Source organism: Paenibacillus sp. TSA_86.1 (assembly GCF_052691815.1).
The window spans coordinates 288,358-346,028 of the sequence record NZ_JBQZGE010000004.1 but is presented as its reverse complement, the minus strand read 5'-3'; the positions used below and the strand labels follow the sequence as shown (position 1 = coordinate 346,028).

56 protein-coding genes and 2 riboswitches (2 of these 58 only partly in view) are annotated in these 57,671 nt (G+C 45.0%); of the genes, 8 read left to right on the top strand and 48 right to left on the bottom strand.

Annotated elements, in window-relative coordinates; translation table 11 throughout:
* From ACUTVW_RS12760 to lpdD, 5 genes are all read right to left on the bottom strand, one after another.
* Positions 1-309, bottom strand: partial view of a DUF4247 domain-containing protein gene (locus ACUTVW_RS12760; protein WP_445646139.1) — the beginning only. 441 nt of this gene lie to the left of the window's left edge; 309 of the gene's 750 nt are visible here — the first part of the coding sequence; the start codon lies at positions 307-309; its stop codon lies off the left edge, out of view.
* Positions 310-320: 11 nt separating this feature from the next.
* The gene (locus ACUTVW_RS12755; RefSeq protein ID WP_445646138.1) at positions 321-827 is read right to left on the bottom strand and encodes a DUF4178 domain-containing protein; all 507 of its coding nucleotides are present in this window, start codon (positions 825-827) and stop codon (positions 321-323) included.
* Positions 828-858: 31 nt separating this feature from the next.
* On the bottom strand, positions 859-1,260 hold the full coding sequence (locus ACUTVW_RS12750) for a DUF350 domain-containing protein (protein WP_434750797.1): 402 nt from the start codon (positions 1,258-1,260) through the stop codon (positions 859-861).
* Positions 1,261-1,355: 95 nt separating this feature from the next.
* Positions 1,356-2,027: a PspA/IM30 family protein gene (locus tag ACUTVW_RS12745; protein WP_445646137.1), complete on the bottom strand. Its 672-nt coding sequence runs from the start codon at positions 2,025-2,027 to the stop codon at positions 1,356-1,358.
* 103 nt (positions 2,028-2,130) lie between these two features.
* A complete protein-coding gene (gene lpdD, locus ACUTVW_RS12740; protein WP_445646136.1) occupies positions 2,131-2,463 on the bottom strand; it encodes a prenylated flavin chaperone LpdD in 333 nt (110 codons plus the stop codon).
* Between the two features lie 155 nt (positions 2,464-2,618).
* Here lpdD and ACUTVW_RS12735 point away from each other — a divergent pair, with 155 nt between their 5' ends.
* Positions 2,619-3,440 carry a polysaccharide deacetylase family protein gene (locus ACUTVW_RS12735; protein WP_445646135.1) on the top strand — a complete coding sequence of 274 codons (822 nt, stop codon included), beginning with the start codon at positions 2,619-2,621 and terminating at the stop codon, positions 3,438-3,440.
* Between the two features lie 152 nt (positions 3,441-3,592).
* Here ACUTVW_RS12735 and ACUTVW_RS12730 read toward each other — a convergent pair whose 3' ends face one another.
* The 3 genes from ACUTVW_RS12730 to ACUTVW_RS12720 form a co-directional block, all read right to left on the bottom strand.
* On the bottom strand, positions 3,593-4,261 hold the full coding sequence (locus ACUTVW_RS12730; RefSeq protein ID WP_445646134.1) for a 3D domain-containing protein: 669 nt from the start codon (positions 4,259-4,261) through the stop codon (positions 3,593-3,595).
* Positions 4,262-4,263: 2 nt separating this feature from the next.
* Positions 4,264-4,459, bottom strand: a riboswitch (cyclic di-AMP (ydaO/yuaA leader).
* 189 nt (positions 4,460-4,648) lie between these two features.
* Entirely contained in the window at positions 4,649-5,371 is a 723-nt protein-coding gene (locus ACUTVW_RS12725; protein ID WP_445646133.1) for an amino acid ABC transporter ATP-binding protein, read from the bottom strand.
* Positions 5,358-6,821, bottom strand: coding sequence for an ABC transporter substrate-binding protein/permease (locus tag ACUTVW_RS12720; RefSeq protein WP_445646132.1), 1,464 nt, complete (start codon positions 6,819-6,821; stop codon positions 5,358-5,360). The genes ACUTVW_RS12725 and ACUTVW_RS12720 overlap by 14 nt, the downstream gene beginning before the upstream one ends.
* A gap of 197 nt (positions 6,822-7,018) precedes the next feature.
* Here ACUTVW_RS12720 and ACUTVW_RS12715 point away from each other — a divergent pair, with 197 nt between their 5' ends.
* On the top strand, positions 7,019-8,194 hold the full coding sequence (locus tag ACUTVW_RS12715; RefSeq protein WP_445646131.1) for a M20 family metallopeptidase: 1,176 nt from the start codon (positions 7,019-7,021) through the stop codon (positions 8,192-8,194).
* A 102-nt stretch (positions 8,195-8,296) separates the two neighbouring features.
* Here the strand turns inward: ACUTVW_RS12715 and glgA are convergent, their stop codons facing one another.
* Together glgA and glgB are read right to left on the bottom strand one after the other, a co-directional pair.
* Positions 8,297-9,733 carry a glycogen synthase GlgA gene (gene glgA, locus ACUTVW_RS12710; RefSeq protein WP_445646130.1) on the bottom strand — a complete coding sequence of 479 codons (1,437 nt, stop codon included), beginning with the start codon at positions 9,731-9,733 and terminating at the stop codon, positions 8,297-8,299.
* Complete coding sequence (glgB, locus tag ACUTVW_RS12705) at positions 9,730-11,709, bottom strand: 1,4-alpha-glucan branching protein GlgB (RefSeq protein ID WP_445646151.1); 1,980 nt, start codon at positions 11,707-11,709, stop codon at positions 9,730-9,732. The genes glgA and glgB overlap by 4 nt, the downstream gene beginning before the upstream one ends.
* A 226-nt stretch (positions 11,710-11,935) precedes the next feature.
* Between glgB and ACUTVW_RS12700 the strand changes: the two genes are divergently transcribed.
* Complete coding sequence (locus ACUTVW_RS12700; protein ID WP_445646129.1) at positions 11,936-13,162, top strand: glucose-1-phosphate adenylyltransferase; 1,227 nt, start codon at positions 11,936-11,938, stop codon at positions 13,160-13,162.
* A gap of 111 nt (positions 13,163-13,273) precedes the next feature.
* Here ACUTVW_RS12700 and ACUTVW_RS12695 read toward each other — a convergent pair whose 3' ends face one another.
* The 5 genes from ACUTVW_RS12695 to ACUTVW_RS12675 all read right to left on the bottom strand — a co-directional run bounded on the left by ACUTVW_RS12695 (position 13,274) and on the right by ACUTVW_RS12675 (position 18,864).
* Positions 13,274-14,827, bottom strand: a complete 1,554-nt coding sequence (locus ACUTVW_RS12695; protein ID WP_445646128.1) for a sensor histidine kinase — start codon at positions 14,825-14,827, stop codon at positions 13,274-13,276.
* On the bottom strand, positions 14,824-15,522 hold the full coding sequence (locus tag ACUTVW_RS12690; RefSeq protein ID WP_434750787.1) for a response regulator transcription factor: 699 nt from the start codon (positions 15,520-15,522) through the stop codon (positions 14,824-14,826). The genes ACUTVW_RS12695 and ACUTVW_RS12690 overlap by 4 nt, the downstream gene beginning before the upstream one ends.
* A 14-nt stretch (positions 15,523-15,536) precedes the next feature.
* Entirely contained in the window at positions 15,537-16,835 is a 1,299-nt protein-coding gene (locus ACUTVW_RS12685; RefSeq protein ID WP_445646127.1) for a hypothetical protein, read from the bottom strand.
* 29 nt (positions 16,836-16,864) lie between these two features.
* Entirely contained in the window at positions 16,865-17,590 is a 726-nt protein-coding gene (locus ACUTVW_RS12680; protein WP_445646126.1) for a phosphonate ABC transporter ATP-binding protein, read from the bottom strand.
* A gap of 83 nt (positions 17,591-17,673) precedes the next feature.
* A complete protein-coding gene (locus ACUTVW_RS12675; RefSeq protein WP_445646125.1) occupies positions 17,674-18,864 on the bottom strand; it encodes an MFS transporter in 1,191 nt (396 codons plus the stop codon).
* Positions 18,865-19,076: 212 nt separating this feature from the next.
* On the opposite strand from ACUTVW_RS12675, the gene ACUTVW_RS12670 reads away from it, so the two are divergent.
* Both ACUTVW_RS12670 and ACUTVW_RS12665 read left to right on the top strand, forming a co-directional pair.
* Positions 19,077-19,997, top strand: a complete 921-nt coding sequence (locus tag ACUTVW_RS12670; RefSeq protein WP_445646124.1) for an ArsR family transcriptional regulator — start codon at positions 19,077-19,079, stop codon at positions 19,995-19,997.
* Positions 19,998-20,054: 57 nt separating this feature from the next.
* Complete coding sequence (locus ACUTVW_RS12665) at positions 20,055-20,819, top strand: HAD family hydrolase (RefSeq protein WP_445646123.1); 765 nt, start codon at positions 20,055-20,057, stop codon at positions 20,817-20,819.
* Positions 20,820-20,901: 82 nt separating this feature from the next.
* On the opposite strand, the gene ACUTVW_RS12660 is transcribed toward ACUTVW_RS12665, so the two are convergent.
* From ACUTVW_RS12660 to pdhA, 9 genes are all read right to left on the bottom strand, one after another.
* Entirely contained in the window at positions 20,902-23,217 is a 2,316-nt protein-coding gene (locus ACUTVW_RS12660) for a DNA topoisomerase 3 (RefSeq protein WP_445646122.1), read from the bottom strand.
* A gap of 126 nt (positions 23,218-23,343) precedes the next feature.
* Positions 23,344-23,835, bottom strand: coding sequence for a ferric iron uptake transcriptional regulator (gene fur, locus ACUTVW_RS12655; RefSeq protein ID WP_434750780.1), 492 nt, complete (start codon positions 23,833-23,835; stop codon positions 23,344-23,346).
* 395 nt (positions 23,836-24,230) lie between these two features.
* Positions 24,231-25,718, bottom strand: coding sequence for a glutamate synthase subunit beta (locus tag ACUTVW_RS12650; protein WP_445646121.1), 1,488 nt, complete (start codon positions 25,716-25,718; stop codon positions 24,231-24,233).
* Positions 25,719-26,299: 581 nt separating this feature from the next.
* Complete coding sequence (locus ACUTVW_RS12645) at positions 26,300-26,788, bottom strand: dihydrofolate reductase (RefSeq protein ID WP_445646120.1); 489 nt, start codon at positions 26,786-26,788, stop codon at positions 26,300-26,302.
* A 31-nt stretch (positions 26,789-26,819) separates the two neighbouring features.
* Positions 26,820-27,614 carry a thymidylate synthase gene (gene thyA, locus ACUTVW_RS12640; protein ID WP_445646119.1) on the bottom strand — a complete coding sequence of 265 codons (795 nt, stop codon included), beginning with the start codon at positions 27,612-27,614 and terminating at the stop codon, positions 26,820-26,822.
* 277 nt (positions 27,615-27,891) lie between these two features.
* A complete protein-coding gene (gene lpdA / locus ACUTVW_RS12635; protein ID WP_445646118.1) occupies positions 27,892-29,307 on the bottom strand; it encodes a dihydrolipoyl dehydrogenase in 1,416 nt (471 codons plus the stop codon).
* A gap of 3 nt (positions 29,308-29,310) precedes the next feature.
* Entirely contained in the window at positions 29,311-30,633 is a 1,323-nt protein-coding gene (locus ACUTVW_RS12630) for a dihydrolipoamide acetyltransferase family protein (protein ID WP_445646117.1), read from the bottom strand.
* Between the two features lie 176 nt (positions 30,634-30,809).
* Positions 30,810-31,787 carry an alpha-ketoacid dehydrogenase subunit beta gene (locus ACUTVW_RS12625; protein WP_090916689.1) on the bottom strand — a complete coding sequence of 326 codons (978 nt, stop codon included), beginning with the start codon at positions 31,785-31,787 and terminating at the stop codon, positions 30,810-30,812.
* A 105-nt stretch (positions 31,788-31,892) separates the two neighbouring features.
* Positions 31,893-32,960: a pyruvate dehydrogenase (acetyl-transferring) E1 component subunit alpha gene (gene pdhA, locus ACUTVW_RS12620; protein ID WP_090916691.1), complete on the bottom strand. Its 1,068-nt coding sequence runs from the start codon at positions 32,958-32,960 to the stop codon at positions 31,893-31,895.
* A 254-nt stretch (positions 32,961-33,214) separates the two neighbouring features.
* On the opposite strand from pdhA, the gene ACUTVW_RS12615 reads away from it, so the two are divergent.
* Positions 33,215-33,949 (top strand): alpha/beta hydrolase, encoded by a 735-nt coding sequence (locus ACUTVW_RS12615; RefSeq protein WP_445646116.1) that lies wholly within the window; start codon positions 33,215-33,217, stop codon positions 33,947-33,949.
* Between the two features lie 213 nt (positions 33,950-34,162).
* Here ACUTVW_RS12615 and ACUTVW_RS12610 read toward each other — a convergent pair whose 3' ends face one another.
* Both ACUTVW_RS12610 and ACUTVW_RS12605 read right to left on the bottom strand, forming a co-directional pair.
* Positions 34,163-34,630, bottom strand: coding sequence for a low molecular weight protein-tyrosine-phosphatase (locus tag ACUTVW_RS12610; RefSeq protein WP_445646115.1), 468 nt, complete (start codon positions 34,628-34,630; stop codon positions 34,163-34,165).
* A gap of 6 nt (positions 34,631-34,636) precedes the next feature.
* Entirely contained in the window at positions 34,637-35,332 is a 696-nt protein-coding gene (locus tag ACUTVW_RS12605) for a trimeric intracellular cation channel family protein (protein WP_445646114.1), read from the bottom strand.
* Between the two features lie 191 nt (positions 35,333-35,523).
* Here ACUTVW_RS12605 and ACUTVW_RS12600 point away from each other — a divergent pair, with 191 nt between their 5' ends.
* Both ACUTVW_RS12600 and ACUTVW_RS12595 read left to right on the top strand, forming a co-directional pair.
* Positions 35,524-36,165 (top strand): thiamine diphosphokinase, encoded by a 642-nt coding sequence (locus tag ACUTVW_RS12600; protein WP_445646113.1) that lies wholly within the window; start codon positions 35,524-35,526, stop codon positions 36,163-36,165.
* 338 nt (positions 36,166-36,503) lie between these two features.
* A complete protein-coding gene (locus ACUTVW_RS12595) occupies positions 36,504-37,004 on the top strand; it encodes a C40 family peptidase (protein WP_445646112.1) in 501 nt (166 codons plus the stop codon).
* A gap of 138 nt (positions 37,005-37,142) precedes the next feature.
* Here ACUTVW_RS12595 and ACUTVW_RS12590 read toward each other — a convergent pair whose 3' ends face one another.
* The 22 genes from ACUTVW_RS12590 to ACUTVW_RS12485 all read right to left on the bottom strand — a co-directional run.
* Positions 37,143-37,841 carry a winged helix-turn-helix domain-containing protein gene (locus ACUTVW_RS12590; RefSeq protein ID WP_445646111.1) on the bottom strand — a complete coding sequence of 233 codons (699 nt, stop codon included), beginning with the start codon at positions 37,839-37,841 and terminating at the stop codon, positions 37,143-37,145.
* Positions 37,842-37,985: 144 nt separating this feature from the next.
* The gene (locus ACUTVW_RS12585) at positions 37,986-39,035 is read right to left on the bottom strand and encodes a ThiF family adenylyltransferase (protein WP_445646110.1); all 1,050 of its coding nucleotides are present in this window, start codon (positions 39,033-39,035) and stop codon (positions 37,986-37,988) included.
* Positions 39,032-39,799, bottom strand: a complete 768-nt coding sequence (locus tag ACUTVW_RS12580; RefSeq protein ID WP_445646150.1) for a thiazole synthase — start codon at positions 39,797-39,799, stop codon at positions 39,032-39,034. Before ACUTVW_RS12580 ends, ACUTVW_RS12585 begins: the two co-directional genes overlap by 4 nt.
* Before the next feature lie 83 nt (positions 39,800-39,882).
* Positions 39,883-40,086: a sulfur carrier protein ThiS gene (gene thiS, locus ACUTVW_RS12575; protein WP_445646109.1), complete on the bottom strand. Its 204-nt coding sequence runs from the start codon at positions 40,084-40,086 to the stop codon at positions 39,883-39,885.
* Entirely contained in the window at positions 40,083-41,327 is a 1,245-nt protein-coding gene (gene thiO / locus ACUTVW_RS12570) for a glycine oxidase ThiO (RefSeq protein ID WP_445646108.1), read from the bottom strand. Before thiO ends, thiS begins: the two co-directional genes overlap by 4 nt.
* A 40-nt stretch (positions 41,328-41,367) precedes the next feature.
* On the bottom strand, positions 41,368-42,039 hold the full coding sequence (locus ACUTVW_RS12565) for a thiamine phosphate synthase (RefSeq protein ID WP_445646149.1): 672 nt from the start codon (positions 42,037-42,039) through the stop codon (positions 41,368-41,370).
* A gap of 267 nt (positions 42,040-42,306) precedes the next feature.
* Positions 42,307-42,416: riboswitch (TPP riboswitch) on the bottom strand.
* A gap of 39 nt (positions 42,417-42,455) precedes the next feature.
* Positions 42,456-44,009: an ABC-F family ATP-binding cassette domain-containing protein gene (locus ACUTVW_RS12560; protein ID WP_445646107.1), complete on the bottom strand. Its 1,554-nt coding sequence runs from the start codon at positions 44,007-44,009 to the stop codon at positions 42,456-42,458.
* A 54-nt stretch (positions 44,010-44,063) separates the two neighbouring features.
* Positions 44,064-45,086 carry a hypothetical protein gene (locus ACUTVW_RS12555; RefSeq protein WP_445646106.1) on the bottom strand — a complete coding sequence of 341 codons (1,023 nt, stop codon included), beginning with the start codon at positions 45,084-45,086 and terminating at the stop codon, positions 44,064-44,066.
* Positions 45,073-45,624, bottom strand: coding sequence for a hypothetical protein (locus ACUTVW_RS12550; protein WP_445646105.1), 552 nt, complete (start codon positions 45,622-45,624; stop codon positions 45,073-45,075). The genes ACUTVW_RS12555 and ACUTVW_RS12550 overlap by 14 nt, the downstream gene beginning before the upstream one ends.
* On the bottom strand, positions 45,624-46,019 hold the full coding sequence (locus tag ACUTVW_RS12545; RefSeq protein ID WP_445646104.1) for a hypothetical protein: 396 nt from the start codon (positions 46,017-46,019) through the stop codon (positions 45,624-45,626). Before ACUTVW_RS12545 ends, ACUTVW_RS12550 begins: the two co-directional genes overlap by 1 nt.
* Positions 46,020-46,035: 16 nt before the next feature.
* The gene (locus ACUTVW_RS12540) at positions 46,036-46,521 is read right to left on the bottom strand and encodes an ABC transporter permease (protein WP_434750760.1); all 486 of its coding nucleotides are present in this window, start codon (positions 46,519-46,521) and stop codon (positions 46,036-46,038) included.
* Positions 46,522-46,589: 68 nt separating this feature from the next.
* A complete protein-coding gene (locus ACUTVW_RS12535; RefSeq protein WP_445646103.1) occupies positions 46,590-48,656 on the bottom strand; it encodes a hypothetical protein in 2,067 nt (688 codons plus the stop codon).
* The gene (locus ACUTVW_RS12530; RefSeq protein ID WP_445646102.1) at positions 48,646-50,472 is read right to left on the bottom strand and encodes a pilus assembly protein CpaF; all 1,827 of its coding nucleotides are present in this window, start codon (positions 50,470-50,472) and stop codon (positions 48,646-48,648) included. The genes ACUTVW_RS12535 and ACUTVW_RS12530 overlap by 11 nt, the downstream gene beginning before the upstream one ends.
* 7 nt (positions 50,473-50,479) lie before the next feature.
* Positions 50,480-51,310 (bottom strand): hypothetical protein, encoded by an 831-nt coding sequence (locus ACUTVW_RS12525; RefSeq protein ID WP_445646101.1) that lies wholly within the window; start codon positions 51,308-51,310, stop codon positions 50,480-50,482.
* Entirely contained in the window at positions 51,307-52,020 is a 714-nt protein-coding gene (locus tag ACUTVW_RS12520; protein ID WP_445646100.1) for a ParA family protein, read from the bottom strand. Before ACUTVW_RS12520 ends, ACUTVW_RS12525 begins: the two co-directional genes overlap by 4 nt.
* Before the next feature lie 57 nt (positions 52,021-52,077).
* Entirely contained in the window at positions 52,078-53,109 is a 1,032-nt protein-coding gene (locus ACUTVW_RS12515; RefSeq protein ID WP_445646099.1) for an SAF domain-containing protein, read from the bottom strand.
* A 17-nt stretch (positions 53,110-53,126) separates the two neighbouring features.
* A complete protein-coding gene (locus tag ACUTVW_RS12510) occupies positions 53,127-54,605 on the bottom strand; it encodes a serine/threonine protein kinase (RefSeq protein WP_445646098.1) in 1,479 nt (492 codons plus the stop codon).
* A gap of 188 nt (positions 54,606-54,793) precedes the next feature.
* Entirely contained in the window at positions 54,794-55,843 is a 1,050-nt protein-coding gene (locus ACUTVW_RS12505; protein WP_445646097.1) for an SAM-dependent methyltransferase, read from the bottom strand.
* Between the two features lie 6 nt (positions 55,844-55,849).
* Entirely contained in the window at positions 55,850-56,629 is a 780-nt protein-coding gene (locus ACUTVW_RS12500) for an ABC transporter ATP-binding protein (protein ID WP_445646096.1), read from the bottom strand.
* Positions 56,626-56,943, bottom strand: coding sequence for a thioredoxin family protein (locus ACUTVW_RS12495; RefSeq protein WP_445646095.1), 318 nt, complete (start codon positions 56,941-56,943; stop codon positions 56,626-56,628). Before ACUTVW_RS12495 ends, ACUTVW_RS12500 begins: the two co-directional genes overlap by 4 nt.
* Positions 56,940-57,281: a cyclic-phosphate processing receiver domain-containing protein gene (locus ACUTVW_RS12490; protein WP_445646094.1), complete on the bottom strand. Its 342-nt coding sequence runs from the start codon at positions 57,279-57,281 to the stop codon at positions 56,940-56,942. The genes ACUTVW_RS12495 and ACUTVW_RS12490 overlap by 4 nt, the downstream gene beginning before the upstream one ends.
* Positions 57,282-57,299: 18 nt before the next feature.
* Positions 57,300-57,671, bottom strand: partial view of a deoxyribonuclease IV gene (locus ACUTVW_RS12485; RefSeq protein ID WP_445646148.1) — the 3' portion only. It continues 477 nt past the right edge of the window; the window shows 372 of its 849 coding nt (coding positions 478-849); its start codon lies beyond the right edge, outside the window; it ends in the stop codon at positions 57,300-57,302.

Sequence of the window (57,671 nt, the reverse complement as noted above, 5' to 3'; positions counted from 1 at the left end):
TGTATCTTCTGGCTTCTTGGGATCTTGCTGCAGATGATAATATTGATCCTGATACACCAGGAACATACGCTCTGTACTTTCTGCCGAAATCTGGTCCGGTTTTCGTTGATCGGACAATTCCTTTGCAACTTCAGGAACTGTGCGATTCTCAGCCCGATACACGTAAGACGTGGATTGACCGCTACCACTTACAGATTCAAGTGGATATGTATCCTGAACCGAAGGAGCGGCACCGCACGCAGACAACAGAGACATCACAAGGCTGAGGACTAGCATTAATTTCAATCCATGTGCCAAGCGTTTTTTCATTGGAACCTCTCCTAGTTCGAACGAATCACTTTGATATCCGCAGGAAGAATGGACTCACCCTCGTAAAGGTTAAACCTTCTGTCTTGCCATTCCACACGAAGAAGTTTGTTATCATCCGATTGATACTGCCACACCAGCTGCTCACCAGCCTGACCATAAGGTGTTCTGCCCACGGTCTGAACCATGCCTCCATACTCTTCCTCCAGATGATACACTTGGTCATCCAGTTCGAGAATGGTAGGTACCTCATCGGGGGCATCAAGTCTTCCGTCGATCGGTGAATACAAGGCATAACGTGTTATTTCACGTTCTTCTACGTGCAAATAACGAAATGCACTCCCATCCTGCAGCGTTAATACAACTGCATTACGAGCCCGATTCTGTACCCTGCCTACGACTTCATATGTGACCAGAGACACTTCACAGATATCACCAGGAGCGAGCTGAAGCATCGTTTTTTCCGATTTGGGCGGCTCCGGCTTTGCTAGTATTCCTTTAATACGTTTCCATACACTCATGCCAATTACTCCTGTTCGTTATCTTATCGGTTTACAGGCAAGCTGCAATGATTAAGGCGCCGACGATATGCAAAGCACCAGAGAACAATCCATATCCTGTTTTGCCTTGTTGTATTCCCGTATCCAGGTCCAAAGTGGCCCATTTACGAATCATAAAGTGAACGACACTTTCCAGAATCAATAAAATAACGAAAGATACGACGGAAACCAGCAGCGCTTCTCCGAGATGTCCAGCTGTTGAGATCGACGTTGCAAGCACATAACCCTGCGCGAACAACTTCATCACCATCCGGGTTGTGACCGCCATATTGCCTGCCTTAACCTCAGCAAAATCCTTGTATTTCGTAAAAAGTGAATCCACATACATCAGTACAAAAAGTAAAACTGAACCTGAAGCCGTCCAGACCAGCATCGCTAAAATGTTTAAATCCATTTAAACAGCCTCCACTTATCAACATGATTCGCATTTAAAAGCGAAGGAGAAACACGGTTCTCCTCCGCTGGTTAACCCTGCTGACTGCCAAGGTGTTAGTTTTTATTCTCGTACTGTTTCATAAGCGCAGCAAGTTCGTCTTCAACCGCCGCATCCTTGCCAAGTTTCTCGAACTCTTCATCCAGCGACTTGCCTTTGGAAGACATTTCGTTGCTTGCTTCAGCCTGAGCTTCCATCTGCATCATTTTCTCTTCCATGCGTTTCATCCCTGCACTTGCAGTGTCTGCGCTGAATCCGTTCAGAGCCTTGTTGATTTCCGTTTGTGCTTTAGCTGCATTGTAACGAGCAACCAGCGTCTCACGTTTATTTTTCATTTGAGTCAATTGTTTGCGCATCTCATCGAGCTTACCGCGAAGATTGTCTGCAGACGCTTTGTTTTGATCATAGCTGGTTTTGTATTCCACCATTTTCTCTTCCGCTGCCTTTTTCTCTTCCAGAGCACGGCGAGCAAGATCCATGTTCTGTGCACGAGCTGCTGTGTGAGCCTGCTCTTCACGTTTCTTCACAAGAGCTTCCTGTTCCTCGAACAATTGCTTGAACTTCTTCTCGATTGCGATTTGTGCGGCTACTGCTTTCTCAGCATCTTCCAGATCTTCTTGCATGTCACGGATATATTGATCCGTCATCTTGATTGGATCTTCTGCTTTGTCGATAATCGCGTTAATGTTGGACATTGTCAGGTCACGTAATCTTTTAAAAATGGACATTTGGTTTATTCCTCCCAGTGGATAGTGCATTGTATATAAAGATACATACGCAACTAATCTGCAACACGTTTCAAATTTGCAGAAAAAATTTTAAAACTTGAATCTACATTTTTTTATTTAAATGTTCATCCATCAGTCTCTCTGCAGTCTGCACGATTTCATCAATCTGCATTCGTGTGATGCTGTCAAAATGGATACCCATAATTACAGTTACTGTAACCTTCAGTTGTAAAGCAGCCTTACGAGCAAGCCGCTCACACAACTCTTGTTCCTTATGCCCCGGGATATGCACCGTTGTCCCGCTAACCCGATCATGGTCCACATAAAATGTAGATACAGCTCCAATATGAGCTTTCCCACCAGTGACCAGAAATATCTTGTCCTGCCCTGCTTCAAAAACCTCTAAACGAATGGATTTCAAATCATATGTACTCATTCTCTTCCCACCTATCCTTTTCTTCTATATCTTATATGGTGAAATTATCGCTTTCATAACCTAATTGTGGCAATGAGACTTCTCACATCCGCATAAAAGAAGTGACCATAGGGCATACCATAGAGAACGTAATTTTGATAAAGGAGGCCGTTAAAATGAGTATACGCCTCGTCATGCTCGCACTCGTTACTGTCATATGTTCCGGATTTTATTCGGCCCCTACAGTTACTGCCTCTGATCCTGTTTCTGAGACTATATCACGCGGAATGTCTAATCCGAAGGATACACCGGCCTCTAGCTCAGATGCTAGAGAAGAACAGCTGACATTGGGTCAACTTCGGCAGAAGTATGCGGATACCTTCAAAACAAATGGCCCTTCCACCAAGCAAGTTGCGCTGACTTTTGATGATGTGCCAGATCCGAGGTTCACCCCTCAAGTGCTTGATGTTTTGAAAAAATATAAGGTTCGCGCAACCTTCTTTGTTGTAGGCAGCCGTGCGGAGAAACACCCGAATCTGGTGAAACGTATGGTAAAAGAAGGGCATATTGTAGGCAATCACAGCTATAATCATCCTGAATTCAGCAAGTTATCGATGACTGCCTTTCGCAGACAAATTTTACATACGGGAGATATTCTTCATCGCCTGACCGGATATACGCCTAAAATGATTCGTCCTCCTTACGGGGACATTAATGAGGAGCAGCTACGTTGGGCCGCCAAGCAGCACTACAGCATTGTGAACTGGAATGTGGATTCTCTGGATTGGAAAGGATTGTCCAAGGAAAGGGTAAAACATAATATTCTCTCTGCGGTGAAACCCGGCTCCATTGTATTGCAGCATGCTGGCGGCGGTACAGGATCGAACCTGCAAGGTACGGTAGAAGCTTTGCCTGAAGTTATCGAGGAATTGCGGAATCGAGGATATGAATTGGTCACGTTGGACGAAATGCTTAAATTGCCCAAAGAGAAACAATAATTGAAAGAAACAGGGTGCTCCTATGTGTAGTCATGATTCATTTTCGTCATGATAACACTAAAGAACACCCTGTTTCTATTTTTGCCTTTGATTATGTTTATAATGATTTCAACTTATGAGCCTCCATAATAATAAAAGGAAGCGTTATAGCTTTATTTTAAAATGTAAAGCTCAATATCCTGAAAACCAAACGAACTTACAAATGTCTTGCTTCCAGGGATGAAGATATCGATGCGATTTCCCTTAATTGCACTACCGGCATCCAGAGCCGTTGCTACGAAAGCCTGTTTCGGCAATCCTGGATGTGTATGTCCTGTCACCAAAACCTTAGTGCCAAAAGGAATAACTTTGGGATCTACCGCAATCGTACCCAATTCCAGCGGATTTCCAAAATAATCAACGGGCCCCCATCCACCATTCTCAGATGCATCAGCGGAATATGCAGTCGCTTTAACACTTAGTGTTTTGCTGTAGTCAAAAGTTTTCCCCCAAGCCTGTACAACTTTATTATCCGAACTTACGTCCAGACTTGCAGCTGTAACCGCCTTTTCCTGCGACTTCACTTGAACTGGGGCTGCTGCTTTGTTTTCGTTACCTGGGATGGTAATTTTCAAACCGCCATAGATGTTATAAGGTGAAATGTCTTTATTTGTTTTGATTAATGTGTTCATATCAACACCATATTGTTTGGATAAGGTGAAGAAGGTGTCCCCATCTTTAGCCACATGAACGGAATCCGCGTGAGCCGGAACGGCTTGAATGAATAGAATAGATGTAAGTAGTGCGATGGCAGTTTTGGCTAAACGTTTCTTGTTATACATGGTCTTCCTCCCTCATTATGCCTGCGAAGTTAGTTGTCGGATTCGGATGGAGGAGCCCACCCTATAGGCTTTACTTGACATATTGAAGCGTTATGTATTCCTAATTCACCCCAAGCAGTATGTTTATCCAATGAATAACATATCTGCATCGTTACGTCCCCCGCACTTCCACTTCGGAAGTTTCGGCAGCCTTCAATATATCACAATCTTGTAACCTTGAACTGTAGTAAATGTTTCCATTTGGCGTTTTGAAAACATATGCAGGTAACAAAAAAGTTACTTTTCCGATTCTATCTTTTTTTCAAACAACAAAAAGGCGTTACCGGATTTTTGGATCCGATAACGCCTTTTTTAACCTTATCCTATACATAGGGTAGAATGAATGAATTAAAGCACTTTGGCCAGAAAGTCTCGTGTACGCGAATGTTTCGGTGCTCCAAACACCTCATCAGGCTTACCTTCTTCGACAATAACTCCGCCGTCCATAAACAGAATCCGGTCACCAACCTCACGTGCAAAACCCATCTCATGAGTGACAATAACCATCGTCATTCCACCTTCAGCAAGACGTTTCATGACTTCCAACACCTCTCCGACCATCTCCGGGTCAAGAGCAGATGTAGGCTCGTCAAACAGCATGACATGCGGCTGCATCGCCAGTGCTCTTGCAATCGCAATCCGCTGCTTCTGTCCACCTGATAGCTGATTGGGATACGTATCTTTTTTGTCCGCTAAACCGACCGTTTTCAGAAGATCCTCAGCAATTTTGTTCGCTTCATCTGTCGATTGCTTTTTCACCTTGATTGGCGCAATCGTGATGTTCTGCTGAACCGTTTTGTGAGGAAACAGGTTGAAATGCTGAAACACCATCCCCATTTTCTCACGCGTAGCATTAATGTTGTGCTTTGGATCAGTGATCGAAACACCTTCAAAATCAATTTGCCCGGATGTAGGCTGCTCCAACAGATTCAGACAGCGCAGGAACGTACTTTTTCCCGAACCTGAAGGGCCAATAACCACGACGACCTCACCTTTTCCGATCGTTACGTCGATGCCCTTAAGCACATCGTTTTTGCCATAAGATTTGTGTAATTGTCTAACGTCTATCACTTGCACCCAACTTCCTTTCCAATCGTCCGAGCAGCTTGGACAGAATAAATGTCATGACAAAGTAAATCGCTGCCGCAATAATGAACGGGTTCAGACCCTGGAACGTAATGTTTTTGACAACACTAGCCTGATACATAATATCCACCATACCAATGACCGAAATAATGGAGGACTCTTTAATGATCGTTACGAACTCGTTACCGATGGCAGGCAAAACGGCCTTGAAGGCCTGTGGCAGAATAATGTAACGCATCGCTGCGCCCCTGCCCATACCAAGTGAACGGGCTGCTTCCAGTTGACCACGATCAACGCCTTGAATACCGGCACGGAAAATCTCCGCGAGATACGCACCACTGTTAATGGAAAGCGTCATAATCCCAGCTTGAAGTGCTGAGAAGTTAATGCCAAAAGTTAGCGACACCCCGTAATAGATAATCATAAGTTGTACCAGCATTGGCGTCCCGCGGATCACCTCTACATAGGTTGTACCGATCCAGCGCAGAATCGCCATATTATGAAGACGGAACAGGCAGATAATCAGACCGATGATGACCCCGAATAATACGCCTAGTGCCGACAATAGGAGCGTGTAACCGATACCTGTTGCATATAAGCCTTTGTATTCCCAGAACAATTGAAAAATGTTTTGAGATTTATTGACTTTGTCAGCCATCAGGAGACTTGCTTCTGTAACCATCTGGTTGATCTTATCTTCGCTTTTCAAGCGATCCAAGGTTTTGTTTACAGAAGCTAATAACTCCGTATTGCCCTTACGAATCCCGACAGCGGCCTCAGCCTGTTCTTCGTCCGGAACTGCTGCAGCAAGACCGATAATGTCATCCAAGTAACCAGCGGCTACGGTATCTTCTACAATAGCTGCATCAACACGTTTGGTTTGTAATTGAAGCACGATGTCGGATATTTTATCCAGTGAAGTCAGCTTTGCATCAGGAATCTTCTGACCGATGGTTTCTTGAATGGATCCCTTTTGCACACCAATCTTGACATTTTCCAGTGATTTCATGTCCGGATATTTGTCTTTGTCGACATTACGAACCATAATCACTTGTTTGGATTTGTAATACGTATCTGAGAAATCAATGCTTTTCTTACGCTCGTCTGTCGGTGTCATCCCTGAAACCACCAGATCTACACGTCCGCTCTGAAGAGCGGGCAACAGTCCATCAAAGCCCATATCTTCGATAACAAGCTCTGCTCCCAGATCTTTAGCAATTTCTTTGGCAATCGCAATATCAAAGCCGACGATTTCATCTTTGCCATTGATTACTTTGTGGAATTCATAGGGTGCAAAATCGGCACTCGTCCCGAGCACCAGTTTTTTACCACCCGAACTGTTTGTCGTACCACTCGCCAGCGCTCCAGGTGCAGCCGCCGTCAGAAAAAGAAGGAACGTTAACAGCATTACGGTATAACGACTTATTAATTTCAACCTTGTTCTCCCCTTACAATGCTATAATTACTTTGACATATTGATTCATCCTCATGTTGATGACTGAGTCATTATAAAGTACAATGCATGATTATGCAATGCATTTTGGAGATCTAATCTTGACTTGTTTCTGAAAAAATACTGCAAAGATGTTATAATCAATTGGATATTTTCATCTTTACTGAAGGAGTTTACCTATGACAGCCAATAAAACTCAGATTTTCAACGTTATTGATCAATATGCTTCCCGTTTCAAAGACATTTCATCATATATTGGAGCCCATCCTGAACTTGGAAATGAGGAGTACTTAGCCTCTGCCCGTTTAAAGGAAGAATTGTCTTATCATGGATTTGAAGTTGAAGCTCCGATTCTTGGACTCGATACGGCGTTCATCGGTGTATACACTTCTAACAAACCTGGCCCTACCATTGCACTGTTATGCGAATATGATGCTTTGCCGGAGATTGGACATGCTTGCGGTCACCACTTGATCTGTATGATGAGCCTTGGCGCGGCCGTTGGCCTAAAAGCTATTGTGGATGAAGTCGGAGGAACAATCAAAGTGTTTGGTACACCTGCGGAAGAAACAAGAGGGGCAAAGGTGCCAATGGCAGAAGCAGGTCTGTTTGATGACTGTGATATCGCACTCATGGCGCATCCGTTCTATGCTTATGAAAAGTCAGGCAGCTCCTTGGCTATTGATGCCGTGCAATTCGAGTTTCATGGCAAATCTTCACACGCTGCAGCCAGCCCGCATGAAGGTATTAATGCATTGGATGCCGTCATTCAAACCTTTAACGGCATTAATGCATTCAGACAGCAAGTGAAGAGCACCGTACGTATTCATGGAATCATCAACAGTGGCGGTCAAGCCGCTAATATTATCCCGGACTATGCTTCTGCGCAGTTTTACGTACGAGCAGCTACACGTAAAGAACTAAACGTGCTGACAGAGCGTGTTATACAGATTGCACAAGGTTCTGCGCTCCAGACCGGATGTAAGCTCGTGACATCCAACTACGAAACATCTTATGATGAGATGGTGACGAATGAGACCTTCTCTGACGCGTTCAGTCAGAATTTGATGGAGCTTGGTATTCCGCAAGGTGAGATCGTCAGCGGAAACGATCACGGCTCGATGGACATCGGTAATGTTTCCCTGAGATGTCCGGCCATCCATCCTTATATCCGTGTAGTTGATGAAGTTCATACGCTGCACTCCATTGAATTTCGCGATCTAGCACTGCAAGAACGTGCACTGGAAGGCATGATATTGGGGGCCAAAGCGCTTGCTGCTACCGCTTACGACGTCTTGAGCAAACCTGAATTGCTGCAGGCGATTCGTAAGGAGTTTGAGCAAATTACTCGTTAAGCCCTTTATATTTATCACATTTCATTTATTTGTATATCTTCATGAACAACAAAAGCCGCAGTTACCGAAACTGCGGCTTTTGTATTCAAGTTCAACATCAAATCAGCTCTCACCCTGGATTCGACGATAAATATCCATATATTCCCCAGCCGATACCTCCCAGCTGTATTCTCCGCTCATTGCATTTTTCACAATTTTCTTCCATTGATCTGGCTGACGATAAAACTCTTGTGCTCGCCGAATGCTATTCATCATGTCATGAGCATTAAAGTTTGTAAACGAGAAGCCATTCCCTTCCCCTGTAAACTCATTGTAAGCTTGAACAGTATCATTCAAGCCACCTGTTTCTCTTACAAGTGGTACACTTCCATAACGCAAGGCCAGCAATTGGCTGATCCCGCATGGCTCAAATTTTGAAGGCATCAGGAAAATGTCACTACCCGCATAGAAACGACGAGACAAACCGTCATTGAATGTGATCTGAGCTGACATTTTCAAGGGATAACGATTAGCTGCTTCGCGGAACCAGTGCTCATATGAAGAATCCCCCGTACCCAGCACGGCAAATTGAATATCATCATAATAGAGCAGCTCATCCAAAATACGGCACACCAGATCAAGCCCTTTGGAATCAACAAGCCTAGTTACCATTACCATGAGCGGAGCGTCTGGACGAACCGGCAGCCCCAACTCCTTTTGTAATTCGATTTTATTTTCAATTTTTTTGGACAGGCTTGTTCTGTATTTGACCGGTATTTTATTGTCCGTTGCCGGGTTGTAACTTTTGGTATCAATGCCGTTCACAATGCCACTGAAGCGATCACCGATTGAGCGGAGTAGTCCATCCAGCCCATAACCGTAATATGAAGTCTGCACTTCCCTGGCATATGTCGGGCTCACCGTTGTCACATGATCAGAATACACAATTCCTGTTTTCAGGAAATTCACATTTCCGTAGTATTCCGCCCCATCCATCGTGAAATACCGGTCATCGAGCTCCAGGATTTCGCTAAATAACTCGTGTGGGAATACGCCTTGATACAACAGGTTATGTATGGTGAACACGGTTCGAATCCCACTATAAAATGCATCGTGAGCATAGTGAGCCTTAAGCAGCAGCGGAATCATTCCAGCATGCCAGTCATGTGTATGCAAGACGTCTGGCTTGAATTCAATTTGCGGAAGCACCTCAAGTACAGCACGGTTGAAAAAGGCAAATCGCTCACCGTCATCCATGTAACCATAGACTCCGTCCCGTCCGAAATAATATTCATTGTCTACAAAATAAACGGGGATCCCGTCAAATTCCAGCATTTCAATTCCACAATAAGCTCTACGCCAACCCAAAGGCACATCCGTAACAATTACAGGCTTCATCGCCTCTTTATATTCATCAGGAATTCCTTTATATTTTGGCAAAATCACGCGTACGTCAGCCCCGTTTTTTTTCAAAGCTTGTGGCAGTGCACCAATAACATCTGCTAGTCCTCCGGTTTTAATAAACGGATGAGCTTCCGCCGCTGCAAATAAAATATTCATGCCTTTGTCCCCCTCTTCGGTTTAAGCGTGCTATCCTCTTTTTTTACTGTCTTTTTTTTCGATTTCACGGAAGCGCTACCTTCAGCGATGGGCTCCGTTTTCCGGCGTGTATTCTTTTTTAAAATCACGATGCTAAGCGGCGGTAAATCCACTTCCAGGCTGTTTTCATGCCCGTGAAATGGAATCTTTTCCGTAGGGATGTGCATATCATTAGTTATCCCTGAACCACCGTAATCCGAATGATCACTGTTCAAAATTTCGGTATACATACCGGGACGCATGACGCCGATCCGGTAACGCTCCCTTTTGACCGGCTGAAAGTTAATGAGCACAAGGAGTGTATCCGTAGGTTTTTTTCCTTTGCGTACATATGAAATGACACTTTGGCCCTGATCATCCGGAGTGATCCATTCATAACCGTCAAAGGAATGATCAAGCTCCCATAAAGCTTTTTCACGGACGTAAAGCTCAGACAGCTCTCGTTCAAACTTGTGCAGGCTGCGGTGACTGTCATAATTCAGCAAAAACCAGTCCAGTTGATCCTCATCTTTCCATTCGATGAACTGGCCGAACTCTCCACCCATGAATAATAGCTTTTTGCCCGGGAATGTCATGAAATAACCAAGAAACGCGCGCATACCTGCGAATTTCTGCTCATAACTTCCTGGCATTTTATTCAAAAGAGACTTTTTACCATGAACGACCTCGTCATGAGACAGAGGAAGCACATAATTTTCAGAAAAGGAGTATACAACCGGGAAAGTCAGCAAATGATGTTTGGAAGGGCGGTCGTGAAAATCAGATTCCATATAATCCAGCGTATCATTCATCCAACCCATGTTCCATTTGTAATTAAAACCCAGCCCTCCCTTGTCTACCGGCATCGTGACCATTGGCCATGCACTGGATTCTTCAGCCATCGTCAAAGCATAAGGGAAATATTCAAAGATGGTTGCGTTTAATTGTTGTAAAAAGGCGACAGCTTCTTTATTCTCGAGACCACCTTCATCGTTCGTTCGATATTGGCCTGGCTGCTTTTCAAAATCAAGACGAAGCATGCTCGTAACCGCGTCAACTCGGAGTCCATCAAAATGATACATCTCCATCCAGTACAATGCGTTGGAAATAAGGAATGAACGCACCTCCGGTTTGGAGTAGTCGAAACTAAGCGTACCCCAGCCCGGCTTCTCTGCTAACATCGGATCTGCGTATTCGAATAAGGGTGTACCATCAAACAGACGCAGGCCATGCGCATCCTTGGCAAAGTGAGCCGGCACCCAGTCCAGCAATACACCAATGCCCGCCTGATGTAGTGTATCCACCAGATACATCAGATCTTTGGGTTGCCCATAACGGCTAGTTGGTGCATAAAAACCTGTATTTTGGTATCCCCATGACAGGTCATACGGATGCTCGCTGAGGGGCATCATTTCAACATGGGTATAATTCATCTCCAATAAATAAGGAACGAGCAAGTCTGCCATCTCACGGTAGTTATAAAGGCTACCATCTTCCTTGCGCTTCCACGTTCCCAGGTGCATTTCATAAATATGTAAAGGTTTGTTATACATCGTACGCTGCTTGCGTCTCCATGCGCCGTCATTCCATTTGTAACCTTCAATGGAACTTGTGACAGAAGCCGTTTGCGGGCGAACTTCCGCCTGAAAAGCATATGGATCTGCTTTGAGAACTTCGGTTCCGTCTTCCGTTAAAATACGAAATTTGTATAAAGTACCTTCTTCAATTCCCGGAAAAAAACGACTCCAAAATCCTGATTCGGGTATCTTATATAAAGGTTCCTTTTCCCCTTGCCATTCATTACGGTCCAGAGCCAGTCCCACTTCTACGGCATTTGGTGCCCATACGGTAAATCGGAATCCTTGACGGTGATCGCGAGTCTCAGGATGCGCGCCCAACATTCGATAACTGTGATGAAGATTACCTTCATGAAATAAATAAATATGCTCAGATGACATATCCGATTGTGCCAACGGTTCAATAGCCAAGGGATCACCTTCTTTTCTCCAGAAAATAGATATAACGCTAATCATTACCCCATTCTAGCCAAATTGAAAAGAAAAATGCGTTGTTTTAAAAAATGATGTATTTTTTCAGATTTTTTACAATAGCTATCGTTTCAGAAGCTTCGCTTTCGTTTACTAATGTACTACACTGCACAAATATTTTGGGAGGGAAACGATCATGTTTAATAAAGATTGCATCGCTATGCTGTTGGCGGGAGGAGAAGGAAAGCGATTAGCTCCTTTAACCTCGAGGATTGCTAAACCCGCTGTACCGTTTGGCGGGCACTACCGTATTATCGATTTTCCTCTCAGTAACTGCGTCAACTCAGGAATCGATACTGTAGGAGTACTAACGCAGTACCAGGCGGAATCACTGCACGAACATATTGGTCAAGGAGAACCATGGACAGATGGCAACCCAAATGAGAACGGAATCTCCTTGCTTCCATCTTATCATACAGGAAATGACGAATACTTGGGAACTGCGGATGCCATATATAAAAATATCGATTATATTGACCAGCAAAACCCCGAAAATGTTCTAATTTTGTCGGGTGACCACATCTATCATATGAATTATCGTGAAATGCTGGAGGCACATAAAGCTAATAACGCTGTTGCAACAATTTCGGTCATGGAGGTCCCTTGGGACGAAGCACACCGCTTCGGCATTATGGCCGCAGATGAGGATCTGCGCGTAACGGAATTTGCCGAAAAACCGGCTGAGCCCAAAAGTAACCTGGCTTCCATGGGTATATACATGTTTAATTGGCAATACCTGAAACGTCATCTCATTGAAGATGCTGCCGATCCTAACTCCAGCCACGACTTCGGAAAAGATGTCATTCCACAGATGTTAAACGAAAACAATTCGCTTTATGTATATAACTTTAATGGTTACTGGAAAGATGTTGGTACAGTAAAAAGCCTTTGGGACGCGCATATGGATCTGTTGTATAACGAAGAAAACTGGAGCCTGCAAAGAGAAGATTGGCCGATGTTCACCCGTGAATGGCGCTCCAAACCAAGCGCCATCAAAGCAAGACAGACGCAAATGCAACATCTGGCTTCCATGGTCCATGACTCCTGCGCCATTGAAGGCCGTGCTGAACGCTCCGTTATCTTCTGCGGTGCTGAAGTGGGCAAAGGTTCTGAAGTGCTGGACAGTGTTATTATGCCCAACGCACGCGTAGGTCGAGGCGTTCATATCGAACGTGCAATTATCGGCGAAGGAGCCATCATCAAAGACGGTGCGATTGTCAAAGGTACAGCAGACGAAATCGTCGTTGTTGGCCCTAACGAGATCGTGGGACCCAAACCAGCGTTACGTACACAGCCCGTACGCATTCTTAAAGAAGTGTATGAGAAAAGTGGCCGTCTTCGTACTGGCGAATTATCCTCATAAATTTAATGGAGTTGGATATAAAAAAAGGCGAGCCGTTATGGCTCGCCTTTTTGGTTTCACACTATATACGATGTTCATTGTCTAATTACAACATTGACCATAGACGAGGAATCAGCGTTTTTCTCCCTCAGTCGATGGGTCTTGAACCTGTATCTGATCCTTCTGATCAGGCTCCGAAGTTGCATTAGCCGGCTCACCTGGTGTATCAGTTCCACTCGGCGCTTGCTCATTTGTTAAATTTTGCTCAACTGGAGTTATCTCCTGCTTAAGCATTGGTAAGGATATGGTAACCGTTGTTCCTGATCCAAGCTCACTTTGCATCGTGATCGTGCCCTCATGCAGCTCCACAAGTTCTTGTGTAATGGCAAGACCAAGTCCGGTTCCTCCATTTTGATGATTCACCTGGAAGAAACGATCTCTTACTTTGATTAAATGTTCCTCGCTGATCCCGATGCCTGTATCTTGTACAACCGCTACGATCTGACCCTCTTCCTCTTTGACTGTGAGGAAGATCCAGGAGTTCTCATGTGAGAACTTGATCGCGTTATCCACGATGTTTAAGAACACCTGCTTCAATCGATTCCCATCACCATATACATCGTAAGCACGCGTCTCATCGGTTTCCAGCTTGAGATGTACCTGCTTTTGTTCGGCTTTGGCCCATACGTTCAGCATCGTCTCCTGCACAACCTCACGGATATTCACCGTGCCTTTAACCAGTTTCATCTGATTTTGCTGCAGTTTGGAGAAATCGAGCATCTCTTCCACTAGTCCAATCAATCGCTCCGTTTCCTTCGCGATGATGCCCATACCAATGCGTGTTTCATCCGGATCGTAGCCACCTGAATCAAGCGTTTCACTCCAGCCTTTGATACTCGTCAGCGGTGTACGCAATTCATGGGAAATGGACGAGATAAAATCATCCTTGATCTGATTACTGCGAACAATTTCATGAGCCATGAAATTCAATGTTGAGGCAAGTTCGCCAAGTTCGTGCTTGTAATTCCCTTTGACCCTCACATCCAGCCGCCCTTTAGCCATCTGAGCAGATACTGCTGTAATGCTATTAATTGGGCGGACAATGGAGTTGGCCATTCCAATACTGATAATCAAGACGATAGCAAGTACACCAACACCCACGGCAATAGCCAACATTCCCATAACGAGTAATTTGGAGTTTACGGATTCGAGGGATGTCAGATAACGTACAATGTACGTATTCTCACCGCCAAGATCAAATTTGTTAGCTACCGCCATAACCGATTCGCCCGTATTTGGCTGCCTGCCAATCCATCGTCCCATATCGCCGTTTAATGCCTGCATAATATCACTTGTTTGCAGTACCGTTCGATCCGATTCAAATGCCGTCGAACTCGCCAGGACGCGGCCATTCAGATCCAGAATCTCCAGTTCGGTGTTATCCAATGCAAGACGAACCAAAAGTCTGGATAAGTTATTATTGCCATCTTCCCCATTACCTGCTCTTGCAATGGGCTCTAGGAAATCTCTGTTATTGGTAATGTGCGTGCTGATTGTATTGTAGATACTTTCGTAATAATACCGCTGCACAGCCAGCATAAACACAAACTCAACAAGCACCAGAGCAAGGAAAACGACAATAAAGTAGTGTAATACGATCTGCCGCGTAATTCCTTTTTTGATCATTGATCCCGGCCCTTCCATTTGTACCCGTGACCCCAAACAGTTTGCAGGTATTCAGGCTCGGAAGGATTGTTCTCAATTTTTTGACGTAGACGACGGATGTTAACATCAACGATTTTGGGATCACCCATATACTCTTTGCCCCATACGTGATCCAGCAACAAATCACGGCTCAGCGGCGTGTTTTCTTTTTCCAGGAAAAACTGAATTAAAGAAAACTCTGTAGGCGTTAATTCAATTCCTTCATTGTTCTTTTTGAACTGCTTCGAGATCAGATCCAGTGAAAAAGGCCCCGATTGGAAGGTAACCTTGGCGGCAGTTTCGCGATGTACGTTAACACGACGCAGCAAGGATTGAATCCGTGCAATCAGTTCAGTCGGACTAAACGGTTTGCTTACATGGTCGTCTGCCCCAACCGAAAGGGCGTATACTTTATCCTGCTCTTGAACTTTTGCCGTTAGAAAAATAATGCCGAGTCTTTCGTTCGTTTCACGAATCCGTCTACACACTTCAAACCCGTCTATACCGGGAACCATAACATCCAGTAATGCCAGATCGATATCCGGAACGGTTTGCAAGATGCGGAGCGCCTCATGACCGTCACCGGCTTCCAATACCTCGAATCCGTTTCTTTTCAAGTTAATGACAATAAAACTGCGGATGGATTCTTCATCCTCAAGTATAAGTACTTTACTCATCAAGTTCTTCCTTTCTATTCAGCTGAGAAGTTTTTGCTTAATGCATCCTTGCCCGCCTCAGATTGTGCTACACGCGATGCAATTACCCGATCTTTCGTTCGAGTAATTTCCTTCCAGCTCTTCCCCTTTTCAAGATCCCACTGTGAAAATGTGAAATATTTGATCTCGGCCACGGTTTCATCCGTTTTGATCATTTTGAACCGGATATATTTATCCTTCTCCGATCGAGTGTCAATCGTGATTTTGCCGTACCATTCAGGCTTTAAGTTAAGATGAAACAGATCCGCATCGTCCCGGAACTGAAACGATACAAACTTCTTACCTTCTTGGCCATCCCACTGGTAGAACGTATAAAACCACATTCGTGAATCAAATACGTAGTGCTCCCAGCCTTTTGGTGTTTCTTTTAATCCAAACTCAATAATACCATCATTATTCACATCACCGCTTAAAATTTTGTCATCTCTATACGTTTGATCCGGTGATTTAAAAGCGCTGACGAGTTTATTGTCTTTCACGTACATAATTTGTGTAAACGAACTGCGATCATCGATATCTGCATCCAGAACAATGCCCGTTTTCCCTTCGGCAATCTCACCGCCAAGCGCGTTGTACACTTCTTTGACCGTATAATCCGTTACGACACGATCCATTTCCTTAAAGCTGTCATCCTGATACTGGTACAGAGCAATACTCGCAAAACCGTTAGCGTTCAGCGAAACAATAACAAAATCACTTTTCCCGTCTCCGCTTAAATCAAGCTCATTGCCCTGCATATCATCGATAATCACCTGATTATACGGCACACCACCCAGTACCTGTTCCAATACCCCGCCTTTGTAAGAATATGCAGTTAAGGCTTTTTGATCCTGCAGGCTGACTCCAACAATGATGTCCGGGTTCCCATCATTGGTAATATCCATGACCTTGAAAGATTCCAGCTCATTACCCGGTACATCAAACGTCAGTTTTTTGACCCAGGTTCCTCCCTGCTCTTCCAGAATCATACCGTGGATACGTACATTTTCATTAGGCGTCTCGTAAAAAACGATGGCCTCGCGAATACCGTCACCATTCAGATCTTCTACACGGATCATGCTGGTGTTACTCATATCTTTGGGCCGAATCAATTTACTTTCAGGCGGTGTTTCCTTTTGCACAATGTTATACAGCTTTTCCTTGTCCGTAGACATCATCGGCGGCTTCATTAGAAGCTTGGGGTCACTGATAACCGTACAGCCGCTTAGTACTGCTCCAAGCAGAACAGCCATCGAACTTGCCGCTATACAGCGCCCCCATCGCGAATTAAACAATCTCATCACTCTTTTCATAATCACTCATTTTAAATCTGATTTTTCTCCTGCTGTGTCAATCTCCGTCCTCGTATATCAAAAACGATCCTGCCTTCGTTGATTCCCCAGATTCGCGAAGCATGTTGCTCCGCCAGTTCAATCGGCAGCACGGCAATAACCGTTGCTCGTTCCTCATCACACAATTTACGCAGCGTCTCCAGCACGGTACCCGCCGTATGTGGATCGAGTCCAATGACAGGTTCATCTGCCAGAACAACCTTGGCACCATGAGCAAGTGATCTTGCAATAGCTACCCGCTGTTTCTCACCACCGCTCATTTTTTCAGCGATTTGATGCGCTTTATCCAGTAAACCCAGACTCTCAAGGTGATCCATCGCTCCCATATAGTCATCTGAGCGTACCATCCCTGTTGCCATCCTCCACAATGGGGTCTGACCGAAACTTCCAATCAGTACATTTTTGAGAGCGGTTTTCCTAGGATATAATTGCGGGTTCTGCTCCAAGTATGCCCATTCCCGTCTGATTTTTTGTTTACCGCTCCAGCCTTCCTTCAAAATATCCATGCCATCTACGGTAAAACGACCCGAATCCCACTTCTCCTTCATCGCCAAACATTTTAAAAGCATGCTTTTGCCGCTCCCGCTGGAGCCGACGACCGCAATCATTTCTCCTTGCTGCATATCAAAACGAATATCACGCAGAATCGGAATACGATCCGCTCCAACGGATTTGCTCAAGTTCTCCACTCTGATCATCGCGATGTCTCCTCTTGTCCATGTTTTTCCCTACTACTAGTGTACTCGGAAATGGACATCAATTTCCATGCGAACACCAGCTTCTATTTTAACACAAATTCCACTTCCCGTTTACGCCGAAATAATAGTCCTGTGACGCCAAAAATGAAATACAACCAACCGAGCATCACAAACATGCTCCCAGGTGACACCCAGTTGATCAATTGTCCTCCCAGATTCGGCCCCACCATACTTCCAATCGTGAAATGGAAGGACGCGACTACATTGGCTGCAGGCAGCAACACTTTAGGTAAAATATCTGCAGCATAAGCAAGTCCCAAGGAGAAGAATGAACCAACGAGCCCTCCGGCAACAAGCAGTAACACAAGCGTGAGCCAGAAATTCGTACCTGCGAGAGGAACCAACATAAATGCCAGGCCGCCACCAATCCCGGCTGTCATCAGGATTTTTTTTCGACCGTATCGGTCACTTAACATGCCGAGCGGAAGCTGAAGGAACAATCCACCGATCCCTATAAATGGAAGTAATGTGGCAATCTGATTGGTGTCATATCCGATTCGCAGTCCGTAAACCGGGAAATTGCTGTTCATACCTGCTTCCATGTAACCGTATAAAAGAGCTGGCAACAGTGCATACCATGCCCAAGCGAAACTGCGGCGAAAACGCCGTTCTGGCAAATGAGCATGCTCTGCTTTTTCCGGCTTGGTGTCCGGAAGCTTCATGAGAACCAGAATGAGCACGGCCGCCATGCCTGCAAAAAGCACCAGGAATGGAACCGCATCGCCATACCCGAGCAATTGGATTCCTAATGGCCCGATACTGAAACCAAGTCCGTAAGACATACCATAAAGGGAAATATAACGCCCTCGCTTCTCCGGCGTAGTAACCAGCAGGACCCACAACTGAGCAGCATAATGCAAAGCGCTGTCTCCGATGCCAACGATCAGGCGTAGCACAAACCATATTTTGATATCCGGAAAATAAGGGAAGAGGGTTAGGGGAAACATCACCAGAATCAAACCGCCAACAATCAGCTTTTTGAATCCCAGTGCTCCCAGTAAACGTTCGGCTGCCAGTGTCATGGCGAATGATCCAACGTACAATGCAGCAGCATTCAGCCCGTTTAACCCCGGGGAAACTCCTTGTTGCTCCAGAAAAATAGATAACACAGGCAGCAACAGTCCTTGACTGATCCCTGCTGCCACAATCACGGTAATCAGGATCAGATAATTTAAAGTTGAGGGTGATATTTTAGATTTGAATATAAATGCCACGGAATTTCATTCCTCCTGCAAACGCAAACAAAGAAAAATCGCCATCGCTGACGATCTTTAGTCTGTTATTTATATGGGTGTATACTTTCTTCCTGAACCGGGGCACAGCCCCGGACTTGAACATTATAGTGGACAACGCCCGGTAAAACAAGCCATAATAGTACATAAGTCGCTGTGTATATCTAGATGTGACGGGAGGATTCTGCATCATTATGGCTTATCATGTTAAAATTGATGTCTCACCGATATATGAGATGCTAAACAGCTTTTTGGTTTATGTCACGAAAAAGTGGATTCAGCATCTGGACGTTGGTCCTGAATGGATTCTTGACGTTGAAGGCAAGCTAAGTTCCAACGTGCGAGCTGCGCTTGCACCTGCTGCCACTTGGCCTTTTGACGATTTTGATGTCCTGTTTGCCTGGGCAGCTTATCAGAACACTACTTCAGAAAATCAGGACTTTCTGGACATGCTCGCAGGGCTTTCAGCTGATGAACTGTTTGCGCGTATCTCTCCGCTAATGCCTGAACTTACTATAGAAGAGTCAACCCGTATTCGAAACAGCTACGTCCCATTACTGCGACTATGGGATCAGCACTACTGTCAGAATATTAGCGAAGATCACCGCGTATGGCTCGAAGAAGACGCGGAAGAAAAGCGGATTTTGCTTGAAAAGATGGGCCCCGAACTGTTAATTGAATATGCCACTGCCGGCGTTATCGTTGAACCGATGCCTGGATTAAATGAAGTCATTCTGTTCCCAACCGTGCATAACCGTCCAATTAACATGTATTGCTTTTATGAAGGCATGATGATTATTCAGTATCCTGTAGATACACCAGAAGAGAATGAAGATGAGCCGCCAACGTGTTTGTTAAGGTTCACCCATGCTTTGGCAGATCCCGAAAGGCTTCGCCTGTTAAGATATGTATCGGACGAACCCAAGTCACTCTCCGAGATGTGTGAAGAGCTGGGCAAAGACGAAGACCCTGTAAAGGATCAGGTCATGGCCCTTCGTATTGCAGGTCTACTGCGTACACATTTGCTGGGAAGCAACCGTAAAGAAAAATACAGCATCCGTCCAGATGGTGTATCTGAATTAAATATGTTTCTTGAATCCTACATTCGCATCTGAGTATTTAAACGGATTGCGAGTTTTCCGCAACAAGCGCAGGCAAGGAGTGAGTTAGCTTTGACTTTATCAAAACAACATATATTGTTTGACCTCGATGATACACTTGTATATTGCAACAAATATTTCAATCTGGTTCTGGGAGAGTTCTTTGAGAACATGCAGCAATGGTTTGACGGTCATGCCTTGACCACACAGCAGATTCGGGAGAAACAGTTGGAAATAGATGTTACCGGCGTGAACAAAGTCGGGTTTGCAAGTCACCATTTTCCACAGTCCCTGATTGATACGTATCGATACTTTTCTCAAAAATATGCCCGAGCGACATCACCCAAAGAAGAAACGTATCTGAGCAAACTGGGCATGAGTGTTTACACTCAGGAAGTTGAGCCTTATCCACATATGGTAGAGACTTTGGAAGAGCTTAAGTCTGCTGGGCATTCTCTTTATTTGTATACTGGCGGAGAGACAGTTATTCAGCAACGTAAGATTGATCAGATGAAACTCTCCATTTATTTCGATGATCGAATCTATATTCGTCAGCACAAAAATGTTCAAGCACTGGAAGGCATCCTGTCCAAAGGACCATTTGACCGACGCGCAACCTGGATGATTGGCAACTCGCTTCGCACAGACATTATGCCTGCCGTGAATGCGGGAATTCACAGTATCTATATTAAACAGCCGAACGAATGGCAATATAACATTGTTGAACTGCAGCCGAATCCGAACACTTCCATGTATACGATCACAGCACTGGAAGAGGTTCCCAAAGTTATTTACGAAGATATACAACAGCAGCAACAAAAGAGAACCCTTGGTTAAAGGGTTCTCTAATTGTCCAGAAACCCCTTCTTCTGTAATAGGAGATACGGGGTTTCTTTTTATATGTGCCAATTCACGGCATTTACGAAGAAGCTTCCTGTTTCTCTCCGGATAACTGGCCTGTGACAACATCCTTCAGAATAATGCGCGCCTTCACCGTGCTTCCATCCTTGCGTTTGAACGAGAGAACTTGTGTGCTGCCCTTCTCTATTAAGGACTTCAGCATCGTGCTTGTTATTTTTTTGCCAGCGTATTCTTTCCATACCACAAAGGTACATCCTTCTTTGAAACGAGAACAGCCATATCCCTTCTTGCCCTCAATAATATTCCCGTTGCATCCAGGTGACGGGCATGAAGCAAGAACTTCCCTTGCACCGGGACGTGCAGCACTCGTTTGCGTGGTTGTACGAGTAGTTGAAGCCGTCTTTGCAGCGGATGCCTTGGTTGTTCTCGCATCAGTAGTAGATTTAGATTTAGCAACTGTTTTGCTCACAGCCGTTCTACCGTTCCCTTTGCCTCTGCTTCCACGAGCATCTTCACCAAACGCATCAGCAGCAGCCGGAGCCTGTACACGGACTTTCTCAATAATAGATAACGTGAATTTCTTGACGTTTTCCATGAACTTGTCCTGTTCTGCTTCACCTTTGGAGATTTGATGTAACCGGCGCTCCCACTGCCCCGTCATCTCAGGTGAAGTTAGCAGATCAACACCGGCACGGCGAATCAATTCAATTGCAGTTCGTCCCTTGAGGGTCAGTTGCATTTTCTTTCCCTGCATTGTAATGTAACCTACGTTTTTGAGACGTTCTATCGTAGCCGCCCGTGTAGCCGGAGTTCCCAGACCGCTATCCTTCATTGCATCACGCAGCTCTTCATTCTCGATCTGCTTGCCTGCGCTCTCCATCGCTTTTAACAATGTACCCTCGGTGTAACTTTTGGGCGGCTGGGTCGCTTTTTCCTTAAACTCACTCTTCGTACATTGAACAGGCACATCCGGCTGTACGGCAAAAGCTTTGTCCGTCCATTCCTCTGTTTCCTCTTCTTCATTGTTGTTTTTCTTCGTTTTTTTCTTACCTGAAGAGCCCTGTTCCTGATCGCTTGAACCAAGCACAACCTTCCAACCGATAGACAGCAGTTCTTTGACAGACGTTTTGAACTGATGTTTTTCGACTTCGGTAAGTACAGTATGCTGCTTATACTCAGCTGGTGGATAGAAATGAGAGAGAAAACGTCTCACAATCAGATCATAAACATTCTGCTCATCCTTAGACAGCGTTCCCGGACGTTTCAAAGTTGGCAAAATGGCGTGGTGATCCTCTACCCGGCTTGGATTGCAAACCCCTTTGTTATTTTTATGCACCAGTTCAGGCTTGGCATTCAAAGCTAGCTCGCTGTATGTTCCGTTCTTAAGCAAATTCAGCGTTTTGTGCATACCTTCAATGTTCTGCTCCGTCACATAGTTTGAATTCGTACGCGGGTATGAGATCACCTTATGTTTTTCGTACAGGGCCTGTGCAATATCTAACGTTTTCTTCGCCCCATAACCATATTTCGCATTCGCCTCACGTTGCAAAAGGGTAAGATCATACAAGCGGTATGGATAATCCTTCGTTTGCTTGGCTTCATACTTGATAATCTGGCCTGTCTTACCTTTGACACTTGCCGCAATCGATTCTGCTACTTCGCCATCTGTAAGTTTATCACCCTGACGCACGCCTCGGTATTCTACGCCTTCCTGTCGAAACCAGGCCGCTACTTCATAGAACGTCTGTGATTGAAACGCCTCAATCTCTATCTCACGATCATAAATTAACGCTAATACGGGTGTCTGCACACGGCCTACAGACAAGAGAGCATTGTGCCTTGTTGTAAACGCCCTTGAGGCATTCATGCCAATAAGCCAGTCTGCTTCACTTCGTGCACGCGCGGCATGTGTCAGATTTTCGAATTCGGATCCATCTTTCAGTCCATCAAACCCACGCCGAATGCTTTCAGCCGTCAAATCCGATATCCACAGACGTTTTACAGGCTGTCGCAGCTTCAATTGCTGCTGAATAAGCGCAAAGATATACTGTCCTTCCCGTCCGGCATCACAAGCGTTAACAATCGCTGAAGCCCGCTTCGCGAGTTCTCCAATCATTTTAAGCTGATCCTTCGTCCGCGGATTCGGTACAATTTTGAATTGATCCGGGATGATCGGCAAATCCGCGATGTTCCAGCGCTTGTATTTTGAATCATAGGCATCCGGTTCAGCCAGTCCAAGCAAATGTCCAATCGCCCAAGTGATGATGTATTGTTCACCTTCCAGATAGGTACGATTATTTTTTGCTTTTGGTTCTATGACGGCGGCAATGGTTCTACCCATATCGGGTTTCTCCGCAATAACCAGTGTCTTCATCCGTCCATCTCTCCTCCTATTACCGCCAGCATGACGGCAAAAAGGGGCCTTCCGCCGACGGAAGCCCCTTGCTTCTGAAACTCATTATATCAGATTTTGGATTCAAGAGCATCTATCCGTGAGGAATTAACCGGCTGCTTGCTCTTCGAGCGTTTGTTTTTGTCTGCATTCCTTGCACACACCTTGAAAATCCAGTCGATGATCCGTGACAGCAAAACCGTACTGACGTAAAACCTGTTGCTCCAAACGTAGCAGACCATCTTCCATAATTTCTTCTACGCTGCCGCATTCGGTACAGATCAGATGGTGATGATGATGAGAGCCATCTGTGCTGCGCAAATCAAAGCGAGCCGCCCCATCGCCGAAGTTGATTTTCTCTACAACCTGCAAGTCACTGAGTAGCTCCAGTGTGCGATAAACGGTTGCGAGTCCAATCTCCGGAAACTTTTCTTTCACCAAGAGAAATACTTCTTCCGCACTAAAATGATCCTTCTCATGTTCCAGCAGTACACGTACTGTCACTTCACGTTGTTGAGTTAACTTGTATCCTTTATCAACCAATTGATTTTTAATTTGATGAATTTGCTCTGAAATGGACTTGTCCCGATTACTTGCCATACGGGTGCACCTCCGTTATAAAATTGGTTACCTTTTCTTACTGAACCATCTTCATTCAACCACTCGGAATCGTAATCATTTGAACAACACTATATGGTTAAACTTCAAATCCGGCTCACATTATACATAAATTTTATTCATTCTTAGTTTATCTTATTTATAATAATTATAATCTAATAATAAGTCTTTATCTTATAAAATGCAATGCTTTCTATCACACTTTCACAAGAAATGGAAAAAAACGAGGTTGCTTTGTAAAAATGCACAGCAAAATAACCCTCGCACATGCGAGGGTTATTTATCTCTTTACTCATACTATTCTTATTATTTGCGATGTTTATATTTCATGACATAAATAATGATATTAGGACAGTAGAATAAGCTAAATATCAAGCTTAAACCAATACTGTTGCACCCATCAGATATTTATCGACTTCACGTGCCGCTTCACGACCTTCATTGATGGCCCATACAACAAGACTTTGACCGCGACGCATATCACCTGCTGCAAATACTTTGTCTACGTTTGTGTTGTATTTGCCATAACGTGCTTTCACATTTGTACGGCGATCCGTTTCAAGCCCCAATTGCTCAACCAACGTTTGCTCCGGTCCGTCAAAACCGATGGCAATCATCGCCATCTGCGCAGGGAATACCCGCTCTGTACCAGGCATTGGCTGATAGATTTTGCGTCCAGTCTCGTCAACGATACGTTCAATCTGAATCGTATGCAATTCTTTGAGATTGCCCTCTTCATCACCCACAAATTTGGTGGTCATGATGGAAAATTCACGCGGATCTTGACCAAACAATGCTTTGGCTTCTTCCTGGGCATAGTCCAGTGTGTATACATTCGGAAATTGCGGCCAAGGATTGTTAATCCGATCACGTTCAAGCGGCGCCTGAGTGTGTGTACCAAATTGCGTTATGGTGCGGCAGCCGTGGCGCAGCGATGTAGCTACACAGTCAGAACCCGTATCTCCGCCCCCGATTACAATTACATCTTTATCCTTCGCGGAGATGTAGTTGCCATCCTCCAGGTTGGAATCCAGGAAGCTCTTAATGCTACCATTCAGGAAGTCCATTGCATAATGTACGCCTTTCAAGTCAGCACCTTCGATGTTGAACTCACGCGGCTTGGTTGCACCGCCACACAGAACAACAGCATCATATTCATTAACGAGTTGCTCAGCCGGAATATCTTTTCCGATCTCTGTATTCGTAATAAACTGGATTCCTTCAGCCGCCAGCAGATCCACACGACGCTGTACCACTTTTTTATCCAGTTTCATTGTTGGAATTCCGTACATTAGCAATCCACCGACACGGTCCGAACGTTCGTATACCGTTACCGTATGTCCCGCCTTGTTTAATTGAGCCGCTGTTGCAAGTCCCGCTGGACCTGAACCGACTACGGCTACACGTTTGCCAGTGCGTTTCTCCGGTGGCTGTGGAACAACCCAGCCCTCTTCAAATCCTTTTTCAATGATAGCTTCTTCAATGGTTTTGATCGTTACAGGCTGACCAATCAGTCCCACCGTACATGAACCTTCACAAGGAGCTGGACAGATACGACCTGTAAACTCCGGGAAATTGTTTGTTTTGTGAAGGCGCTCCAGCGCTTCCTTCCACAAACCGCGATAGACGAGATTATTCCACTCTGGAATCAGGTTATGAACCGGGCACCCTGAAGTGCCGCCGGTCATATCTATACCTGTATGGCAATAAGGGGTACCACAATCCATGCATCTTGCACCTTGTGTTCTGAGCTCTTCTTCAGCCATATGTTTATGAAACTCTTCCCAATCCTTAATGCGCTCCGCTGGCTCTCGATCGGCAGGGAGCTGCCGTTTGTATTCCATAAATCCAGTAGGTGTAGACATCTTACGTTTCCCCCATCCGTTCTTGTCTTAATCCCTTCATGTGCATGGCTCTATATGAAATGGATTACTCTTTTACCTGAGTTTTTGTCTATTGTATCACAAAATCTGCTCAAAGATATTTCAATAATAGTAGCATTTACGACATTGAATATTAAATGGATTATCCGCATAAATATTTGTATTTTATACATCATAGCGTTCACAAGAACGTATGGTCAATAGCTTTATTTTGGACATAAAACACAACATCGTGCTTCACATCAAACGAAAGTTAAAGGTAAAAATCAAATAAACGTTAACTAAATGTAAGATAAATTATCATTAAAATTAAGCTTTTTGAGAAAACTCATTGGTATTCACGAATTTAACACCTGATTTAAAGCTTTACAACGTTGAAATCTAACAGTTTTTAGACTATTCAGTCATTTTCTCATGTTCACTATATGTATAATATGCAAAATCAACCAGCAATGATGTTATATTGATGTGAAGGATATTCCATTCAGATATGATTACCTACAATGACATAAAAAAAGACACTGTTCACGAAAAATTCGCGGAGCCAGTGTCATTGATATCTTCTATCTTTTACGCTCGTAAAACTCGAATGTAAAAGGGTAAATATTTTTTTCGTCTTGCTCGCCTTCAATCTGCTTCGTTAACTCCCATTCTGACCAGTCTACTTCAGGAAAAAACGTATCTCCCTCAAACTGTTCATGGATTCTGGTCACAATGAGCCGATCTGCAAACGGTAAAAACTCCCGATATACCTGAGAACCTCCAATCACGCAAAGATCTTCACCCTGAGCTAACTTCACTCCTTCTTCAATCGTATGTACGATCTCAGCCTGATCCGCTCTGTAGTTCAAGTCCCGGGTGACAACAATATTACGACGCTGCGGAAGGGGTTTACCGCCAAAAGACTCCCACGTATTGCGTCCCATAATGATCGTTTTATTGATCGTTTGCTGCTTAAAAAAGGCCATATCTTTCGGCAATCGCCAGGGAAGAGAGTTATTACGTCCAATCACGCCATTCTCTCCCATTGCCCACACTAGTTCAATACTCAAAGGCCGTACACTCCCCCTCCATTGAATTTGGTTAAACTGCAATTGGAGCTTTAATGCCCGGATGATGCTCATAATTCTCAAATTCAAAGTCCTCAAACTTGTAATCAAAAATGGAATCAGGCTTACGCTTGATCACCAGCTTAGGCAAAGCAAAAGGCTCTCGCTCCAGCTGCGTTCTCACCTGGTCCACATGATTGGAATAGATGTGTACATCACCGCCAGACCAGATGAAATCGCCCACTTCCAGGTCACATTGCTGTGCAATCATATGTGTCAGAAGTGCATAACTCGCAATGTTAAACGGCAAACCGAGGAAAGTATCCACGGAACGCATCGTCAGCATACAGGATAATTTACCCTCAGCTACATAAAATTGAAACGCAAAATGACAAGGCGGCAGTTTCATGTTGTTAATCTCGGCCACATTCCACGCACTCACCAAATGACGCCGCGAATCCGGATTGTTTTTAATCGAATCCACAACTGCTGCAATCTGATCTATTTTCTCCCCGTTCGGTGCTTCCCATGTACGCCACTGTGAGCCATACACCGGTCCAAGATCACCGTTCTCGTCGGCCCAGTCATCCCAGATCTTCACACCATTTTCTTTCAGATAGGCAATATTCGTATCTCCGCTCAAAAACCACAACAACTCATGAACGACCGATTTCAAGTGAATCCGTTTGGTCGTTACAAGTGGGAAACCTTCGGACAAGTCATATCGAAGCTGTCTGCCAAATACGGATTGCGTTCCCGTTCCGGTCCGGTCCCCTTTGTGCACGCCGTTATCCAATATATCTTGTAATAAATCGAGATAGTTTTTCATGTTAATATCTCCTCGCATTTCTATATATGTTTCACACTCACTCATACCCATTAGGGTGCAGACTAATCAAGTCTGCTCATTACTAAAGTGTACCACAATTGAGTACGAGGATGAAATGAATTCACTAAACAAGTTGAGGAGTGAATTCTTCCATCATCCTTTGGACACCAATATACAATTACATCGCAAAAAAGAGACGAACAACGCGTTAGCGCTATTCGTCTCTTTTGAATGTACATATAATGCCGGACCGGACGAATCCGATACTTCGATGATCTTAGCGGGAGATGATGTGGATCGGGTGACCCATTACCAATTCCGCTGCTTCCATCACGATTTCGCCCAAAGTTGGGTGAGCGTGAATAGTGAGCGCCAGATCTTCCAATGTTGCACCCATCTCGATGGCAAGACCAAGCTCAGCAATCAAGTTGGAAGCTTCCAAACCAACGATTTGGCAACCCAATACAAGACCACTTTCTTCGTCAGCAACGATTTTCACGAAGCCTTCAGCATGGTTCAAAGATACTGCACGGCCATTACCCGCGTAAGGGAATTTGCCTGCTTTCACTTTGTAACCTTTTTCTTTTGCTTCTTTTTCCGTATAACCTACGCTAGAGCACTCAGGATCTGTGAACACAACAGCCGGCATACATTTGTAATCTACTACAGATGGTTGTCCAGCGATTGCTTCCGCAGCCACTTTACCTTCATAAGAAGCTTTGTGTGCAAGAGCGAGACCGGATACGATATCACCGATTGCGAAGATGTGAGGGATGCTTGTGCGACCTTGGTGGTCAACTTTAACGAAACCACGCTCGTCAACGTCAACGCCGATCATATCAAGACCCAGTTCTCCGTCTGTGTTTGGACGACGTCCTACAGTAACGAGCAGGTAATCTGCAGTTACTTCTTTGGACTCACCATTTACAGAATATTTAACAGTTACATCTTTATCTGTTTGCTCAGCGCTTTCCGCTTTTGCACCCGTTACGATTTCGATGCCTGTTTTCTTCATGTTTTTAGCCACAAGACTAGTCATGTCTTTATCGAAACCTGGCAATACAGTATCCAAACCTTCGATGATCGTTACTTTAGCACCGAATTTGGAGTACATTTGACCAAGCTCAGCACCGATGTAGCCACCGCCGATTACGATAATGCTTTTTGGTACTTCAGGCAAGTTTAATGCTTCTGTCGAAGACAAGATGCGTCCGCCAAACGGGAAAGGTTTCAGTTCGATTGGACGGGAACCTGTTGCGATAATTGCATTTTTGAATTTGTAACGCGGGGATTCGTGATCATTGAATACACGCGCTTCGTTTTCGTTGATGAACATGCACTCACCGTTGAAAACTTCAACTTTGTTGCCTTTGAGCAAACCAGCTACACCGCCAGTCATTTTCTTAACAACGCCGTTTTTGAATTCTTGAGTTTTGCCAAAATCCACTTTTACGTTCTCTGCGGAGATACCAAATGCTTCACCGTGAAGTGCGGATTCATATTGGTGTGCAGCCGAGATCAGAGCTTTGGATGGGATACATCCGCGGTTCAAACATACGCCGCCCAGCTCGGATTTGTCTACGATCAATACACTTTGGCCCAGTTGTGCAGCACGGATGGCAGCTACATAGCCACCAGGTCCTGCACCAATTACTAATGTGTCGATATTGAGAGAAGCGTCGCCTACTACCATATCTTACACCTCCATAACAAGCAGCTCAGGGTTAGCGAGCAGCTGTTTAATGTAATTCATAAAGTTTTGTGCTGTTGCGCCATCGATGATACGGTGATCGAAGCTCAAGGACAATGCCATTACAGGTGCTGCAACAACTTCGCCATTTTTGATAACCGCTTTTTCGCTGATGCGTCCTGTACCCAGGATTGCAACTTCTGGGAAGTTGATGATTGGAGTGAAGAACATACCGCCAGCAGAACCGATGTTACTGATGGAGATTGTGCTTCCTCTCATTTCATTTGCGCTCAGTTTGCCATCGCGTCCACGAGCTGCCAGATCACGGATAGAATCAGCGATCATCCAGATGGATTTACGATCAGCATCTTTGATTACAGGAACGATCAAGCCGTTGTCTGTATCCGTAGCGATACCGATGTTGTAGTATTTTTTGTATACAATTTCGTTTGCTTCTTCATCAATCATTGCGTTCAAAGCAGGGAATTGACGGGAAGCTGCAACCAATGCTTTAACGATGAATGGCAGATACGTTACTTTTGTACCTTTTTTCTCTGCGATTGGTTTCATACGTGTACGGAAAGCAACGAGCTCAGTTACGTCCACTTCGTCCATGATTGTAACGTGTGGTGCAGTGTAAGCCGATTTAACCATTGCATTGGAGATCGCTTTACGAATACCTTTGAATGGTACGCGCTCTTCTTCAAGGTATTGATCAGCTGCTGCCGCTGCAGGTGCTGCGGATTTTTTCTCTTCTTGAGCCGGAGCTTCGGAAGATGCTGCTGCGGAAGAACCGCCACCGTTTTTGAAGGATTCCACATCTTCTTTGGTCACTTTACCGTTGTTGCCAGTGCCGTTCACCTGAGCGATGTCTACACCTTGCTCACGAGCAAATTTGCGAACGCTTGGCGTAGCCAAAACGTCTTTTGCAGGAACTGCAGGAACGCTGTTGTTGCCGCCTTCTTGAGCTGCATTGGAGCTTGAAGCTGCCGCAGAAGAACCGCTAGTATCAGCTCCACCTTGTGCTGCGTCTTTCTCTTGTGCACCTTGGTCTTCAGCAGGAGCGTCGTCTTGCTCAGGCAGTTCGCCTTCTGCATCGATAACCGCTACAACTTCACCAACGTGGCAGACTTGACCGTCTTTAGCGAAAACTTCAGTTACTGTTCCGTTTACCGGACAAGGAACTTCAACAACCGCTTTGTCGTTCTGTACTTCCATGATGATATCGTCGTCAGTTACTTTGTCCCCGACTTTGATGTGCATCTTGATGATTTCGCCTTCGTGAAGGCCTTCGCCCAGTTCAGGGAATTTATATTCAAATTTAGCCAACTGAAAAACCTCCTTGATTATTTGCTCCATCCTGAAAACAACCCTTAGCTCCAAAAACCAACTGTTACTGCGAGCGCAAATAACTGTCAATCAAGGGACTAATGGCTGTTTACAGTGCAGCTTGCGCTACGATGTGAATCACCATACTGCGCCTTGCGGCATGTCAGATGATTGAATTAGAAGTTCATGACTTTGTTAACCGCAGCAACGATACGCGCCGGGTTAGGCAACCATGTGTCTTCGATTTGTGCGAAAGGATATACCGTATCCGGGCCAGCTACACGCAGAACCGGTGCTTCCAAGTGCAGGATTGCTTTTTCATTGATTTGTGCAATGACTTCAGCTGCAACACCTGCGCTCTTTTGAGCTTCTTGTACAACGATTGCACGGTTTGTTTTCTTAACGGAAGCAACAACCGTATCGATATCGATCGGGCTGATCGTACGAAGGTCGATAACTTCAACTTTGATACCTTGTTTTTCAAGCTCTTCTGCAGCTTTTACAGAAGTATGAACCATCATACCGTAAGTAACGATGGTAACATCGGAACCTTCACGAACAACGTTCGCTTTACCCAGTTCAACAACATAGTCTTCTTCAGGAACTTCTGCACGGAAAGCATGGTACAGGTTCAAGTGCTCCATGAAGAACACTGGATCGTTGTCACGGATGGAAGCGATCATCAGACCTTTTGCATCGTAAGGGTTAGAAGGAACTACCACTTTAATACCCGGAGTTTGCGTGAGCAAACCTTCCAGAGAGTCTGTGTGCAATTCTGCCGCTTTTACGCCGCCACCAAATGGTGTGCGGAATACGATTGGAGAATTGTATTTACCGCCAGAGCGGAAACGCATACGAGCAGCTTGAACCACCATTTGGTCAAGGGCTTCGAAGATAAAACCTACGAATTGAATCTCAGCTACCGGACGGAAGCCTTGAATACCCAAACCTACAGCCAGACCGCCGATTGCTGATTCAGCCAGTGGTGTATCAAATACACGCTCTTCGCCAAACTCTTTTTGCAAACCTTCCGTTACACGGAAAACGCCGCCTACATTACCTACGTCTTCACCGAAGAGCAAAACGTTAGGATCACGTTTCAACTCTACGCGAAGCGCATCACGAATTGCTTCTTTCATGTTCAATTGTGCCATTTGCTTCATTTCCTCCTTAAACATTGACAGTTCACATTTGAATTCATACATGTATACCGAGACACCAGTACTGGCGCCGGATGTTTATGCTTTATCGGAAAAAACTTATTGGAAATCAGCTTTTTGCTCTTCCAAGTGCTTAGGCGTTTGTTCGAACATGCTGTCGATCAAGCCTGAAATCGTCATTTTCTCGGTTTTTTCCGCTTTTTTAATCTCTTCGTTCACTTTTGCTTTTGCTTCTTCTTTCACACGTGCTGTATCTTCTTCAGTCCACAGACCTTTTTTCTCCAGATACTTAGCGAAACGTGCGATAGGATCTTTTTCGCTCCACTCTGCTTCCTCTTCTTTTGTACGATACTTGGAAGCATCATCCGAAAGGGAGTGTGGACGGAAACGATAAGTTACTGCTTCGATCAACGTTGCGCCTTCTCCGTTACGTCCACGCTCAGCAGCTTCCTGAACAGCTTTAATAACAGCGAAGATGTCCATACCGTCAACTTTAACACCTTTGATACCTGCTGCTACCGCTTTGTGAGCGATGGACAGAGCTGCTGTTTGTTTAGCAAAAGGAGTTGTGATGGCATAGCCGTTGTTTTGTACGAAGAAGATTACAGGCAGTTTGTATACACCAGCGTAGTTCAGACCTTCATAGAAGTCACCTTCGGAAGAACCGCCATCACCTGTGTATGTGATAACTACTTGTTTTTGTTTCTTCAATTTGTAACCCATAGCAATACCCATTGCGTGCAGGATTTGAGCACCAATGATGATTTGCGGCATCAACACGTTAACGCCGTCCGGGATTTGTCCACCATGTTGGTGTCCACGGGAGTACAAGAATGCTTGATAAAGAGGAAGTCCATGCCATACGAGTTGCGGAATGTCACGATAGCCAGGACATACAAAGTCTTCTTTTTCAATTGCAAATTCACTACCAACCATTGTAGCTTCTTGACCAGATACTGGAGCATAGAAACCAAGACGACCTTGACGGCCCAGGTTTACTGCACGGTCATCCCAAGTACGGGTAAATACCATGCGATACATAATTTCTTTTAATTGATCATCGGAAAGCTTAGGCATCATGTCTTTGTTAACAATTTCGCCGTCAGGAGACAGCACGGACAGAGCTTCTACATCCTCTGTATACACTTCATAAGGAACCTTGCTCATTTTTTTCTTCACCTCAACAAAAAATTTGAATATCAAGTTCCGCTGTTATATTATTATTATACACCTGTTTCACTGCATACGTCAAAGAAATCCGTAATATTTTTATGTTTCCTTTCGGATTGTATGTATAACAGAGGTTTAATATTGGTATAACAGCATAATACATGATTACGTGTTTGACCTATCCCCGCACCAGGTTAATCTTACCGTATTGCAAGGTCGAATGCAAAAATAACCCGGAAAGGTGACGTTTTATGACGGATTCCCGCTATTTGAAACGCACAATTGTTAAAGAAGAGATCGAGAGCCGTTTTCTCGGTGAGAGACGCACTCTGCGTATTTATCTTCCACCAGGCTATAACGAGTTACTTAGCTACCCTGTCGTTTATTGCCAGGATGGTGAGGAATTTTTCAATTTTGGCCGAATTGCCACCACCGCGAATCGCATTATTCTCGATGAAGGCGCCGAACCTTTCATTATTGTAGGGGTTCAAGTGGACGTCTCTGTAAGAACTCAAGAGTACGCTCCTTTTGGCAGCCGATTCAAAGACTACACGAAGTGCTTCGCAGAAGAGATTATTCCCTATGTAGAAGAGAAATATCCTGTAAGACGCTCTCCGCAGGAACGTATTCTTGCCGGTGACTCGCTAGGCGGTAGTGTTTCACTGCATTTGGCGTTAATGTACCCTGAGCTGTTTACCCGCGTCATCAGCATGTCCGGTGCTTTCTACTCTGCTTCCCAGGAAATCTACGCTGCAGCCGAAGACTTGTCCTGGTTGTCGATCTGGATGATTGTTGGTTTGCAGGAAACGGCTTTTGAAGCCGATACCGGAACGTATGATTTTGTGCAGCTGAATCGGGATACTCGTGATCTGCTGGAAAAACGCGGTGCTCTCGTCTCCTATCAGGAGAAAGACGGGAATCACCAGTGGGGCTTTTGGCAAAAGGAACTGCCCGATGCTTTGCTTTACTTTTTGCAAGAAACATAAATAGAAGAGAAACTTCAAAGATATGCAGGAACGATCCAAGCATTTTAATAACGAATTCAAAATTCATTGAACAGGCGGCTGCTTAGCCGCTTTTCTTTTTTTATCTTTTTATCGGATAATATATTGTTACCGCTTACATTCCTGCGCTGAAAAAGAAGCAGGAGTTGCGTATTATTGCCTTCCTGCTTCTTTGCCATTTCACCAATATTGATTCTATAATGATTTCTCTTCTTCTATTCTGTTCAACAACACATCGCAACCAGCATTCACCAGCTCGTACACTTCTTCAAAGTTCCCTGTGTAGTATGGATCAGGTACTTCTCTGAGCTTTTCGTTCGGCAGCAAATCCATGAACTTGATAATCTCTGCGTCTTCTCCACCCGGCAGACTTCTCACATTCTCTGCATTGGAATTATCCATACATATAATATAGTCAAATTCAGTGAAGTCTCCACTCACAAATTGTCTCGCGCTCATATTGGCATAAGAAATCTGATATCCATCCAGCAACTTGCGAGTCCCCTCATGCGGAGGTTTCCCCACGTGCCAATCGCCTGTACCAGCCGAATCAATACGAATGTGTTCTCCAAGTCCCTTCTCCAGAACTTTGTGGCGCATTACCGCTTCTGCCATAGGTGATCTGCAAATGTTACCGAGACATACAAATACAACGTTAATCATGTTATGTTACTCCCCTTTGCTCAAAGTCCCTGGAATCACGGACGGTGTATGCTGCGGAATGAGATTTTCCGGCTTCAAATGCACGTTTTCGCTTGGAGTCAACGAACGGCGCGGCAGCTTCCATTTGTAATGGACAGAACACATCCGGAAAAAGACAACTGTTACGAAACAAATCAGCAATCCAATGTTCGTTGTAAACCAGCCCATTCCGATGGCAAACCCTGCTGCCATTGCCCATACCGCGTAGATCTCATCACGCAGAACAAGCGGTTTACGCCCGGCAAGAAGATCCCGAATGATACCTCCGCCAATTCCCGTCAACACCGCTGCAACGATCACAGCACTGATGGGATGACCCATGTTGGCCGCATACAATCCCCCTTGAATCGCAAAAGCAGCTAGTCCAATCGCATCAAACAATGCCTCTGTCCGTTTCCAGTGACCGATCCACTTCAAAGGAAGTATAAAAGCAACGGCCACCGAAATCAGCGCAAGCATAATTAACGAGCCCTGGCTCCACAATGTCGTTATAGGCACGCCTATGAGCACATTCCGGATCACTCCGCCTCCGAATGCTGTGACAAGCCCAAGCACGAGCACGCCCAAGATGTCATATTCCTCTTCCATGGCTACAAATGCACCGGACATCGCAAATGCAATTGTACCTATAATGCTGAATACTTCAAAAATGTGTAAGTCCAACCTGTTCAAACCTCACTTTTCAAGTCATCTCCATGTCGCTCTTCCCATTGTATCCGAGTACAGAAATTGTGCAACCACATTTTGTCGATTATACTGGTTTGGTATATAGTTTTAACTTTTAGTACCTTTAGTTCAGAATTAATTAAACACGGATATGTGTTCCCTCTATTAATAAGGAAGGATGAAATAGAATGGATTATAAACGTATTGTCATTTTCACAGGTGGCCAGCTTGCTAAACAATTCCTTCAGGAGATTAAACCCGATGACGTCATTATTGCGGCAGACCGTGGTGCACTGTATTTAATCCAGCATGGCATCAAACCACACATCGCGGTAGGCGACTTCGATTCCATTACAGATGATGAACGAGAGATCGTAAGCAGCAACAGTATGGAGTTTGTAGCTTGTGACCCAATCCATAAAGACCTTACAGATACGGAAATGGCTTTTGAGACTGCACTCGATCATGAACCTACTCATATTCTCATCTTTGGTGGAACAGGCACACGAATGGATCATACTCTCGCGAATGTTCATATTATGGTTCGGGCTATGCAACATCATATCTCCTGTGTACTACAGGACGAGCACAATTATATGACATTAACCACCTCGAGCTGTATCGTTGAACAGCGCGGATATACCTATGTGTCTCTGCTTCCGTTAACGAATGAGGTCACAGGCATATCTCTGGAAGGATTCATGTATCCTCTGGATCAAGCTACCATCCGTATGGGACAGTCCTTGGGTATCAGCAACAAACTACTGCACGAATCAGGAACAGTAACCATTGATAGCGGTCTGCTGCTCATTATTCAGAGCAAGGATTGACCTTTGAAGCACGCAGAGAGTGATGAATTTCAGAGTTTAAGATTGTCTTAGCCTGTAGCTCAACATTTAATTATTACTTTTTTGTAACCTGATTTATGAAGTTTAAAATAGCCCCAGATGAATCAATCCCCTTGAATATCAAGGGGATTTTTTAGTTATCGTATTTCCCTCTTCGTCAATGATTAATTTTTTGACATTTTTAATCGTATTTTAATAAAGACATGCAAACCACCGACCAATCAAGCTTTTTGCTTATGTATCCAATTTCTAGGGTGTTACAAACCTGTTATACTCGCTCTAGCAACTTAACGAAAACGAATTTTGGAGGTACTAACTACATGAAAACAAACTTCTTCATCCAAAAGGCCGTAACCGTCGGGTTGTGCGCTACACTAGGTTTTGGAGCTGTATTAATGACAAATGCACCTGTTGCACAAGCCGCAACTTCTTCGGTATCAACAGGACAACAAATTGTAAACTACGGTAAAAAATTTATGGGAACTCCATATAACTTTGGTGCTTCAACAACAACAACCAAAAACTTTGACTGCTCTTCTTTTATGAAGTACATTTTCAAAAAGTATGGTGTAGATCTTCCGCGCACTTCCGTACAGCAATCGAAAGAAGGTAAATTTGTCTCTAAAGCCAATCTTCGTGTTGGGGATATGGTCTTCTTCTCAAGCGGCAGCCGCTCCACCGGTTCTAATGTTACACATGTTGGTGTGTACGCCGGAAACGGCAAAATTCTTCACACTTACGGTTCACCAGGCGTAACCATTTCAGATCTAAACTCAGGTACGTGGAAAAGAACGTACATTACAGCTCGCCGCGTCCTCTAGTCCACCTGCCCCTTATATCATTCTAACTAACGACCGGATCAATTGATCCGGTTTTTTTCATATCATCCTGTCTTGTCTTTATAAATACCCGGATCATGCCTTCTTTCAAACTGGATAATAGTGGGTTTTCTATTAAAATCAGTCGCCCTCGAGCATATAACCGATTCCACGCACCGTCTGAATCAGTTTCACATCTCTACCTTTATCCACCTTGACCCGCAGATGTTTAATATATACGTCAACTACATTGGTGTCCATGACGTGTTCATATCCCCATACCTCGCGCAAAATATCACCACGTGTACAGGCCTCATTCAGATGCATGGCCATAAACTCCAGTAACTCATACTCCTTCGGGGTCAAATTCAGATATTGTCCTCCACGGCTTACTCTTCGCGACCGAAGATTAAGTCTGAGATCTCCTACCACAATGATATCCTCACCCTCATGTGTTGCACTTGCAAACAGTCGAAGTAGGCTTCGAACTCTGGCAAGCATCACCTTCCAATGCACGGGCTCCTCCATTACATCATTCGCTCCAAAATCAAGCCAATCGATAACCCGCTGCGGAGATTTCCCAGGGATTATAACCATTAAAGGTATGGACAAGCCTTGATTCATGCATTTCTTCAAAGCCATTTTATCTTGTTCACTCTGATTCGAATGCTCAGGCTCATCAATCAAAATGATCAAACGTGCACGAGTCGATTTCATATCACCCTTCTCATTCAACTCAGACCATTCGATGTGCTTCACTTCATAACCTTCGTCTTGCATGATGTGCATGATCCGGTTCACCAACTCACCAGTCCCCACTACTATGATGGCTGTTTTCATCCTTTTTTTCACCCGGCCCGTCTGTATTCCGTCGCTACTTGGCATGGATTGTACAGTTAGGATGCCATAAAAAGAAAAAGTCCATTCCCGCCGGGAACAGACATTTTCAGTCATGAAGGTGTTAAGCCAAATGATTAATGTTATTCAGCCAAAATAGCGATGAACCAATGTACGTGCTTCTGCCGTATCTTTTGTTCCATGAACAAGTACGCGACCATCCCGAAAAATGACCAATCGATGATCACCTGTTGTGAATGACACCAGAAAAGGATTACTTTCCACTTTCCCCTCCCCAAGCCGTTCCAATCGGTCTGCTGTCTGCGGAAGATCCAGCTGCATGCGGCGGGCGGGCCGAATCTGAACCGTGTCCCTGCCACACAACACATCGGTTTTCTCAAGATTGGATGCAGAAAGAAACGGATACGTGGCTGATGGGCTGCATGAAGCACAATCCCGTTTTTTCGCCCCATCTACATTGATGGATATGTACTCGTTCCTCCACACATCAAATGACAACAGTTTACGTCTAAGAGCAGCTGTATTACCACTTAGCAATTTCATCGCTTCCGCTGTCTGATTGGCTGTCACCATCTGCACCGCTTGAGGAATAATGCCAGACGTGTCACACGTATCCCCACCGAGAGGTACTTCTCCCAGAAGGCAGTTCAAGCAAGGTGTATCACCAGGCAAAAACGTATACGTAATACCGTAACTTCCGACACATCCCCCGTATATCCAAGGGATTTGATGTTTCTGCGCCATATCATTAATAAGCAGTCTTGTATCAAAATTATCCGTTGCATCCATGATTAGATCGGCATGCCCAACGAGTTCTTCCAGTTCGCCCACTCGCACATCCATCACTTTGGCTTCGATGCGAACTGTTGAATTAATTGCTGTTAGACGTTTGGCCGCCGCCATAGCTTTAGGCATACGTTCTATGGCGTCCTGCTCCACATAAAGTTGTTGCCGCTGCAGGTTGCTCCATTCCACATAGTCCCGGTCTACAATCGTAATCTGTCCAACACCGGAACGGACCAGCGTTTCTGCAATACCTGTTCCGAGTGCCCCGGCTCCAATAATGAGAACCTTGCTAGCCTTTAATCTTGCTTGACCTTCTTTGCCGAGCGGCGCATATCGTTCCTGTCTGGAATATCGATCGGACTGCTCCGCGTGATGTAACTGATCTGTCATGTATGAACCATTCCTTCCACCGGACTGCTTGCCGCAGCATAACGTTTTATTGGAATCATGCCTGATTCGTAAGCCAGTCTGCCTGCTTCAACCCCAAGTCGCATGGCTTTTGCCATAGTAACGGGATTGTTGGACCCTGATACAGCCGTGTTAAGCAGAACGCCGTCTGCCCCAAGTTCCATCGCATAAGCAACATCTTTGGGCGAACGTAAACCTGCATCCACAATTACAGGCACTACCGCCTGTTCTATGATGATCTCCAGATTATACGGATTAATAATACCTCTGCCTGCACCGATCGGAGAAGCTCCCGGCATGACTGCATGTACGCCCAGCAACTGGAGTCGTTTAGCTAAAATGACGTCGTCCGAGATATAAGGCAGCACAGTGAATCCTTTTTCGAGCAAAATGCGGCAAGCCTTGTACGTTTCAAGCGGATCAGGCAGTAACGTTACTCCGTCTCCGATGACTTCGACTTTTATCATATCACAAAGCCCCGAAGCTCGTGCAAGCTCGGCAATTCTTACTGCCTCCTCTGCAGTCGAAGCCCCTGCGGTATTAGGTAGCAGCGTATACTTGCTTAGATCGAGCGTATCCAGAAAGTGCTGCTTGCCACTCTCCTCCAGATTCAAACGACGTACCGCAAAGGTTAATACCTCTGTACCTGAAGCCTCCACAGCTTGGCTCTGCACTTCCAAATCCGGAAACTTGCCTGTTCCCAGGAGCAATCTCGATTCAAATGCATATTTACCAATACTTAACATCATTAATCCTCCTAGTATTTAATAAGATTCGATCACAACTACGATTTTACAAGTTTCAACCACTTGCCTATGAATCCCCTTGCTTAGCCGCCTCCGACAAAATGAACAATCTCAATCCGATCGCCTTCTCTTAACGTTGTTGTTTCATGATGATCTTTGGTCAAAATATTACGATTCAACTCAACCACCACCGTTTTTACTTGCAAGTTGAATGATTGCAGTAATTTGTCAACACGATTTAACCCGTCGTCAACCTGCATCTTCTGACCATTCACGATAATATTCACAGCATAACTCCCCTTCTGTTCATTCGATCAGGCGACAATGCTTCAATGCCGATCTCTTCTGCACTTTTACCCTCCAGCATATCTGCAATCCAGCGACCTGTTATCGCACTAAGTAATATTCCATTGCGAAAATGACCATAGGCCGCGTACAAACCAGTAATTTGTCCACATCTTCCTATATATGGAATTCCATCCGGAGTAGATGGTCTTACACCTGCCCATGCCCGCAAAAAGTCTGCCTCCTTGATTCCCGGAACCCAATAACTTGCCGCACCAAGTAATCGTTGCACACAATTAGCAGATACGCTGTGATCTTTTCTTCCTGGCAGACTGGTCGCTCCGATCCATACTTCTCCATTGGCCTTCGGAACGATATAGACGTCTTCTGCATATACCGTTCGATCAGGTCTGTATGCTGTTTGTTCTGCAGGAAACCGAATAGCAATCATTTCACCTTTCACCGGACTTGAAGGCAAGGTCACTCCCACTTGATGCATCAGTAGATCCCCCTGCAAACCAGCAGCCACGATCACATGTTTACAAGTTATCTCTCCCTTGGCAGTTGTAATCCCTCGCACTCGATCATTGTTCACTAATAGACGAACATCTTGAACCCCTTCCCAGATCCGGGCACCCATCATTTGAGCCGACCTCGCATAGGCTCTGGTCAACGATACAGGTAAAACTTCACTCTCCAATGGTTTGTAATACGCCCCGTACGTTTCCCGATTCAACCATGCCACTTCCCGTTGCACCTTACTCCGATCCCACCAATGCTGCCCCGAATCCGAAGAGGCATTTCGTTTATCCTTGTATTGACTTAAATCACTATATGATCGAAATGGGGTGATGAACCCGCTGCGCCTCAAGCCAACATCCATATCTGTAAGAGCGGATATTTGATCTTTTTGCTTATGCAACAATTCTCTGCTGTCATATGCCGCCTGTGCTAGAATTGGATGTGCAAAATCTTCACTATCTGCTGCGAGCATGCCGGCAGCTGCGGAGGAAGTTCCACCGGCAATCTCTGATTGCTCAACAAGAAGCACCTCCTGCCCTCTGGATGCCAATTCAAAAGCAATTGCACAGCCTACTATTCCACCACCTACAACAATTGTTTCTGCATGAAAAACTCCCCGTAATTCAGTTGGAGTATCGGATGTGGACATCATCATTAACCGATGTTGATCACACGAGGGTGCGGTAACACCTTCGGGTTGGCCCATTCCTCTCTGTTCCATTCTCTCATCCCCTTGATTGAGCATTGAGCAGCATTCACTTTCACGTTTCCACAGACTGTTTTAAAAGAGCTGCTGCATGAGCAGGATTTTCATGTTGAAGTACACCTGAGATCACAGCGGCTCCCCTGGCTCCCGCAGACCTGACAGCTCGAATGTTATCCGGCTGAATGCCCCCGATTGCCATAACAGGTACAATCACACCCGAGCATACTTCCGCCAATGCTTCTAATCCTCTTGGAGTTATATCCGGTTTGCTTGCACTTGCATATACATGCCCGAAAAAAAGGTAATCTGCGCCATACTCTTCTGCAATTTTCGCCTCATGAATTGAATGTACAGATACCCCCAGACGGGGCTGTAGATCATGCCTGTTTCCGGGTTCCAACGTCATTTTCGCCTTGTGTAACATGTCTTGGCTCCAATGCACCCCTTGATAACAAGCATCCTCAGCCGTAAACCGGTTCGCACCGTTGATTACAATCCGAGAAACTGGGACACCAGACTCGACCATCAATCTGGCCCAGTTTAACTTCTCGTGTAACGGAAGCTGCTGTTCCCGGATATGAATATAATCCGCCCAAGGCCAAATTTCTTTAGCTGCCTTCAGCGTGGCTTCTTGATCCCCTCTATTGCTGGATATTACATGCAGCTCAAAAAGAGAGTTGTTTCTTAATTGTTCATCCGATACTTTTGACTTGTCCTCAAACATCATGATAGACAACCTCGTTCTCCCTCCTTTCAACACCAAGCTTCGAATGACGTAACATACAAACGCAACAAATATAGAATCCAAAAAAGCCACTCCCGTAGGGGAGTGGCTGCGTATAAACTAAGATTCAGTTCAATAACAAACATTCGACAATACCTGATAAACAGTGTAATAGGTAACCCTATAACTGTCTGTTCGAGTATTGAAATGCATGCATCACGATGTAGTAAAGATCCCGTTTTCCATTGAAGAATCATATACTATCGTTTTCGCTGAAACGCGCCACTTCCCTACGCTGGTATGATCCAGATCAGGTGCGAAGGGTCCGGAATCGCATTCTTCCATCTCAGCCGCATCGTGCGGCCCCCCTAGTGTTCATATGAAGTTGTAGCCTATATTACCACAACCGGTTTTTTTTGTCATTGTGCTTTTTCAGACCACTCTTCTACATTCCACGTTTTGGTGACCCAGCCTTCATAAAAATCCGGTTCGTGAGATACAAGCAAAACGGTTCCCTTGTATTCCTGCAACGCACGCTGCAGTTCAGCCTTCGCCGTTACATCCAGATGGTTCGTCGGCTCGTCAAACAAAACCCAGTTGCTCTCACGCATCAGCAGTTTACACAATCTAACTTTAGCCTGCTCTCCTCCGCTCAGCATGTTAAGCGGACGAGTGATATGTTCATTTTTGAGACCGCAACGCGCAAGATGACCTCGCACTTCATTCTGTGTCAGGTGAGAAAATTCATTCCACACGTCGTCGATCGGTGTAATATTTCCAGCGCGCACTTCCTGTTCGAAGTAAGCTGTCTCCAAATAATCTCCAAGGAATGTTTTACCGCTGATTGGCGCAACTTTACCCAGAATTGTTTTGAGAAGTGTTGATTTGCCTACACCGTTACATCCCACAATGGCAATCTTTTCTCCACGTTCAATCGTCATTGTCATCTTGGGTAATAGCGGATACGTATAACCGATTTCAAAGTCGATACCTTCAAAAACAGTTTTGCTACTCGCACGAGCATCCTTGAACTTAAATGTTGGTTTCGCAGCTTCGTCTGGACGATCAATACGCTCAATTTTGCCGAGTTGTTTTTCACGGCTTTTCGCCCGGCCTGATGTTGAAGCCCGAGCCTTGTTGCGCTGAATAAAATCTTCTTGCTTTTTGATGAATTCCTGCTGCTTTTCATAGGCATCGATGTGCTGTGCTTTCTGCATACCCGCCATCTCCAGGAATTTATCATAGTTGGCAGCGTACCGCGTCAATTTGGCAAACTCCAAATGATAGATGACATTAACAACTTCATTCATGAACTCCGTATCATGAGAGATCAGCAGAAAGGCATATGGATAGTCTTTCAGATATCGTGTCAGCCACTCAATATGCTCTACATCCAGATAGTTAGTCGGCTCATCCAACAGTAGGGCCGTAGGTTTCTCCAATAATAACTTCGCGAGAAGTACCTTCGTGCGTTGTCCACCACTAAGAGCGGCAACATCCCGATCAAGACCGATGGCATTCAATCCCAAACCATTTGCCATTTCCTCCACTTTCACATCAATCAGATAAAAATCACCCTGTTCCAGCTGCTCCTGAATCTCGCCCATCTCTTCAAGCAATTGTTCCAGCTTGTCTGGATCGGCATCAGCCATCTGATCCGTAATCACCATCATGTCCTTTTCCAGTTCTAACAATGGGAGAAAAGCATCTTTGAGCACATCACGAATGGTCTTGCCTGGTGTTAACTTCGTGTGTTGATCAAGATAACCATAACGGACCTTAGGTGTCCACTCCACTTTACCGCTATCCTTAAGCAGTTTTCCCGTCAGAATATTCATGAGTGTTGATTTTCCGGCACCATTTGCTCCAACAAACCCAACTCGTTCTCCGGCGAGTAGACGAAAAGAAACATTTTTAAACAACGTACGGTCTCCAAAATTGTGACTAACGTTCTCTACTGACAATAAACTCATATGATGAGATTGCTCCTATCTATTTACATTACTTTTAGTTACCGTTTCAAACCCCTATTCTAGCACAGGTTCAGTCTTTTCTGAAAGTAATGAAAATTGGGCAGAGCAATCATATTCAAAGTAACCCCTGTAGGCTGCCTGCTTTGCAGTCGTAAATACCTCTTCAGCACGAAAACCTGGCTTACAGGTCGCTGGATAATGATATTTTATCCCTGTAGCGGGATCGATTCCGCCAACAATTGCTGTTTTTTTGACCAGTCTACCCCCGCCAATCGCAAAATTATTAATCTTCTGATCCCCTACAGCAATGCCCTGTATAAAAGCCATGATTCCTGTATCATTGATCGAATTGTACCAATCTTCTTGTGAGATCAGAGGCATCGTAAACAAATAAGATACACCATTTTTCCTCGCGAACTCATTATGGCGATTGATTACGTCTGCTAACTCATCCTGTACACGGGTCACGATCCGGCCGCGCCGTACTTGTTCAAAAAGCGTTGAATCCTGAAGCAGGGTAATGGTTGAACTCGTGGCCAATTCATGCTGAAATCCTTCGATCCATTTCCCTGCACCAGCATCATAAGCATATACATAACCGTCAAGTGTGAAATTAATGCTGTTGCCGTCCGAATCGGAATATGTATACGGTTTTTTCGGGCTCCACACCTGTCTGAAAGACACTTCCATTGTCCCAGTCATCTCCGCTTCCTTAGCAAAAATATAATAACCGTCATAATCCAGAATAATGATCGCCGGGATATAATCCAACATATGTTGGATTGCCACCTTGTCATCCCGTATTCCCATGTTTAATGCCATCGTCCGGGTAAAGGTGGACAAAGCCAGCTCCTTATCCGCCTTCACGAACTTGGCAGAATCATAGCCTGCTTCAGCATCTTGTTTTTCATTCTGGTGCATAACTGCGGCAGCATCCATTACGGCAGTTTGAAGTGCTCTTTGGTATCGGTAAGCCAATTCATTGGCCTTATGTGCATCATGCATATGGAACGTAAGTATGTAAAAGAGCGGAAAGAAAATAAGTACAAACACAATGGAAAGCTCAGTAATCTTCATTCAGTACCATACCCCCATAAGAAGCAAAAACCGCAGCAGCTTGGGCAGTGCCTTGCAACAATTCACGTATTATCATGGACGGTGTGCGATTCGTGCTTTTAAGACTGACGGTGAAGAAATCACCCATGTTTAGCGTATATCTCCGCCCAGGGTCATCCAGGGACAATGTGCTGGACAACGGGTATAGGCGTTCTCGGATCTGGGACAAATAGTATGCATCATGAACAACCTCATATGTGCCTGTGAAACTGCTTTGATTCATTGGATCTATATAGTGAGGCACATACTTTTTATGTAAATGTTCTAGTGAGATATCATAGTTGTTGCCTGTTTGGGCTAACTGCTCTTGGAATTCCGCCAGCATTCGAGGTGAGATATACCCCTTCGTTCGGACGGCATCTACAAACCTTGTGACACTCCGGGTCGCCGTCATGCGCGCAATATCATCCTGACGTTCGGCAGTCTCAGCCGCAGGATACACATAGAGCAGAAGCACAGCAAGCAAAACCGCAAACAACTTGGATGCTCCATTGAGCACTATCTCTCTACCTCCTTCCAAAAAGAAAGCTTTAACAACTCTCCGGATGCACTTCGTTTATATTCAGTTTGATAGTTCCCGTCTAACTCAACTGGAATCATGGCTGATGGATGAACAAGCGGATCGATCACATACCCATAACCGTCCAGCTCCACTTGAATCCCTGAACCTGTCATTTGCCGCACGGTATGCAGAACCTCATCTCCGGTATATCTGACTATTCTGCTCGTCTGTAGTGTCGTATGCACTCTGCCTTCCATAGCTGCTTGTGTTTTCACCCTGTCGTTCAAGGCTTCGGTTAAAATACGGATATTCCACTGCCCGTGCAGGCAGGCTGTCACGAAAAGGACAACCGCTGTACAGAACAGCATCAGATGCTGTGTGTTCCGGGACATGTTCAACCATCTCCAGTCAGGATTGCTGAAAGATCAGACCTCTGACAACATTGGATCGGTCTTTAACAATGATCGCCTTGAATTTACCGCTAGGATTAACATATTGATTGTCTTTTTCACTCATCGTCTGATTGATGCTACCGACCTTGTCATCAGGTGCAATGACAGACCCATAGTCCGCATTATTCAGATCCTGAGAGATGTTGAGCTGATTGCCGTACCATTGTCCGCTTTTGTTTTTCCCCGTTATAACCTGGATACCAAATTGATCTTTGTCCGCATATTTACGTAAAGCATTGGTCACTTGTGAGCCACTGATGGTTGTCCCGTCATACACGGTAAATGCTGCCTGGGACAGTTCTGTTTGAATATCTGCAAAGTTATTCTGCGCTGTTTTGGTTGCTTCCTGAGCCGAAATAAATAACAATACTACAATCGTTATCAAAGCAATGGTCAAAAATATTCCTGCTGCCACCTTTAAAGCACTTGATGCATTATTCATATGAAATACCCTCCTAGAGTAAAATGTTTGGTTTTATGTTGATTTATTTCGTTCCTAAAAGTGAAGCACTACAATTTCTGAATTTGTTCATAATACATGTTCATTTGCATAAAACTCATGCCTACCAGCGGAATAACGAGGTACAGGAAGATCAGAGCATACATAGGTGCGAAACCGATCGTTCTTCCCCAGCCTGCCTTGATATCAATGATTTTGCTGTAATCCTGTTTGCGCTGCTCAAAATAAAAGGCCATCATGCTTTCCAGATCATCAAAAGCTTCACGAATGGATATTTTACCTAGGGCCAGCTGCAGTTTATCAATTAAACGTTGAAATTCAGGTAAACCCACTTCCTCTTTTAACTGTTCAAGCGCTTGTTCAGGGCCATGTTCGAAGTGCAGCAGACACTTTTGCAGCGGCCTTTTGAAAATAACAGCAAATCGATTAAGCCATTCCACAATTTCTTCTACAGACATACGATCCATCTCTCGCAAAATGGAAATCACCGTCTGGAATTGATAGATTTCATGCCGCATATCCAAACTTCGCATTTTACGTTGGAACAACATGAGCCAAATTGGCAGATAATAACCGCCTATACCCATGAATAATGCCAAAACAGCCTCCCACCAGCGCATATATTGGTTGTTATAAGCCTTTAATTTGTCTGTAATCCGCTGAATTGCTGCCGTCTGTGCATCATGATCCAGCCGGACTGGTGCAAGCTGCAACAGCGCATTGGAAATATGCTCGTAAGTAGCTCCCTGCTTCATTTCGACATATGTCATAACCGCTCCGTCCAGCGCAGTCTTCTCTATGGCTACCTTCAGATCCGTCTCCGACATTACACCAAACATACGATCATCCCTGATTGGATCATGTAATATATGATTACGCTCGACCTGATGTAGCAAAAGAATCAAGCCAATGCTCAAAACCAGACAACTTGCAAACAACATTAATCTGCGAATAGCCAGCCATTCGTATTTTAACTCGGTATTGCTCTCTCTCATTAACCTGATGGTCTGATTGTACGCGGTTGTCCCAGGTTTGGGAGCAAAAAGCATAGCCATCCTCCGCAAAAAGATTCGTTTATACAGGAACCGATCCAGTGTCGATTGCTTCTGCCCAGAACGATAGCGGGTTTCATCATATTGTTGTAGACGCTGTAACAGCAGATAGGCAACAATAATGATAACGTAAATGGAAATTTTGGTGATAAAGCCAAGCTTGCTGCGATAAAACTCATCCATCGTCGGAAAACTGACCCGAGCCCAACGCTCAATCGGCCCTGTAAATAGGATAGGAGCAAGAGCAATTACATTTAATCCTTGCAGCAGATAATCAAGCCGGTCACGCCTCAAAATTTCCAAATGAATCTCTTGAGTCAGATTACCCAATCCTTGGAGATAAATGGAGCCCTGCTGCTTGTCCTGGTCTCCAAACTCCATAACCATATAAGAAACACCAGCAAAACCTTTGAGAAAACGGTTTGGTGCCACTTCATAATAACGCTCAAGTGCCTCATTCGGATCAGGGGAAGTTAGTGCTTCATAGATTAGTCTGACTTGTTCGGCTGCTTCTCCTGCCCCCGCCTCGGACGCTTCATACAATGCCTCCTCAACCATTCCGTGTTGGTGATACCGATGTCTTACATCGGCAAAAAGATCAAGCATTTGCACCAGCAATTTTTTCTCCATACGACTCAGGCACATATCCAGCACAAGATTGTTCAGTACGACAGCACAAAGGATGGCCAGAATAATAAAAGTGAGGCCAGGCTGCAAAAAAAACAGCGCAACACTGATACTTCCATACCCGCCCATAATAATCAGAACAACAGTCATTGTGACTCTGCGAAGCGCTGGTTCGTCCTTGGCATAGCGATATGAGATTCTTTTTTGCACCTGTAATATATACGCTGATAGCACGGGTACCTTCATCCCCGTTTGATACGCCTGTAACAAGAACGTTCCCCAGCCCCTATTCTTTTTACCCTGGATGCTGATGACATTCGAGGCTGCGTATGTTGAGCCTGATTCTTTTCGCCGCGAAACATAAAGAATGAGTAACGTGATGACTAAACCACCCGCACAAATGCCGATTATCAACAATAGAAGCCATTTAATGCCCATATGTCTCACCCCAGTGATGTCCCGTAAACTGCTCGAACTTTTCAGCATCTGACAGCGTCATTTGTTCCTTCATATCCACGATGCACGAAGCGGAGATCGGGGCAGTCGCCACATATTTACCATGCTGATATTCCACAACATTTTGAAATGTAAATCCAGCCCTCTCTTCTATAAGCCCTTCATCACGGGAATGGGGAATACATTCGGTAATCCGCTCAATATATCTGCGGCCCTCTGCATCTTTTTTCATATGAACATCAAAGTTAATGACACTGACAACCTGTTCTTCGGCGATATGTTCATGCTGGAACATCCCTGTTTTGAGCAGCGAATTCCGGAGAGAAAACACCAGATCACGGAAAGTTTTAGCATGATGCGTAAACAGGGTGAACAGACTCGCCACCTGTGACATCTGAATCATCCAGGCAGCCACCTCATCACTTGCAACCTCACCGAGAATGTTTACTGTCCCATCTGTTTTTTTCTGCAAATCCAACCCTTGCTGACCAGATATATGTTCCGTCTCCCGAAAACTCAGAATGTTGCGGCGACTGTAGATCCGTCTTAACTGCAGCTCGAATGCCATCTCCTGTACTCGCAGAGTATACGAGGCATAGATATGTTTCACCATAGCCATCAGCAATGTTGTTTTACCCGAACCCTGAGCACCGGTCACGGCTGTGATCCGACTACCTTTCATCAAATATTGCAATAGTTCGATTGGTAATTGTGCGTTGTTACCTGTGATCAATTGTTCGAGTGAAGCATTAGGGATATCAAACTTCCGTACAAAAAACGCCCAGGATTCGGAAAAAGGAGGACGCACAACGACCACACGCGAGCCGTCTTTCATTTCATTGACCTTATAACCGCTGGCCTCCGATAATTGACCAGGATAATTGTATTTATAGATGTTCTGACATACTCGCTTCAACTCCCGAATGCTGCCAAAACTCAAGAAAGACAGGTGTATGGACTTACCCTTATAAAAAATCCAGACACTCTCCATCCCGCTAAGTGCTTCTTCATCAGGTTTATCCTCAAAAGCATGTTCCAAAAGATCATTCCAGGAAGCCGGTATGTGATTCCCCATATGTGGAAGCGTCTCGTGAACCCCGCTTACTCCTCCACTTACACCATCGATCCGTTGATCCCTGATCTCATCCACAACCGAGAATCCTTTATAGTGTTGGTAGATACGTTGCACGATAATTTCTACCTTTTCTCTGAATCCCAATTCCCGGTATTCACACTCAAAGACATACTGAATATCTCGCTCTGAAATATAATAACTGCCGCCGTCTTGTGAACCTTCTTCCAGCCTTAGTTTACCTAAATCATAAGTATCGATCATTCTGGAAAGTGCATCTGTGCCAAATTGCTGACGGTACATATAAAAGACGATCTCAAAGCGATCTTGTATGGTTAACCGTTCGGGGTCAGCGAACATCATCACTTCATCCACGTTAGACTTGTTCAGACCGATGCTTCGTGTCAACAGGTCAGCAATCAGGTTTTTGACATACGTTTTGTCACTGATGCTTCCGGACACACAGCCTTTGAGTGCTTTTCTCATCTCAGCACGCTGATTGATTCTACGCCGATACTCTTCCTCATGTAAACCTGCGTCGGCAAGCTGGCTATGACTTATTTCATGCAATGAATGTTTAACTTGTTCAATTAATGACTCAATCGTAAAAGATTCCTGCTCAGGTATTCGCTCGCTTTTATCCCGACTGTATGCTCGATACTTGAACCAGACATAATACATGCCTGCAATTAGAATAATCGTTATGATGACTGCATTCCACAACATTGGAGATTCAGGCTCCCCTTTCTAGCCTCTTCAGCACAGTACGCATCCCCGCACCGTCCATAATCAGGCGAGCGAGTTCCCCCATGCCAGCGGCAAAACTCCCTTTTCGAACATCTTTTTTATCACCTAGATTCTCAAGCTGTAGATATCTGGCAACATCTCTGCGATTCATCGCATCCAAAAAGCCGGTAGTATAAGGGATAGCAGAAAGACTCCCCTTGTATCTGAAACCACGCTTAATATTGGAGAGCGTAGCACGAGAATGTGGATCATATTTATTAATGAGTACATGCAGCCTCCGTTCACTCGACTGTTCGGGCAAGATCTCTTCAAAAAATTGTTCCAGATTCCTCATATCTTGATTCAGAACAACGACAACATAGTCTGCTTGTTTCACCAGTAAGTCTGAATCAACATTGGTGTGCTCTACATCCAAAAGGACGAGATCATAACATTGGTTAGCGGTCTCCAGCAGCTTTTTTAACAACTCCGCTTTTTCACTCGCAGATCGCTCGCTCCAATTCATACTTCCCGTCAACAGATCAAGTCGATCTTTCAGCAGGGGCTTGGTGTAATCCCTTAAATTGTGCTTGTTCAGACTTCCGCTATGAAAAAGTCGTTCAACGGCATCCCAACCGTTCTCTTCAAAAGAATACAATGCATCAGCTGAAGCTCTCTCCTCCTGAAATAAGCCTGATTCTATAACGGAGTTCGCCCGACCTGTATGAATCAATAGCACTCTGGTTCTATACTGAAGTGCCATGGCGTATGCACTTAGCAAAGTACTTGAGGAACAACCCATTTCCGCAAATGGACTCCAAAACGTGATCGTACTCATGCCCTCATCCTCCCTACTTCCTTGATCGCACGGCGGCTACGAACACGCTCCCACCCTGTTAGTTGCTCCACAACACGACATAACGATTTTTTGTAGTTTCTCGACAGTGGGCCGAGCTGCACACGGCGATGATGTTCATTTTCAAGCTTAACGGCAGCGCTGAGTTCATCCCATGGAAGGATCAAGGATTCTCCCGTCCATTGAAAGGGACTCCCCTCTAGATAAGCCCACAGGTAATGAGCTTCAAGTCTGCAATCTACACCATTAATTAACATTCGTTGAAAAGCCAACTCTTCAGGAAGTTCATGTTCATTGAGTAACTGTTCCAGCCATCCTTTCCCGCGCTCCAGGTTGTACCGCTCATAGTCACTCACCCAGACACGAACATCTGCGGCAAGCCATAAATTCCTTGAAGCAAAATGCAGCGTCTCCATGTCGTATAACACATAATCATAACTGTCCAGAGTCTCACCATTCATCTGTAAGTGTTGTTCTACTGCCGCCCCTGTAACAAAATGACAGGCTAGATCAAACCCTTCAAATTCCACAACCCGTAAAGATTGCTGATGATCCCCGATGCTATATCCGTATTTCTGCTGCAACGTACCATCCACTAGCAGAACCCGCTTACCTGTCGAAGCAAGTATTTTGCACAGATATAACATCAGATCATTTTTCTCGCATAAACCTGCAAAAATCCAAATGTGCACTGATAAGCGCCCCGCAATCTCAATATAATGTTGTTACAAGAAGAAAATATTTTTTAATTACTCATTTCCGGTTAGCAATTGCTGCTGTTCGTTCAATGTTGAAGATTGGATGGCATCCGATGCCTCTGCAGTTTGACCCACTTCCGTATTGCCTGCCCCGTCATTCCAAATTGTTTCGTTAGTCCCAGAAGAACCTTGTGCTGTCGGCCTTTTGTTATACGTAACCGAGGATTGTGCCACATCCTGTTCAACACCTTTGGATGGTGCTGACATAGAAGCTGCTAACGAGCTTTCAAGTGAGCTTCGAACTTGTCGGGATAACTCTTGTTCAGCATGACGGACAATGTTGGGATCACTCTCCAGCAGTTTTAACACTTCGGAATTAGCTGGATATGTCGGGATGGCCGCTGTCTGAAATTGTGGTTCTACATAGGTTAGAGCATAGATTGAAGCTTTATGTAAATAGGCATCTACGATTGCACTGGACAGCGACAAAATCTCTTCTTCGGTCATCGTAACCCACAATGTCGCTGCATTTAACCGCTCCACCTTTTTCTTGGATAAGAGAATATAGTCCTGACCTGTCGGAAACTGAATCCGAACGTCAATCCTGTCTCCCTTCGCAAGCGAGGATGGCAGTAGTACAACTTGCAGCTCCCGATTTCTTAAATCAGGCGACGCCTGTGTTTCTTCGTACACCATCTCCGTTGTAATGGCTGTTCCTTTTTTTAGCTCAATTTTAGCTGACTGCCCTTTCATCTGCAGCGCACTGGACCACAAATTCCGTGGAGCTTGCGCATCCGGTATCGCGATCAACTTCAGATCCTCGGCTGAGATGGCTTCTCCCGCTTCAATATCCCTAACGGTAACCCATCCTTGGGCTCCGGAATTCCATTGCTGTAACAATTCCGTTTCTTTCTCCTCATACGCTGACAGATAACGAGCCTCCATAGCAGACCTGACATCCTCTGTTGTTTGCAGCTGGTATATCACATATCCTCCAAAGATCATACCCACAGCTCCTGCTCCAATCAGTCCTGCATAAATCAGTTGACGACTTTGTTTTCTTAATTTGGACAAAAGAGGCACTCCTTTCGCAATCTCCTCTACTCATACACTTTTTTACGTGAAAAAAATGAACGTTTGGGGGGCTGTCTCGCTATCAGATGACCCAACATATGTGAGAACACTTTGTCCATATGCGGCTCTTTATCAAATGGGTCAAGCTGTAGCGGCAAACCGTAAACACGGGATGTATTCAGCGTTCTACGTACACGATCCACAGCGTCTGCTGCGGCAAGCGGAAGACAGTATATCCATTTCTCCCGTGGATACCGATGATGTGTTCGCACAAAGGAACTGATCTCTGCTTGTTTCCATTCTGCCCCGGAACCAATAACGATGGGCAGATCCGCACGCAGAAACTCCTCAATCCGGTTTTGATCCTGTCCGCTGCCAAGATCCATCACAATGAACTGATAACTGCCACCCAGCAGGGATAAAATGTCGGCTCGGCCCGACTGTTTCCAGTAATGCACACCATCCACCGCAAACTGCCTGCTTGATGCCACGGGTTTACCGCCAAGTGCAATTTGCTGAATACGTGTGAATGATTGAGATCGTGGTGACATTTCGATAACAGCAACCTTGAAGTTCCGTCTCTCCAAATAATGGCTGATCGCTATCGCTGTATGGGTAACACCTGCCCCGGCGGATGCGCCAGTAAGTGCAATCACTCGGGTTCCTCCGCCAAGCGTCATCTGGTGATCTGAATGGGAGAGCATGACTCCCGGTATTCGAAGAAGTTCTTTTCTCACCTCGTCAGCCGTTTGGAACCGCTCATTCGCATCATATCGTAACAACCTTCTCGCAACAGGGATGTAGCTTCGTGGGACATCTCCCCTTATAGAGCTCTCCACGCCTTGAATCCATTCGGTATAAGCTCCGCTCGTCATCAGATACAACATTAAAGCGCCAAGACCATACAGATCTGAACGAGCATCTGTTTGCCCAGAACCATACTGTTCCGGGGCCGCAAACCCGGCTGTACCGAGTTTAACCGTATCTTGGGCATGCTGTATCTTATAACTGCGGGCAATACCAAAATCAATCAGCCGCACTTCATGCTCCGGTGTAATCATAATGTTAGAGGGCTTCAGATCTCGGTAAATGACCGGAGGATCCAGGTTATGCAAGTAACTGAGCACTTCCAACAATTGAAGAACGAATTCTACCAACTGCTCCACCGGAATTTTGCCAAGGCACTGTTTGAAGTAATCACTTAACGTTAATCCTTCAATGTATTCCATGACCAGGTACGTATAACCATCTTCATCAGGCACAAAAAAATCAATGATCTGCGGAAGCCTCGGATGGCGCAACGATGTCAACAGAGCCGCTTCTCTCTCCATGCTTCCTTCATAAGGCATCTTCATGACGCTTTCTTTCACAGCCCAGATTTTCCCTGGTAACTTCAGATCCTCTGCCTCATACACATGGCTCATCCCACCTGAACCAAGAACAGACAGAATACGGTATCTTTCTCCCAGCAGGCTTCCGCGTTCTAGCCTGGCCGGATGTCTCATAAGTATTCCTCCTTCCAAACAACATAAAAAAGGGAAAGCTTCACCGAAAATGAACAAACCGGAAATCCAGTTATGCTCACATTCGGGATGCTTTCCCTCAAATTTCATATCGTTATGGTTAATATTGGTATCATTATAGTACACCAAATCAACCGTTGTAAAGCAGAAAATTTTATAAGTTAAGTCACTTAATATTTAATCATATAAAGTGTGATCTCTTCACGATTATGGAACAGTTGCTTCGAACGTTGAATCTGCATCCTTGAACGCTCGAACGTATCGATCACATCTTTAATGAGCGCGAGTGGTTTCTTGTGTAGTAATTTTACCGTGACAATCGCTGTTCCACCGGATTGAAGACTGTACAGAAGATCGGATACCAGCCTGCTCATCAGCTTCGGACTCCAGCTCATATCACATACAAGCAGATCGAACTCGCCTTCGCGGAAGCGGACATCACCTGCATTTTTTTTCAAAAAGGTCAATCGGGGTGAAGCCAGCAAGGTCGCATCCATCTTCGCCGGGTCAACCGCCGTTACCTCTAGCCCACGTTCAAGCAGGAATGATGTCCATCCCCCCGGCGCAGCCCCAATATCCAGTGCTTTGTGAAACGAAGTAAAATCAATGCCAAACGTTTGCTCGGCTTCAAGCAACTTAAACTTGGCTCTTGAGATCTGCCCTTCTTCCTTCTGAAAACGGACCGCTCCACCGCTCCAGTCTGACAGATTCTGTTCCGGTCTGGATACGCCAGCATATAACATCTCATTGGCAGCAAATACCGAAATGACATACTCAGCATCACGAATAACCCACTCGCATCCCAGATCATCCAGTTTTTCTGTCAGCGTTTGTTTCAAGGAAGCTGCGTTTTCGCGCCAAAACGAACCTTCCGTTTTGCGTGTTTGCATCACAACTTGAGCACCTGACAATTCCTTATGATTCAGAATAAATGCAATTAGTTTCTCCAGAGACTGCTCCGAATCTTCCGTGTTCTCTTGGAATTGAACAGGTTGAATATGACGTAAAAACGTTGGTGACTCTTGTAACAGCCTAACCGAAACTTCTTCCTCTGCTGCCGGCAAACCTGCAAGCAGAATTTCTCCTGGAACAAGCACAGTACTCTTAACTGCTCCAAAAGTACGGCGTAACTCCTCCTGCGCATAAGGCGCAAACCCATGATTCGCAGTGCATATAAAACGGGAAAAATCCGCTTCTCCCGAAGACGATTGTGTACTCAACTTGTGTTACCCTCCAGAACGTACGCGTATCCAAGGCCGATCTTCATGCCACTGAATATCCACCGGAATATCATACGTATGCTTAATTGTATCTTCTGTTAATATTTCATGTTTCGGCCCAGCAGCGGCAATGCGTCCATCACGGATCAGTGCAACATGAGTAAACAACGGCACGATCTCTTCCACATGATGGGTCACGTACACCACCGTCATATTCCGCCGACGCAAACGATCAATCTCGATCAGCATCTTCTCACGTTCGTACAAATCAAGGCCAGCACAGGGCTCGTCCATAATGAGCAGCTTCGGTTCAGCCATTAACGAACGTGCCAGCATGACTTTTTTGCGTTCTCCCTGGGATAGCGTTCCCAGCGGTTGATCTGCCAGCTTCGAGAAACCCATCTCATTCAGCAGCTGCATCGCTTTTGTTTTCACTTCATCCGGAATCGTCTGATAGAAACGCAAAAAAGCATATGCTCCTGTAGCGACAACCTCCCATACCGGGTCGCGTAAGGTAAGCTTTTCAATCAAGGTTTGACTGATATAACCAATTTCCTTACGAACCTCCCGCACGTCGCATTGTCCATACACATGTCCGAGTACTTCGATGCGTCCCTTACTTGGGAACATATATCCATTCATCATTTCCAGCAGTGTGGTCTTACCCGATCCATTACGTCCTAAAATAACCCAGTGTTCACCCTGTTCAATACGCAAATGAACATCATCCAGAATCTGATTTTCTTCCCGGCGAAGCGAAATTTGCTCCATCGTTACAATGCTCATTTCAACACCGCCTTCCGAATTTCATTCAGCAGATGCTCAACGGAGTTCATCCGGTATAACATGGAAGGTACATCTTGCTCACCATCAAACAACATTAACGCCGGTACACTGGAAATCTGAAACTGCTGAACAAGCTCAGGGATATCATGAATGTTCATTTCATATAAAACACCTTCTGGCAGCATATGCTCGGCGACTTCCAGCATACGACGGGCAGCTGCACAGGTTCCGCATAGTGGCGTAAAGATAAATACAGCCTGAGGCATGCCTTCCCATACACCCCGCAATAACATTTTGGATGTGATCGGCTTCATGACTTCTCCGCCTCCGCAGCCACCCGTAGCATGACCTCACCCGTCATCGGACCGTTATGGATCAACACCGAGTCCGGTTTATTGCTATACAACATCTCGTACATCTGACGTTTTCCATACATACTCGACGTATGTAAATAGATTTCGCGTGGATACAGCCCTTCCTGTACAATCGCCGCTGCAACCTCACCGCCATTCATCGAATCCGGCCCAAGCTCATAGTCCAGTGATAGAATGTCAACTTCGCCTTCTCTCAGTAACAAAAGGCAATCCTCTGCATTGGTAGCCAGAACAAATCCTTTTGGACAAGAACGATAATCATCCAGAAAAACATGCATCGTCTCGAACCTCCCAACTTATAACCAGGAACGCATGAGTTGTATATCTTCACGGTGCGTTCCATCTTCTCCCGTTTCCGTCTCCAGTATAACAACCGCTTGTTGAATATGTGGCGATTGCAGAAGTCTCTGCATGGATTCATAGCCGATATGGCCCTGACCAATTCTCGCATGTCTGTCTTTGTTCATGCCAGATGCGTACTTGGAATCATTCAAATGAACAGCCGCTAACACATCCCAGTATCCCAGCTGCTTTCCCTTCTCCAATAAAGTAGCCTCATCTCCGGCAAACCACATCCCTGAAGCAAAAGCATGACATGTGTCGAAACAAAAAGCAATATGTTCGGGATACCGGCTCAGCTTGCGAATTTGGATCATCTCTTCCATCGT

What these genes read in the sequence shown, in the direction of transcription:
- ACUTVW_RS12585 (WP_445646110.1), bottom strand. Translation starts at nt 39,035, where the DNA reads ATGACAGATCAGTTACATCACGCGGAGCAGTCCGATCGATATTCCAGA.
- ACUTVW_RS12565 (WP_445646149.1), bottom strand. Translation starts at nt 42,039, where the DNA reads ATGATGTTTGAGGACAAGTCAAAAGTATCGGATGAACAATTAAGAAAC.
- ACUTVW_RS12745 (WP_445646137.1), bottom strand. Translation starts at nt 2,027, where the DNA reads ATGTCCATTTTTAAAAGATTACGTGACCTGACAATGTCCAACATTAAC.
- pdhA (WP_090916691.1), bottom strand. Translation starts at nt 32,960, where the DNA reads ATGAGCAAGGTTCCTTATGAAGTGTATACAGAGGATGTAGAAGCTCTG.
- ACUTVW_RS12590 (WP_445646111.1), bottom strand. Translation starts at nt 37,841, where the DNA reads ATGAAAACAGCCATCATAGTAGTGGGGACTGGTGAGTTGGTGAACCGG.
- ACUTVW_RS12670 (WP_445646124.1), top strand. Translation starts at nt 19,077, where the DNA reads ATGGCTTATCATGTTAAAATTGATGTCTCACCGATATATGAGATGCTA.
- ACUTVW_RS12700 (WP_445646129.1), top strand. Translation starts at nt 11,936, where the DNA reads ATGTTTAATAAAGATTGCATCGCTATGCTGTTGGCGGGAGGAGAAGGA.
- ACUTVW_RS12715 (WP_445646131.1), top strand. Translation starts at nt 7,019, where the DNA reads ATGACAGCCAATAAAACTCAGATTTTCAACGTTATTGATCAATATGCT.
- ACUTVW_RS12510 (WP_445646098.1), bottom strand. Translation starts at nt 54,605, where the DNA reads ATGAGACATCCGGCCAGGCTAGAACGCGGAAGCCTGCTGGGAGAAAGA.
- glgA (WP_445646130.1), bottom strand. Translation starts at nt 9,733, where the DNA reads ATGAATATTTTATTTGCAGCGGCGGAAGCTCATCCGTTTATTAAAACC.
- ACUTVW_RS12555 (WP_445646106.1), bottom strand. Translation starts at nt 45,086, where the DNA reads ATGAAGATTACTGAGCTTTCCATTGTGTTTGTACTTATTTTCTTTCCG.
- ACUTVW_RS12530 (WP_445646102.1), bottom strand. Translation starts at nt 50,472, where the DNA reads ATGTTGTGGAATGCAGTCATCATAACGATTATTCTAATTGCAGGCATG.
- thyA (WP_445646119.1), bottom strand. Translation starts at nt 27,614, where the DNA reads ATGAAAAACTATCTCGATTTATTACAAGATATATTGGATAACGGCGTG.
- ACUTVW_RS12680 (WP_445646126.1), bottom strand. Translation starts at nt 17,590, where the DNA reads ATGATCAGAGTGGAGAACTTGAGCAAATCCGTTGGAGCGGATCGTATT.
- fur (WP_434750780.1), bottom strand. Translation starts at nt 23,835, where the DNA reads ATGGCAAGTAATCGGGACAAGTCCATTTCAGAGCAAATTCATCAAATT.
- ACUTVW_RS12735 (WP_445646135.1), top strand. Translation starts at nt 2,619, where the DNA reads ATGAGTATACGCCTCGTCATGCTCGCACTCGTTACTGTCATATGTTCC.
- ACUTVW_RS12730 (WP_445646134.1), bottom strand. Translation starts at nt 4,261, where the DNA reads ATGTATAACAAGAAACGTTTAGCCAAAACTGCCATCGCACTACTTACA.
- ACUTVW_RS12695 (WP_445646128.1), bottom strand. Translation starts at nt 14,827, where the DNA reads ATGATCAAAAAAGGAATTACGCGGCAGATCGTATTACACTACTTTATT.
- ACUTVW_RS12495 (WP_445646095.1), bottom strand. Translation starts at nt 56,943, where the DNA reads ATGAAGCCGATCACATCCAAAATGTTATTGCGGGGTGTATGGGAAGGC.
- ACUTVW_RS12525 (WP_445646101.1), bottom strand. Translation starts at nt 51,310, where the DNA reads ATGAGTACGATCACGTTTTGGAGTCCATTTGCGGAAATGGGTTGTTCC.
- ACUTVW_RS12625 (WP_090916689.1), bottom strand. Translation starts at nt 31,787, where the DNA reads ATGGCACAATTGAACATGAAAGAAGCAATTCGTGATGCGCTTCGCGTA.
- ACUTVW_RS12690 (WP_434750787.1), bottom strand. Translation starts at nt 15,522, where the DNA reads ATGAGTAAAGTACTTATACTTGAGGATGAAGAATCCATCCGCAGTTTT.
- ACUTVW_RS12600 (WP_445646113.1), top strand. Translation starts at nt 35,524, where the DNA reads ATGGATTATAAACGTATTGTCATTTTCACAGGTGGCCAGCTTGCTAAA.
- ACUTVW_RS12535 (WP_445646103.1), bottom strand. Translation starts at nt 48,656, where the DNA reads ATGGGCATTAAATGGCTTCTATTGTTGATAATCGGCATTTGTGCGGGT.
- ACUTVW_RS12580 (WP_445646150.1), bottom strand. Translation starts at nt 39,799, where the DNA reads ATGTTAAGTATTGGTAAATATGCATTTGAATCGAGATTGCTCCTGGGA.
- ACUTVW_RS12755 (WP_445646138.1), bottom strand. Translation starts at nt 827, where the DNA reads ATGAGTGTATGGAAACGTATTAAAGGAATACTAGCAAAGCCGGAGCCG.
- ACUTVW_RS12500 (WP_445646096.1), bottom strand. Translation starts at nt 56,629, where the DNA reads ATGAGCATTGTAACGATGGAGCAAATTTCGCTTCGCCGGGAAGAAAAT.
- ACUTVW_RS12540 (WP_434750760.1), bottom strand. Translation starts at nt 46,521, where the DNA reads ATGAATAATGCATCAAGTGCTTTAAAGGTGGCAGCAGGAATATTTTTG.
- ACUTVW_RS12610 (WP_445646115.1), bottom strand. Translation starts at nt 34,630, where the DNA reads ATGATTAACGTTGTATTTGTATGTCTCGGTAACATTTGCAGATCACCT.
- lpdD (WP_445646136.1), bottom strand. Translation starts at nt 2,463, where the DNA reads ATGAGTACATATGATTTGAAATCCATTCGTTTAGAGGTTTTTGAAGCA.
- ACUTVW_RS12490 (WP_445646094.1), bottom strand. Translation starts at nt 57,281, where the DNA reads ATGCATGTTTTTCTGGATGATTATCGTTCTTGTCCAAAAGGATTTGTT.
- ACUTVW_RS12560 (WP_445646107.1), bottom strand. Translation starts at nt 44,009, where the DNA reads ATGAGTTTATTGTCAGTAGAGAACGTTAGTCACAATTTTGGAGACCGT.
- ACUTVW_RS12595 (WP_445646112.1), top strand. Translation starts at nt 36,504, where the DNA reads ATGAAAACAAACTTCTTCATCCAAAAGGCCGTAACCGTCGGGTTGTGC.
- glgB (WP_445646151.1), bottom strand. Translation starts at nt 11,709, where the DNA reads ATGTCATCTGAGCATATTTATTTATTTCATGAAGGTAATCTTCATCAC.
- ACUTVW_RS12750 (WP_434750797.1), bottom strand. Translation starts at nt 1,260, where the DNA reads ATGGATTTAAACATTTTAGCGATGCTGGTCTGGACGGCTTCAGGTTCA.
- ACUTVW_RS12615 (WP_445646116.1), top strand. Translation starts at nt 33,215, where the DNA reads ATGACGGATTCCCGCTATTTGAAACGCACAATTGTTAAAGAAGAGATC.
- lpdA (WP_445646118.1), bottom strand. Translation starts at nt 29,307, where the DNA reads ATGGTAGTAGGCGACGCTTCTCTCAATATCGACACATTAGTAATTGGT.
- thiO (WP_445646108.1), bottom strand. Translation starts at nt 41,327, where the DNA reads ATGGAACAGAGAGGAATGGGCCAACCCGAAGGTGTTACCGCACCCTCG.
- ACUTVW_RS12660 (WP_445646122.1), bottom strand. Translation starts at nt 23,217, where the DNA reads ATGAAGACACTGGTTATTGCGGAGAAACCCGATATGGGTAGAACCATT.
- ACUTVW_RS12545 (WP_445646104.1), bottom strand. Translation starts at nt 46,019, where the DNA reads ATGTCCCGGAACACACAGCATCTGATGCTGTTCTGTACAGCGGTTGTC.
- ACUTVW_RS12650 (WP_445646121.1), bottom strand. Translation starts at nt 25,718, where the DNA reads ATGTCTACACCTACTGGATTTATGGAATACAAACGGCAGCTCCCTGCC.